Source organism: Rhizobium aethiopicum (assembly GCF_900094625.1).
In the GTDB taxonomy this organism is placed as follows: domain Bacteria; phylum Pseudomonadota; class Alphaproteobacteria; order Rhizobiales; family Rhizobiaceae; genus Rhizobium; species Rhizobium aethiopicum.
Window position 1 is genome coordinate 337,894 of sequence record NZ_FMAJ01000005.1, and the last position, 55,718, is coordinate 393,611.

General features: G+C 61.1%; 56 protein-coding genes (2 of these 56 only partly in view). 24 read left to right on the plus strand and 32 right to left on the minus strand.

The genetic code is table 11. The features are described 5' to 3' along the window. The 3 genes in view from GA0061105_RS13740 to GA0061105_RS13750 are tightly spaced (at most 10 nt apart) and all read right to left on the minus strand, a layout consistent with a single transcriptional unit that may run on beyond the window. Positions 1–262, minus strand: the 5' end (the start) of a protein-coding gene (locus GA0061105_RS13740; protein ID WP_092750710.1) for a PLP-dependent transferase. Its footprint begins 923 nt before the window's first position; the window shows 262 of its 1,185 coding nt (coding positions 1–262); its start codon is at positions 260–262; its stop codon lies off the left edge, out of view. Positions 263–272: 10 nt separating this feature from the next. Further along, positions 273–1,691 carry an MATE family efflux transporter gene (locus tag GA0061105_RS13745; protein WP_092750712.1) on the minus strand — a complete coding sequence of 473 codons (1,419 nt, stop codon included), beginning with the start codon at positions 1,689–1,691 and terminating at the stop codon, positions 273–275. Next, positions 1,688–2,677 carry a GNAT family N-acetyltransferase gene (locus tag GA0061105_RS13750; protein WP_208601650.1) on the minus strand — a complete coding sequence of 330 codons (990 nt, stop codon included), beginning with the start codon at positions 2,675–2,677 and terminating at the stop codon, positions 1,688–1,690. Before GA0061105_RS13750 ends, GA0061105_RS13745 begins: the two co-directional genes overlap by 4 nt. Positions 2,678–2,871: 194 nt before the next feature. Between GA0061105_RS13750 and GA0061105_RS13755 the strand changes: the two genes are divergently transcribed. Genes GA0061105_RS13755 through GA0061105_RS13765 form a run of 3 tightly spaced genes read left to right on the plus strand, consistent with a single transcriptional unit; the run spans position 2,872 to position 8,450 of the window. Then, complete coding sequence (locus GA0061105_RS13755; protein ID WP_092750716.1) at positions 2,872–3,090, plus strand: MbtH family protein; 219 nt, start codon at positions 2,872–2,874, stop codon at positions 3,088–3,090. Positions 3,091–3,108: 18 nt separating this feature from the next. Continuing rightward, on the plus strand, positions 3,109–7,098 hold the full coding sequence (locus GA0061105_RS13760; RefSeq protein WP_092750718.1) for a non-ribosomal peptide synthetase: 3,990 nt from the start codon (positions 3,109–3,111) through the stop codon (positions 7,096–7,098). Then, a complete protein-coding gene (locus GA0061105_RS13765) occupies positions 7,095–8,450 on the plus strand; it encodes a lysine N(6)-hydroxylase/L-ornithine N(5)-oxygenase family protein (protein WP_092750720.1) in 1,356 nt (451 codons plus the stop codon). Before GA0061105_RS13760 ends, GA0061105_RS13765 begins: the two co-directional genes overlap by 4 nt. Here GA0061105_RS13765 and GA0061105_RS13770 read toward each other — a convergent pair. From GA0061105_RS13770 to GA0061105_RS13785, 4 genes are all read right to left on the minus strand, one after another. Then, entirely contained in the window at positions 8,423–9,142 is a 720-nt protein-coding gene (locus GA0061105_RS13770) for a 4'-phosphopantetheinyl transferase family protein (protein WP_092750722.1), read from the minus strand. The genes GA0061105_RS13765 and GA0061105_RS13770 overlap by 28 nt on opposite strands. Before the next feature lie 70 nt (positions 9,143–9,212). Next, complete coding sequence (locus GA0061105_RS13775; protein WP_092750724.1) at positions 9,213–10,010, minus strand: ABC transporter ATP-binding protein; 798 nt, start codon at positions 10,008–10,010, stop codon at positions 9,213–9,215. A 10-nt stretch (positions 10,011–10,020) separates the two neighbouring features. Next, entirely contained in the window at positions 10,021–10,914 is an 894-nt protein-coding gene (ntrB, locus tag GA0061105_RS13780) for a nitrate ABC transporter permease (RefSeq protein WP_092750726.1), read from the minus strand. 59 nt (positions 10,915–10,973) lie between these two features. Then, complete coding sequence (locus tag GA0061105_RS13785; protein ID WP_064696898.1) at positions 10,974–12,287, minus strand: CmpA/NrtA family ABC transporter substrate-binding protein; 1,314 nt, start codon at positions 12,285–12,287, stop codon at positions 10,974–10,976. Positions 12,288–12,740: 453 nt separating this feature from the next. Here GA0061105_RS13785 and GA0061105_RS13790 point away from each other — a divergent pair, with 453 nt between their 5' ends. Further along, the gene (locus tag GA0061105_RS13790; RefSeq protein WP_245304323.1) at positions 12,741–14,468 is read left to right on the plus strand and encodes a putative bifunctional diguanylate cyclase/phosphodiesterase; all 1,728 of its coding nucleotides are present in this window, start codon (positions 12,741–12,743) and stop codon (positions 14,466–14,468) included. Here GA0061105_RS13790 and GA0061105_RS13795 read toward each other — a convergent pair. From GA0061105_RS13795 to GA0061105_RS13835, 9 genes are all read right to left on the minus strand, one after another. Next, positions 14,465–16,120, minus strand: a complete 1,656-nt coding sequence (locus GA0061105_RS13795) for an alpha-keto acid decarboxylase family protein (RefSeq protein ID WP_092750730.1) — start codon at positions 16,118–16,120, stop codon at positions 14,465–14,467. The genes GA0061105_RS13790 and GA0061105_RS13795 overlap by 4 nt on opposite strands. A 38-nt stretch (positions 16,121–16,158) precedes the next feature. Continuing rightward, the gene (locus tag GA0061105_RS13800) at positions 16,159–16,983 is read right to left on the minus strand and encodes an MBL fold metallo-hydrolase (RefSeq protein WP_092750732.1); all 825 of its coding nucleotides are present in this window, start codon (positions 16,981–16,983) and stop codon (positions 16,159–16,161) included. A 115-nt stretch (positions 16,984–17,098) separates the two neighbouring features. Beyond that, the gene (locus GA0061105_RS13805; protein WP_208601644.1) at positions 17,099–18,127 is read right to left on the minus strand and encodes a sugar phosphate isomerase/epimerase family protein; all 1,029 of its coding nucleotides are present in this window, start codon (positions 18,125–18,127) and stop codon (positions 17,099–17,101) included. Positions 18,128–18,254: 127 nt separating this feature from the next. Further along, positions 18,255–19,193, minus strand: a complete 939-nt coding sequence (gene iolE, locus GA0061105_RS13810) for a myo-inosose-2 dehydratase (protein ID WP_064696895.1) — start codon at positions 19,191–19,193, stop codon at positions 18,255–18,257. A 39-nt stretch (positions 19,194–19,232) separates the two neighbouring features. Beyond that, positions 19,233–19,724 carry a hypothetical protein gene (locus GA0061105_RS13815; protein ID WP_092750736.1) on the minus strand — a complete coding sequence of 164 codons (492 nt, stop codon included), beginning with the start codon at positions 19,722–19,724 and terminating at the stop codon, positions 19,233–19,235. Continuing rightward, positions 19,721–20,839: a ferritin-like domain-containing protein gene (locus tag GA0061105_RS13820; protein WP_092750738.1), complete on the minus strand. Its 1,119-nt coding sequence runs from the start codon at positions 20,837–20,839 to the stop codon at positions 19,721–19,723. Before GA0061105_RS13820 ends, GA0061105_RS13815 begins: the two co-directional genes overlap by 4 nt. 98 nt (positions 20,840–20,937) lie before the next feature. After that, the gene (locus tag GA0061105_RS13825) at positions 20,938–22,809 is read right to left on the minus strand and encodes a GMC oxidoreductase (RefSeq protein WP_092750740.1); all 1,872 of its coding nucleotides are present in this window, start codon (positions 22,807–22,809) and stop codon (positions 20,938–20,940) included. Positions 22,810–22,903: 94 nt separating this feature from the next. Beyond that, complete coding sequence (locus GA0061105_RS13830; RefSeq protein ID WP_092750742.1) at positions 22,904–24,334, minus strand: glycoside hydrolase family 15 protein; 1,431 nt, start codon at positions 24,332–24,334, stop codon at positions 22,904–22,906. Positions 24,335–24,560: 226 nt separating this feature from the next. After that, entirely contained in the window at positions 24,561–24,905 is a 345-nt protein-coding gene (locus GA0061105_RS13835; RefSeq protein WP_064696890.1) for a helix-turn-helix domain-containing protein, read from the minus strand. A 182-nt stretch (positions 24,906–25,087) separates the two neighbouring features. Here GA0061105_RS13835 and GA0061105_RS13840 point away from each other — a divergent pair, with 182 nt between their 5' ends. Together GA0061105_RS13840 and GA0061105_RS13845 are read left to right on the plus strand one after the other, a co-directional pair. Beyond that, positions 25,088–25,726 carry an acyl-homoserine-lactone synthase gene (locus GA0061105_RS13840; protein WP_092750744.1) on the plus strand — a complete coding sequence of 213 codons (639 nt, stop codon included), beginning with the start codon at positions 25,088–25,090 and terminating at the stop codon, positions 25,724–25,726. A gap of 155 nt (positions 25,727–25,881) precedes the next feature. Continuing rightward, positions 25,882–26,607 carry a helix-turn-helix transcriptional regulator gene (locus GA0061105_RS13845; RefSeq protein ID WP_092750746.1) on the plus strand — a complete coding sequence of 242 codons (726 nt, stop codon included), beginning with the start codon at positions 25,882–25,884 and terminating at the stop codon, positions 26,605–26,607. A gap of 15 nt (positions 26,608–26,622) precedes the next feature. Here the strand turns inward: GA0061105_RS13845 and GA0061105_RS13850 are convergent, their stop codons facing one another. Continuing rightward, entirely contained in the window at positions 26,623–27,087 is a 465-nt protein-coding gene (locus GA0061105_RS13850) for an Lrp/AsnC family transcriptional regulator (protein ID WP_092750748.1), read from the minus strand. A 127-nt stretch (positions 27,088–27,214) separates the two neighbouring features. Here GA0061105_RS13850 and alr point away from each other — a divergent pair, with 127 nt between their 5' ends. The 3 genes from alr (at position 27,215) to GA0061105_RS13865 (ending at position 30,718) form a co-directional block, all read left to right on the plus strand. Beyond that, positions 27,215–28,345, plus strand: a complete 1,131-nt coding sequence (gene alr / locus GA0061105_RS13855; RefSeq protein ID WP_092750749.1) for an alanine racemase — start codon at positions 27,215–27,217, stop codon at positions 28,343–28,345. A gap of 30 nt (positions 28,346–28,375) precedes the next feature. After that, entirely contained in the window at positions 28,376–29,626 is a 1,251-nt protein-coding gene (locus tag GA0061105_RS13860) for a D-amino acid dehydrogenase (protein ID WP_092750751.1), read from the plus strand. A gap of 78 nt (positions 29,627–29,704) precedes the next feature. Next, complete coding sequence (locus GA0061105_RS13865) at positions 29,705–30,718, plus strand: helix-turn-helix transcriptional regulator (protein WP_092750753.1); 1,014 nt, start codon at positions 29,705–29,707, stop codon at positions 30,716–30,718. 183 nt (positions 30,719–30,901) lie between these two features. Here the strand turns inward: GA0061105_RS13865 and aptA are convergent, their stop codons facing one another. Continuing rightward, complete coding sequence (gene aptA / locus GA0061105_RS13870; RefSeq protein ID WP_064696883.1) at positions 30,902–32,236, minus strand: omega-aminotransferase AptA; 1,335 nt, start codon at positions 32,234–32,236, stop codon at positions 30,902–30,904. A gap of 140 nt (positions 32,237–32,376) precedes the next feature. Here aptA and GA0061105_RS13875 point away from each other — a divergent pair, with 140 nt between their 5' ends. Further along, positions 32,377–32,925, plus strand: a complete 549-nt coding sequence (locus tag GA0061105_RS13875) for a cupin domain-containing protein (RefSeq protein ID WP_064696882.1) — start codon at positions 32,377–32,379, stop codon at positions 32,923–32,925. Between the two features lie 6 nt (positions 32,926–32,931). Here GA0061105_RS13875 and GA0061105_RS13880 read toward each other — a convergent pair whose 3' ends face one another. Together GA0061105_RS13880 and GA0061105_RS13885 are read right to left on the minus strand one after the other, a co-directional pair. Continuing rightward, positions 32,932–33,711, minus strand: coding sequence for a pyrroline-5-carboxylate reductase (locus GA0061105_RS13880; protein ID WP_092750755.1), 780 nt, complete (start codon positions 33,709–33,711; stop codon positions 32,932–32,934). A gap of 5 nt (positions 33,712–33,716) precedes the next feature. Next, the gene (locus tag GA0061105_RS13885; protein WP_092750757.1) at positions 33,717–34,436 is read right to left on the minus strand and encodes a GntR family transcriptional regulator; all 720 of its coding nucleotides are present in this window, start codon (positions 34,434–34,436) and stop codon (positions 33,717–33,719) included. A 200-nt stretch (positions 34,437–34,636) separates the two neighbouring features. Between GA0061105_RS13885 and GA0061105_RS13890 the strand changes: the two genes are divergently transcribed. The 11 genes from GA0061105_RS13890 to GA0061105_RS13940 all read left to right on the plus strand — a co-directional run bounded on the left by GA0061105_RS13890 (position 34,637) and on the right by GA0061105_RS13940 (position 45,001). Further along, the gene (locus GA0061105_RS13890; RefSeq protein WP_092750759.1) at positions 34,637–35,467 is read left to right on the plus strand and encodes a substrate-binding periplasmic protein; all 831 of its coding nucleotides are present in this window, start codon (positions 34,637–34,639) and stop codon (positions 35,465–35,467) included. A gap of 61 nt (positions 35,468–35,528) precedes the next feature. Beyond that, complete coding sequence (locus GA0061105_RS13895) at positions 35,529–36,311, plus strand: amino acid ABC transporter ATP-binding protein (RefSeq protein WP_092750761.1); 783 nt, start codon at positions 35,529–35,531, stop codon at positions 36,309–36,311. A gap of 12 nt (positions 36,312–36,323) precedes the next feature. Then, positions 36,324–36,986 (plus strand): amino acid ABC transporter permease, encoded by a 663-nt coding sequence (locus GA0061105_RS13900; protein WP_092750763.1) that lies wholly within the window; start codon positions 36,324–36,326, stop codon positions 36,984–36,986. A gap of 12 nt (positions 36,987–36,998) precedes the next feature. After that, positions 36,999–37,664: an amino acid ABC transporter permease gene (locus GA0061105_RS13905; protein ID WP_092750928.1), complete on the plus strand. Its 666-nt coding sequence runs from the start codon at positions 36,999–37,001 to the stop codon at positions 37,662–37,664. Between the two features lie 31 nt (positions 37,665–37,695). Continuing rightward, complete coding sequence (locus GA0061105_RS13910; RefSeq protein ID WP_092750765.1) at positions 37,696–38,574, plus strand: dihydrodipicolinate synthase family protein; 879 nt, start codon at positions 37,696–37,698, stop codon at positions 38,572–38,574. 59 nt (positions 38,575–38,633) lie between these two features. Further along, positions 38,634–39,872, plus strand: a complete 1,239-nt coding sequence (locus GA0061105_RS13915; protein WP_092750767.1) for an NAD(P)/FAD-dependent oxidoreductase — start codon at positions 38,634–38,636, stop codon at positions 39,870–39,872. A 31-nt stretch (positions 39,873–39,903) separates the two neighbouring features. Further along, positions 39,904–41,394: an aldehyde dehydrogenase family protein gene (locus tag GA0061105_RS13920; RefSeq protein ID WP_092750930.1), complete on the plus strand. Its 1,491-nt coding sequence runs from the start codon at positions 39,904–39,906 to the stop codon at positions 41,392–41,394. Continuing rightward, positions 41,391–42,425 carry a proline racemase family protein gene (locus GA0061105_RS13925; RefSeq protein ID WP_092750769.1) on the plus strand — a complete coding sequence of 345 codons (1,035 nt, stop codon included), beginning with the start codon at positions 41,391–41,393 and terminating at the stop codon, positions 42,423–42,425. Before GA0061105_RS13920 ends, GA0061105_RS13925 begins: the two co-directional genes overlap by 4 nt. 9 nt (positions 42,426–42,434) lie before the next feature. Continuing rightward, positions 42,435–43,199, plus strand: coding sequence for an SDR family NAD(P)-dependent oxidoreductase (locus tag GA0061105_RS13930; RefSeq protein ID WP_092750771.1), 765 nt, complete (start codon positions 42,435–42,437; stop codon positions 43,197–43,199). A 10-nt stretch (positions 43,200–43,209) separates the two neighbouring features. Next, positions 43,210–43,965 (plus strand): SDR family NAD(P)-dependent oxidoreductase, encoded by a 756-nt coding sequence (locus tag GA0061105_RS13935; protein WP_092750773.1) that lies wholly within the window; start codon positions 43,210–43,212, stop codon positions 43,963–43,965. 196 nt (positions 43,966–44,161) lie between these two features. Continuing rightward, positions 44,162–45,001: a hypothetical protein gene (locus GA0061105_RS13940; protein WP_092750775.1), complete on the plus strand. Its 840-nt coding sequence runs from the start codon at positions 44,162–44,164 to the stop codon at positions 44,999–45,001. Here GA0061105_RS13940 and GA0061105_RS13945 read toward each other — a convergent pair. The 4 genes from GA0061105_RS13945 to GA0061105_RS13960 are packed head-to-tail and all read right to left on the minus strand — an operon-like array spanning position 44,985 to position 47,745. Then, on the minus strand, positions 44,985–45,275 hold the full coding sequence (locus GA0061105_RS13945) for a hypothetical protein (RefSeq protein WP_208601646.1): 291 nt from the start codon (positions 45,273–45,275) through the stop codon (positions 44,985–44,987). The genes GA0061105_RS13940 and GA0061105_RS13945 overlap by 17 nt on opposite strands. A 25-nt stretch (positions 45,276–45,300) precedes the next feature. Further along, entirely contained in the window at positions 45,301–45,885 is a 585-nt protein-coding gene (locus GA0061105_RS13950; protein ID WP_092750777.1) for a TadE/TadG family type IV pilus assembly protein, read from the minus strand. 1 nt (position 45,886) lies between these two features. Continuing rightward, a complete protein-coding gene (locus GA0061105_RS13955) occupies positions 45,887–46,417 on the minus strand; it encodes a TadE/TadG family type IV pilus assembly protein (RefSeq protein WP_064696868.1) in 531 nt (176 codons plus the stop codon). Next, positions 46,414–47,745: a TadE/TadG family type IV pilus assembly protein gene (locus GA0061105_RS13960; RefSeq protein ID WP_092750779.1), complete on the minus strand. Its 1,332-nt coding sequence runs from the start codon at positions 47,743–47,745 to the stop codon at positions 46,414–46,416. The genes GA0061105_RS13955 and GA0061105_RS13960 overlap by 4 nt, the downstream gene beginning before the upstream one ends. Before the next feature lie 350 nt (positions 47,746–48,095). On the opposite strand from GA0061105_RS13960, the gene GA0061105_RS32835 reads away from it, so the two are divergent. Beyond that, the gene (locus GA0061105_RS32835; protein ID WP_156668651.1) at positions 48,096–48,236 is read left to right on the plus strand and encodes a hypothetical protein; all 141 of its coding nucleotides are present in this window, start codon (positions 48,096–48,098) and stop codon (positions 48,234–48,236) included. A gap of 39 nt (positions 48,237–48,275) precedes the next feature. On the opposite strand, the gene GA0061105_RS13970 is transcribed toward GA0061105_RS32835, so the two are convergent. From GA0061105_RS13970 to GA0061105_RS13980, 3 genes are read right to left on the minus strand one after another with little or no spacing between them, the layout of a single operon-like run. Next, positions 48,276–49,094: an ABC transporter ATP-binding protein gene (locus tag GA0061105_RS13970; RefSeq protein WP_092750780.1), complete on the minus strand. Its 819-nt coding sequence runs from the start codon at positions 49,092–49,094 to the stop codon at positions 48,276–48,278. Continuing rightward, positions 49,087–50,118, minus strand: a complete 1,032-nt coding sequence (locus tag GA0061105_RS13975; protein ID WP_092750782.1) for a FecCD family ABC transporter permease — start codon at positions 50,116–50,118, stop codon at positions 49,087–49,089. The genes GA0061105_RS13970 and GA0061105_RS13975 overlap by 8 nt, the downstream gene beginning before the upstream one ends. After that, positions 50,115–51,122 carry a FecCD family ABC transporter permease gene (locus GA0061105_RS13980; protein ID WP_245304325.1) on the minus strand — a complete coding sequence of 336 codons (1,008 nt, stop codon included), beginning with the start codon at positions 51,120–51,122 and terminating at the stop codon, positions 50,115–50,117. Before GA0061105_RS13980 ends, GA0061105_RS13975 begins: the two co-directional genes overlap by 4 nt. A gap of 93 nt (positions 51,123–51,215) precedes the next feature. Between GA0061105_RS13980 and GA0061105_RS13985 the strand changes: the two genes are divergently transcribed. Next, positions 51,216–52,136: an ABC transporter substrate-binding protein gene (locus GA0061105_RS13985; protein ID WP_245304327.1), complete on the plus strand. Its 921-nt coding sequence runs from the start codon at positions 51,216–51,218 to the stop codon at positions 52,134–52,136. 27 nt (positions 52,137–52,163) lie between these two features. Here the strand turns inward: GA0061105_RS13985 and GA0061105_RS13990 are convergent, their stop codons facing one another. From GA0061105_RS13990 to GA0061105_RS14005, 4 genes are all read right to left on the minus strand, one after another. Then, positions 52,164–52,874: an RNA polymerase sigma factor gene (locus GA0061105_RS13990; RefSeq protein ID WP_092750784.1), complete on the minus strand. Its 711-nt coding sequence runs from the start codon at positions 52,872–52,874 to the stop codon at positions 52,164–52,166. 34 nt (positions 52,875–52,908) lie between these two features. Continuing rightward, positions 52,909–53,229: a cupredoxin domain-containing protein gene (locus GA0061105_RS13995; protein ID WP_064696862.1), complete on the minus strand. Its 321-nt coding sequence runs from the start codon at positions 53,227–53,229 to the stop codon at positions 52,909–52,911. Positions 53,230–53,236: 7 nt separating this feature from the next. After that, positions 53,237–53,758: a DUF4142 domain-containing protein gene (locus GA0061105_RS14000; RefSeq protein WP_092750786.1), complete on the minus strand. Its 522-nt coding sequence runs from the start codon at positions 53,756–53,758 to the stop codon at positions 53,237–53,239. Between the two features lie 97 nt (positions 53,759–53,855). Further along, positions 53,856–54,203 (minus strand): DUF488 domain-containing protein, encoded by a 348-nt coding sequence (locus GA0061105_RS14005; protein WP_092750788.1) that lies wholly within the window; start codon positions 54,201–54,203, stop codon positions 53,856–53,858. A 197-nt stretch (positions 54,204–54,400) separates the two neighbouring features. On the opposite strand from GA0061105_RS14005, the gene GA0061105_RS14010 reads away from it, so the two are divergent. After that, entirely contained in the window at positions 54,401–55,537 is a 1,137-nt protein-coding gene (locus tag GA0061105_RS14010; RefSeq protein ID WP_092750790.1) for a polysaccharide biosynthesis/export family protein, read from the plus strand. Here the strand turns inward: GA0061105_RS14010 and GA0061105_RS14015 are convergent. Continuing rightward, on the minus strand, positions 55,534–55,718 hold the end of the coding sequence (locus GA0061105_RS14015) for a serine/threonine-protein kinase (RefSeq protein ID WP_092750792.1). Its footprint extends 736 nt past the window's final position; the window shows 185 of its 921 coding nt (coding positions 737–921); the start codon falls outside the window, past its right edge; the stop codon is at positions 55,534–55,536. The two genes, GA0061105_RS14010 and GA0061105_RS14015, sit on opposite strands and share 4 nt — an antisense overlap.

Consider the following 55,718-nt stretch of genomic DNA (forward strand, 5'->3'; position numbering starts at 1 on the left):
AGGCGCGCCCATCCTCCGCGCCTTCGAGGCGGGCGACCAGCAGTTCGAATTCGCGGACGGTCGGATTGTCGCCGCGCGAATAGATGAAGTTGCGCGCCCGACCGGCGAAGACATCCTCCATCGCTTCGTAACTGTCATAGGTGAAGAGCGACGTCTGGAAGATCGGCGGCGACACGGCGTTAAAGGCGGCCGGATCGACGGGCGTGAAGAGATCGTCGGCCGCATGGGTGCCAAGGTCGCGGGGGCTGAAGGACTGATTCATGATGATCCTCTCATGGGCAAAAACGGGGATGGGGACGGATGGAGGTCAAAGGTTCGGCCGAGCGCTGCCGAAGGGCGCCGAGCGACCGGACCAGGCAGAAGCATGACAACAGACCGGTGAGAGCCGAGGCCAGGAACATGGCCCAGAGCAGGCCCGAAAAGCCGAAGAAGGGCGGCAGGAGAGCAAGCAGCGGAAAGAGAAGATATCCGTTCTGCGCCAAGCCGACGGCAAGGGCGGCCTTCGGCCTGCCCTGTGCCTGGAAGAGGATCAGCACGGTCTGCCGGAGGCCGAACAGCAGGAAGGGGAGATGGGTTACGATGATCACTTGTCCTGCGATCGACACGACGGATGCATCGTCGGTGAAGAACGAGGCGAGATGCTCGGAGAAGATCATTGCCGTCAGCCCGTAGGCGGCGCCGACCGCGCTTGTCACTGCGGTTAGCATGCGGGCTGCCGACAGAACGCGGCCGATATCGCCACGGCCCCAGGCGAAGCTCAGGATGGACTGTGCGCCGAGCGAAATGCCGATGATCGGCAGTGCGCCGACCGCAAGCAGCCGCAAGGCGATCCCCATGCCGGCGATACCGTCCTCACCGTGATAGGTGCCGGCGACCGACAGCATCGCGGCGATTGCGCCGGCCGTCGCGAGGCTTGTCAGCGTCGTCGGCGCGCCTACGGCAAGAACCGGCTTAAGATGCCTGAGATCGTCGAACCGCCAGCCGAACGTCAGCCGGACCGTCCCGAGCCGTCTCGCATGATAGGCACCGTAGATTGAGAGCGCCACGAGCTGGGAGAAGATGGTCGCAAGCGCCACTCCCTGCAAGCCGAAACCGAAACCGAAGATCATGATCGGATCGAGGATGATGTTCAGCGCGAAGCACGCGACCAGCGTCCACATGCTAAAGCGGGCATTGCCTTCGGCGATCGCCAGGAAATCGAGAATGATCTGCGCCATGGTCAGCGGGATCGAGACCGCGATGATGAGGAGATAGTGCTGCGCAAGCGGCTCGATGGCGGGTGTCGCGCCGAACAGCAGGAAAGATGGAAACGCAACGATTGCGATGGCGCTTGCTGCGCCGAAGGCGACGCCGGCGGCAAGGCTGACCGAGGCGAGGGTGCTCGCACGTGACCGGTTGCCAGCGCCGAGCGCCCGCCCGACCTCGGTCGCCACACCGACGCCGATGCCTTCGCCGAAAGCCGCGACGAGCATCAGGATCGGCAGCACGATCATGATCGCGGCGATCTGGTCTTCGCCGATCATGCCGACGAAGACCATGTTGATCGTGTGATGCGCGGCATTGATCGACAGGCCGAACATTGCGGGCAGCCCGAGCCGCAGCAGCAGCCGAAAAAGCTGCGGGCTGGCAAGATCTTCCGGTGCGAGCCGCCGTTTCCGCAGGCTGCCTCTCATCTCGCTCATATCGTTCATGATGCGGGGACCCAGAGATGATCGCCGAAGAAGCGCTCGCGGCTCAGCATCACCAGCAGCGCCCGCTTATGCGGAAAATCGAAATGCTTGACCTTGGCAAAGCCCGAGCGGTCGAGATTGCGGATCTGCTGCTCGTGGCTGGCGCGCGGCTCGCCGACAATGCGCTCCGTGCGGGGATCGTCGAGGAAGATGAAATGCATCAGCGAGGGAAGCCACGCGCTGATCCATTTCTTGCCGCGATAATCCGGCTCGCCGATCGCAACATGCCATCCGCGATCGTAATCGTCGGCATCGTAGTAGGGACCGAGGCGGTTCTCCTTGGCCCAGTAGACTTCGAAATAGCCGAAGGGAATGTCGGCGAAACTGCCGATCAGCGGCAGGACATGCGGATCGGCCATCCTCTCTTCCAAGATCTCCCGGTGCTTGTCGATAGAGCCCGCATCCTCCCAGATCGTGTTGACCTGCTCGTCGTTCATCCAGCGGTGGAAGGCCGCAAGATCGGTCTCGGGATCGGCCACCCTGAAGCTGATATCCCGGTCCAGCCACGGGATGAAGCGCTGGTAGACGGTGCCCTTCGGCTTTGCCGGCCGGCGCGGATGATAGCGCCCCGCGGTCATCTCCTGCACGGGCGGCAGCGGATAGGAAAGCTGCGGCAGCCACAGCGATGGCCATTGCCAGAGGATTGCGGAATCAAGCCTTCCGCCGGTACCTGAAAAGTGCCGGGGAAGGGTTGCCTGATGGCCTTCGAAAATGACCGATTTGATCGACCGATCTTCTGCCGTCACCGCTTCGGCGGCCGCCATGAGAAGCTCCGCCGACTGCACGGGATTTCCCTCGTAGAAGGTCAGCGAGGCGATGCCGGCTTCGACTTCGAGGACGATTTCGTGATTCCCCTGTACGGTGTTGAGATGGACGATATTTGGGGCAAGCCTGACATGGCTGCGCGCCGGCAGAACCCGCCTTTGTTTGGCGGCGTCGAAATCCATGATGTTCTCCTTGATTGGCAGGGCTTTTGATGCTGCGAGCATGAAGTCTGCTCCTGCACTGATTTGGTAGAATGACGATCCATCCCAAGGCGGATTTAGGGGTTAGAGAAGAAAAAAATTCTCAGCAATTTTCTAAACTCCAGCAGGGGGGATCCGTCATTTGCGCATGACGTCAATCTCTGCAGGAGCTTCGAATGGACAATCTTGAGCCCCGCGACGATCTCTGGATCGTCGTCCACGACACCGAGCATCACTATTCGGTTTGGCCGCAGGATAAGCGGATTCCGCTGACCTGGCAGGCGGCGGGTTTTGCTGGTTCGCGCCAGGAATGCCTCGCCCATATCCGCGCCGTCTGGGCCGATCCGCGCCCGCTTTCCCTGCGCTCGGCCATGGCAGCCGATGCGCGTCTCTGAAAAAGTCTGGATGGCAAGATGAACAAGCAGATTACCAATTTCGCCGATGCCCGCCCGACCGATGCTGTGGACGCCGTCTTCGAGAGCTTTCCGCTGACGATCGCGCAGAAGCGCATCTGGTCGCTGGAGCAGATCGGCAATTACACCGTCTTTCCCGATCACGTCATCGGGCTGCGGTTCAGCGCCGGGGGCGATCCCGAGACGATTGCCGGCGCCTGCCGCACACTCGTGGCTGAGAACCCGTCACTTGCCACCCGCTTCCGCCGGCTGGCGGGCGGCCGCATCGAGCAGTATCGCGGCGCATCGAACGCCGTGCCGATGGAAATCCTCGGCAAGGAAGGAGCCGCTCTTTCCGAGGCCGAAGCCTTGGCCGCGCGAAAAGCCTTCCGCGATAAGCGCTTCGATCTCCTGGAAGGGCCGGCAGCGCGCATCCAGATCATCCGGCTTGCCGATGGGCAGTCGCTGCTGACGATCGTGCTGCATCCGATCATCTCAGACGACCGCGAAAAATCCGTTCTTGCGGGTTCGCTGGTGCGCATTCTCGACGGCGCACCGGCCGGCGACGTTCTCCCGGCGGAAATTTCGGCCGGAACACGGGAGGAAGTATGGCTGGAGACGGATGCGGCGCGAGAAGCACTTGCCTATTGGCGCGAGACGATCGGTCTCGATTATGCGGCCTCGACGTTCCCCACCCGCTTCAACAGCGGCGGGCTTGCAGGCGTGGCGCGCGCTGAGCATCGGTTTGCGATCGAGCCTGATCTTTGGGGCAAGCTCGAAAGGCATGCACAGGGCAAGGGACACCACGTCGAGCGCGTGCTTCACGCCGCCTTCTGCGCGCTGCTGGCGCGCTATAGCGGCAGCTATGCTTTGCTGACCGGCCTCCTGGTCGCGCGGCCACCCACGGAACATTTCGCCAGCCGCGGCCGCGCCGAACAGGTGCTTCCTCTCGTCCTGCCACTCGCCTCCCGCCAATCGCTCGACGACGTCGTCGAGGCGATCTCATCGGTGACGGAGGAGGGGCTTCGCCGGCTCGTGCCGCTGGAGCGTATCACGCAGGAGCTGGTGGTCGACGAGGCCGCCGCCCAGGAAGCCGTGGTCAAGGCATTGTTTGAATTCCGCGAACCTTATCCCGTGCCGAGACAGGCGACGAACCTGGAACCGCCAGGCGCCCGCGCCGACAGTGAACTTTCCCTAGTGATCGAGGCGCGTCCTGAGGGCGCTGCGTACGGGCTGATCGACTATGCGCAGGATCTCTATGACGGCGCCCTGATCGCCCGTGTAGCCAAGCATTTTCGCTTTGTGCTCGAACAGATCGTCGCCCAGCCGGGTCTCAGGATCAAGGACATCGAACTCGTCGGCAGCGACGAGCTCGACTGGTTGTCTGCGCCCTACGAGGATGACGTCGTCAACGACGACAGGCCGGTCCACGAGCTGATATCGGCTCATTCGCGCCGGACGCCCTCGAAGACGGCGATTGTCTATGGCGACGAGGAGTGGAGTCATGGCTGGCTGGAGGCGAGCACCAACCGCCTAGGGCATCGGTTGCGGCAGCTCGGCGTTCGCGCCGAGATGACGGTCGCTATCTTCATCAAGCGTTCGCCGGAAGCGATCGTCGGCATACTCGCGACGCTGAAGGCCGGCGGCGCCTATATCCCCGTCGAGCCAGATCATCCGCCGGTGCGCAACCACCACATCCTGCGCGATGGCGGCGTCAAGATCGTTCTGACCCACAGCTGGCTGCGCCATCGCCTGCCGGAGGAGCTCGACGCTACCATCCTCGAACTCGACAAGCTCGATCTCGAAGGCGAGCCGGATACGCCGCTCTATGTTCCCACGCACAAGAATCAGCTCGCCTACGTCATGTACACGTCGGGATCCACCGGACTGCCGAAGGGTGTCGCCGTCGAGCACGGGCCGCTGACGCATCATCTGCAGAATACTTCGCGCGTCTACGGCATGAGTTCGGAGTCGCGCGAACTGCCATTCCTGCCCTTCAGCTCGGACGGAGGCCATGAGCGGTGGATGAACCCGCTGATGGAAGGCGGCAGCATTATTCTTCCCGATCAGCCGCTCTGGACGCCGGAAGAGACGCTGACGGCGATGCGTAGGCACGGCGCCAACAATGCCAGTATACCGACAACCTATCTGCAGCAGCTGGCGGAATGGGCCGACATTACGGACGGCGCGCCGCCGATGCGGCTTTATTCCTTCGGCGGTGAGGGGCTGGCGCAATCGACCTTCGATCTTCTGTCGCGCGCGCTGAAATCGGAATGGCTGATCAACGGCTACGGCCCGACAGAAACGATCATGACGCCAATGGTCTGGAAGGTGAGAGCCGGCACGAAATTCCAGGGCGTTTACGCGCCGCTCGGCCGCGCCGTCGGGCTGCGGCGCGTCTATGTGCTCGATCCCGATCTCAATCCTTGCCCGATCGGCGTGACCGGCGAGCTTTATATCGGCGGCGAGGGCATAGCCCGCGGTTATCTCGGCAAGCCTGACACGACGGCCGACCGCTTCATCCCCGATCCGTTTTCGAAAGAGGGCGGCCGGCTTTATCGCTCCGGTGACCTGACGCGATGGCGTGAAGATGGAACCGTCGAATTCGTCGGCCGCGTCGACCATCAGGTGAAGCTGCGTGGATACCGCATCGAACTCGGCGAGATCGAAGCGGCGCTGCTTCAGCAACCCGGCGTCGGCGAAGCGCTGGTTGTGCTGCGCGACGATGATGCCGGTGAGAAAGCGCTGGTTGCCTATGTGGTTCCTAGGAAGGAGGAACGGCTGGACGTCGAGACGGTCCGTTCTGGCCTCGAACGCAGCCTGCCGTCCTACATGGTGCCGGCGGCCGTGGTCGAACTCGAAAAGATGCCGACCAATCCGAACAGCAAGCTCGACCGCTTCGCGCTGCCGGCGCCGCAGCCGGTCAAGCGCGCCATCGTCGAGCCGGCTAGCGTGCTCGAAGAAGAGGTGCTGGATGTCTGGCGCCAGGTTCTCAAGCTGGAGGCGATCAGCGTCGAGGATAATTTCTTCACGATCGGCGGCAATTCGCTGGGCGCGATCCGCATCCTGTCGCTGCTCCGGCAGCGTCGGCCGAAGATCCCCCTGACTGTCGCCGATATCTTCAACAACCCGACCATCCGCGGCTTTGCCGGCGTGATGGAACAGGGGGAGGAAAGGGATCTCTCCGAGGTGATCGTGTTGCGGGCATCAGGCGCCAAGCCGCGGCTCTATTGCTTCCCGGGACTTCTCGTCAGCACCCGCGAATATGTGAAGCTCGTCGATTATCTCGGGGCCGATCAGCCGGCGACCGGTTTCATTTGCCACTCGCTTTCCGAAAAGAAGGAAGTCGGTGCGCCGGTCGAAGAGATCATCGAGAGCTATGTCGACCATATCAGGAAGCACAGCAGCGGCGCGCCCTGCTACTTCCTCGGCTGGTCATGGGGCGGGCTTCTGGCCTATGAAGCTGCCCGCACGCTCGCCAACCAGGTCGACGTCCGGATGATGGCGATGGTCGATGTTTGCGATCTCGGATCGGAATTTGCGATCGGCGCCAAGCCGCGCTTCCGGCCGGGCGAGCGCGACGCGCTTCACCGGGACGTGCAGGCATGGCTGCAGAAAACGGCGATGCGGCCCGAATGGGACCGGCTGCTTTCGACAATGGACGCCGATACCTATGAGCAGTTCCTGCGTTTCGTCGGCGACGAGAAAGACCCGCTTCCGACCGATGGGCCCGATATCAGCAGCCGCGAACACACCTTCTGGGTGCTGATCGACAATGCCCTGATCTTCCGCAAGCATCGGCTCGTTCCCCACGACGTGCCGATCTATCCCTGGGCGGCCGATGACAGCCTCAATCGTGGCCTCAATCTGATCGATTGGCGCCGCCTGTCGCCGCGCGCGCATGCGGCCGAGATCATCACCGGCACCAACCACCTGCACATGATCGGGTCGCCCGCCTTCCACTCAAGGCTTGCCCTGCGTCTCAAGGAAACAGAGAAGGATAACGCATGACCGTCGCTTTTACCCGCAGGGATGCCCTGAACGAGCCGCTCGATCTTGCCGGCATCGGCATCGGTCCCTCCAATCTGAGCCTTGCCTGCCTGCTGGAATCCGTGCCCGAGATCCGCAGCCGCTTCTTCGAGCGGCGCGGCGCCTTCGACTGGCATCCCGGCATGATGATGCCCGGCGTCGAGCTGCAATCGTCCTTCCTGAAGGACCTCGTCACCCCGGTCCTGCCGACCAGCCGCTGGTCCTTCATCTCCTATCTGGTGGCACATAAGAGGCTCTACGCTTTCCTGAATGCCAATTACGAGGCCGTGCCCCGGCAGGAATTCGCGCGTTATCTCGCCTGGGTCGCCCAGGGCGTCGAGGGCTTGCGCTTTGCGAGCGAGATCCGCGACGTTGAGCACCGCGACGACCGCTTCGTCCTGCGCTTTGACAACGGCCAGGAGGAAGCGCGCAACCTGGTGATCGGCACGGGATCTTCGCCCTTCGTGCCCGATTGGGCGAAACCCTTCCTGGGTGCGGATTGCTTCCACAACAGCGAGGCCAAGTCGCGGCTCAACGATCTCCGCGCCGCCCGCATCGTCGTGGTCGGCGGAGGCCAGAGCGGCGGCGAGGTGGTCGAGGCGCTGCTTGGCGATCCCGGTTCGATGACGGAGCTGACCTGGATCAGCCGGCGTCACAATTTCGAGCCGATCAACGACACGCCGTTTTCGAACCAGGTCTTTTCGCCGGAATATGTGCAGGCCTATCTCAAGCTCAGCGGCGAGCAGAAGCAGGCAGCCCTGAAGAACTCGATCCTGACCAGCGATGGCCTGTCGGTATCGACGATCCACTCGATCTACCGCCGCCTCTACGCGCTGCGATATATCGAGCCCAGCGCGCTCAACGCATCTCTGTCGCCGAACCGCGACGTGATCCAGATGGAGCGGAACGGCAATGCCTATCGGCTCATCGTTCGGAACCACTTCGACGGCGGGATCGAGGTGCTTCATGCCGACGCGGTGGTTCTTGCGACCGGCTACAGGTTCCGACTGCCGGATGCGCTCGGCTCGCTCAGCGAAAGGATAAACCTCGACAGGAACGGCTATCCCACGCTTAATGACGATTACACCATGCAGTGGACGGGCCCCAGAACCAACCGGCTGTTCGCGCAGAATGCCGGCCGATATTCGCATGGTATTGCCGACTCGCAGTTGAGCCTGATGGCTTGGCGCAGTGCAACCATCATCAACGCGCTTCTCGGCCGGCAGCATTTCGATGCGGAACCGGACAACGCCCAACTGGTCTGGGCGACGCAGGCCGCCTCCACCATGCCGCATCAGATGGCCGGCTATTCAGACGGTATGATGTCGTCCTGAAACATAGTCATGCGAATGCCGGGGAAACCGGATTGAGAACGGACGGCCAGCGCGATGACGTGCTGGCTGCCGCCCTCGATCAGACGATGATGCCATCGCCGGTCGACAGTGCCGCCCTTTGCCGCGACAGGAGTGCCGTCCTCCCAGGAGAAGGTGACGTTGCGAGGATCTTCAGCCAGCCCGACTCCGAGCGCCTTGAGGTGGCTCTCCTTGAGAGCCCAGAGCGCGACAGCCGCGCGCGGACGTTCACGCATGGGCAGATGGTCGAGCCAGCGTCGCTCGTCGGCGCTGCAATAGGCTTCCAATGCTGCTTCCTCGATCTCGGCATCGGCGCGCTCACAATCTATTCCGACGCACTCGCATCCTGAAGCGACGGCGACAGCCACCAGCCCGTCAGCATTGGCGAGACTGAATTGCGGCGCATCACGACGGTCGAGCGTCAGCCGGCCGCGCTCGTCTGCAAGCAACATTACATCGCCCGGCTCTATGCCGGCACGCGCGCTCAATATTCGCCGCAAGAGATACCGGCCGGCGATGAACGAGGTTCGATCCCGGTCGAATCGGTAGGCTGTGGCGCGCTCCAGCTCATTTGCTGAAAGCGAGCGCATCCAGCGGTTCCGGTCGCGCTCGTTCTTCGGATACTGCCAGAGCGCGATGTCGATGGCGGGAAGTTGATTTTCCGACTGCTGCATGGATCCACTATGCGTGCCGCGAGGCGATTGGCAATCACATAACCGTTGGCATGTGGAATGCCGCGGGATCTTACTCCGCGGCTTCGATGAAGCGGTGGCGTTCGTAGAGGAACTTCAGCACCGCTTCGCGGCATTTGAGATATGTTCGGTCCGAGGTGAGTTCGATGCGATTGCGAGGACGCGGCATGGTCACGTCGAGCACTTCGCCGATGCGGGCCGCCGGGCCGTTGGTCATCATCACGATGCGATCGGACAGCAGCACTGCTTCATCGACATCATGGGTGATCATCACCATCGTATTGCCGAGCCTGGCGTGGATTTCCATCACCGCGTCCTGCAGATGGGCGCGAGTGAGCGCGTCGAGTGCGCCGAAGGGCTCGTCTAGCAGCATGATCTTCGGCTCCATGGCAAGCGCGCGGGCGATTCCGACGCGCTGCTTCATACCTCCGGAAATTTCAGAAGGCCGCTTGTCTTTGGCATGCGCCATCTGCACGAGGTCGAGATTTTTCGTCACCCAGTCATGACGCTCCGTTTTGGTCTTCGTTCTGTTGAAGACCTTGGAGACAGCGAGGTTGACGTTCTCGTAGACCGTCAGCCAGGGCAGGAGCGAGTGGTTCTGAAAGACGACGGCGCGTTCCGGGCCCGGTTCGTTGACCTCGCGGTTTTCAAAGAGCACCGCGCCCGCGGAAACGGGAGTGAGCCCGGCAATAAGGTTCAGCAGCGTGGACTTGCCGCAGCCGGAGTGCCCGATAATCGAGACGAATTCGCCTTCTGATATCGTCAGGTTGATATCCTTCAGGATCTCGGCGCGCACGCCGCCGCGATCGAAATGCTTGTCGATACGATCGAGCTTCAGATAGGCGTTCATACTGCGCTCCTCAATTGGCCATTGAGCCACGGGTGATGAGTTTGCCGAGCGCTGCCACCAGCTTGTCGAGGGCAAATCCGACAATGCCGATATAGGCCAGCGCGACGATGATGTCCGGGAGACGCGATGAATTCCAGGCGTCCCAGATAAAGAAGCCAATGCCGACGCCGCCGGTCAGCATTTCCGCTGCAACGATCGCGAGCCAGGAGAGGCCGACGCCGATCCTGAGGCCGGTGAATATGTAAGGCGCTGCCGAAGGCAGCATGATCTTCCAGAAAAACTCGAGCTGGTTGAGGCGCAGCACTTCGGCGACGTTGCGGTAGTCCTGCGGAATATTGCGGACGCCGACCGCGGTGTTGATAATGACAGGCCAGATCGAGGTGATAAAGATGACGAAGATCGCCGAAGGGTTGGAATCTTGGAAGGCCGCGAGTGACAGTGGCAGCCAGGCAAGTGGTGGAACCGTGCGCAGCACCTGGAAGATCGGATCAAGGCCGCGCATCGCCCAGACCGACTGTCCGATGATCGCACCAATAATGACGCCGGCGATCCCGGCCAGCCCGAATCCATAAGCGACGCGTTGCAGCGAGACGAGCACGCGCCAGCCGAGCCCGATATCCTGGGAGCCGTAATTGAAGAAGGGATAGGCGATCAGATCATAGCTGTCCTGCCAGACCTGATGCGGCGACGGCAAAGACGCGTCGGTCGAAGAACACAGCACCTGCCAGACGAGCAGGAGAAGCGCCAGCACGACGACCGGCGGAACGACATTGCGAAGTGCAGTCAAGCCCGCGCGACGAAAGTCAATCCGTGGTCCATGCCCGCCCGAAAACGGCAGGACCTTTGCCGCGCGCTTGACGGCGACGGTCGCGGAGGGATTTTGTTTATTTGCCAGGGCGGACATCGACGCGCTCCTCACGTAAAAAAAAGGGCCGGCGCGCTGGTGGCGCGCCGTAAGACGGGTCAGGAGACGGCCTTGATCGAAAGGCTCTCCAGATAGGCCGAGGGATTTTCAGGGTCGAAGACCTTGCCGTCGAAGAACGTTTCCTTGCCACGGGAAGACGATGCGGGAATGTCGGCGGCGGCGACGCCGAGGTCTTTGGCGGCCTCGCGCCAGATGTCTTCGCGGTTCACCTGGTCGACCAGCGCCTTGACATCGGTTGTAACAGGCAGGTTTCCCCAGCGGATATTTTCCGTCATGAACCAGGTGTCATGGCTCTTGAACGGATAGGAGGCGCCGTCCTTCCAAAATTTCATGTAGAGGTCGGTGGCCTTGACCTCGCGGCCGTTGCCATAGTTGATGTCGCCCTTGAGGCGGCCAAGCACGTCCTTGGTCGGCACGTTGAACCATTGGCGCTTCCCGAGAATGTCGGCCATCTCCGCCTTGTTATCCATGCTTTCGCACCACTGCTGCGCTTCCATGACAGCCATCAGCAGGGCTTTGGCAGCGTTGGGATTCTTTTCGATCCATTCGGCGCGGAGCCCCAGCGCCTTTTCCGGATGACCCTTCCAGAGCTCGCCGGTGCTGGCTGCGGTGAAGCCGATGCCCTGGTTGACGAGTTGCTCGTTCCACGGCTCGCCCACACAGAACACGTCCATATTGCTGACCTTCATATTGGCCACCATCTGCGGCGGTGGCACGACGATGGTCGAAACATCCTTGTTCGGGTCGATGCCGCCGGCGGCAAGCCAGTAGCGGATCCAGAGGTCGTGGGTGCCGCCCGGGAAAGTCATCGCGGCCTTGATCTCCTTGCCTTCGGCCTTCTTCTTCTCGAAGGCGGCCTTCAGCTTGGAAGCATCGAGCTGCACGCCGGTTTCGGCATATTCCTTGGCCACTGAGATGCCTTGGCTGTCGAGATTGAGCCGTGCAAGGATCGCCATCGGCACCGGCTTGTTGTTCTGCGTCACCTTGCCGGTCTGCATGAGATAGGGGAGCGGCGAGAGGATATGAGCGCCGTCGATGCCGTTGGCCGCTCCGCCCAGCACCAGATTGTCACGGGTCGCACCCCAGGAGGCCTGTTTGGCCACATCCGTTTCCGGAAGCCCGTGTTTTTCGAACAGGCCTTTTTCCTTGGCGATAATCAGCGGCGCGGAATCCGTGAGCGCGATGAAGCCGAGCTTCACCCCTTTTACTTCAGGGCCGGTCCCGGCTGCAAAGGCGCCGGAGGGAAAGGCAGTCTTGACGGCGCCTATGAGGGCAGCCGCTGCAGTCGTCTTGAGCATGCTCCGGCGGCTGATGCCGGTTGTCGAAATCCCAGTCGTCGAAATCTTCTTCATCTGCAGGTTCCCCTCTGCTTGGTGAGTTCGAACGCAAAAAAACGCCGCCGGAATTTGTGTGCGCGGGATGGGAAATCCCCGACAGCAAAGACCTTGCGACGCCGTTGTCTAATGCGGGCGCTTATGCCGTGCCCGTCCGCCTCGGTCGCCGTTGACCGGGCAAGGAGGAACCTGCAACCAGCGTGCCAGTTCGGGCAAAAATCGGTAACGTTCTGAATAAAAAGAAGAAACCGGACGATTTCTTGGGTGCTTATTTTTTGTGCTGTGTTGAATTATGATTATGATTTGTGCGATGCGAATATATCAGCACTGGCGGGAGCGCTATATTTGTGCAGTGCACATAAATACGGCACGGAGGGACGCTGGGCTGATTAACAGCGACGGCTTGCCCTCGATTAGCACTCTTTAAAATATTCAATGCGACATTCGGGCGAACGAAACAGCGAGATCGCCTTGAGCAACAAACGATCCAGAACGAATGTCGAGCTTGAGAATCTGCTCCGCCAGCTTGGCCTGGCGCTTGAGGCATCCGGCATCGGAATCTGGCAGCACAACATCGCAAAAAATCAGACGCGCTGGGACGAGCAGCTCAAGCTGATCTATGGCGTCCCGAAAGCGCCGCTCGATGTCATCTGGCTCGACAGCGTCCACCCCGACGATCTGGCGGCGACCAATGAAATATTTCTGCGCGCCATCGAAACCAAATCGGATTATGCATCCGAATTCCGCATCGTCCGGCCGGACGGAGCGATCCGCTATCTGCGCTCGCGCGCTCGCTATTTCGTCGATGCTTCCGGCGACGGTTGTTTTGTCGGCGCCGAATGGGATGTGACGGACGACGTCCTTCTCAACAAGGAGTTGGAGAGCAGCCGGGCGGAAGCTCGGTTCGCCGCCGATCACGACCACCTCACCGGCCTATTGAACCGGCGCAGCTTCGATTCTGCCCTGTCGGAGCTTGCCCGGCAGGAGAGCGTGAAGGTTGCGCTTCTTCATATAGACGTTGATCGTTTCAAGGAGATCAATGACCGTTTCGGGCATGCGGTCGGCGACCTCATCCTCTGTCATGTCAGTGAGATTCTGTTGGAAGCCATCTCCGCCGGTGACGTCGCGGCACGCCTCGGCGGCGATGAGTTTGCGGTCGTCATCGCTGAGGACAAGCCCGACAAGACGAAGACGGTCCTTGGCCATATTCAGCGACGTCTGGAGAGCCCGCTTCCTGTTGGCGACCAGACGCTGAGCGTGCAATGTTCCATTGGCGTGGCCAGCGCCATGAGCGCAGACTTCGCCAAGCTGCTTTCCCAGTCGGACTTGGCTTTGTACCATGCCAAACGGAATGGCCGGAATCGCGCCGAGATATTTTCCGACGAGATGGCTTCGACCCTGGCGAACGAAAGGCAGCTCGCGCAGGATCTGCGATCCGGACTGGCGCTCGGCCAGATCCGTCCGTTTTACCAGGTGCAGGTCGATGCCAGGTCATTCCGGGTAAATGGTGTCGAAGCTCTGGCGAGATGGAACCACCCGACGAAAGGAATCCTCGCCCCGGCGCATTTCCTGTCTCTCGCCTCGTTGCATGGATTGGTGGCAGAGCTAGACGATGTCGTTTTGAAGGCTGTTCTGTCGGATATGCAATCCTCGGCTTCCCTGATGGAGGGCATCCGCGTATCCATCAACCTTTCCGCCGATCGTCTCAATGATCCCGAATTGGCAACGAAACTCGGCGGCTATGACATCCCGGCCGGCCGGGTGAGCTTCGAGTTGATAGAGACGATATTCCTGGACAGCCTGAGTGATCGGGTGCGCCAGAACATCCAGGCGATCAAGTCCTTCGGTATCGACATCGAGATCGACGATCTCGGATCGGGGCATGCCTCCTTGCTGGGCCTGCTCGAGCTCAGACCGGACCGCGTCAAGATCGATCGCCAGCTGGTGATGCCGATCCTGCAATCCGTGCCCAGCCGCAGGCTGGTGAGTTCACTGGTCGACATAGCGCGGGCGCTTGACATGGAAGTGATTGCGGAAGGGGTGGAAACGCTCGACCATGCCAAAGTGCTCGCCGATCTCGGTGTTCACACTCTCCAGGGTTATGCTTTTGGACGGCCGCAGTCGTTTGCCGATCTGGCGGCCCGATTGGAGCAGGAGGCACTAGAGTTCGGGCAACCGGATGTCGCGCGCGCGCTCTAGCTTGCTTTCCAGTTCGCATTGTCGGGGATCGACCGCTGAGGCACGACGACCTGGATGATCGACGGGCTGTTCAGGTTTTCTTTGGCGCCGTTTATGGCGCTCTGCAGTTCGCCATAGGTATCCACTTTCCAGCCTTGGCAGCCAAAGACCTCTGCCAACTTGCTGTAATTCCATCGGTGCAGAATGCATGAATTGTAGAACGGCTTGTTGCCATGGAAGACCGATGCATCGGCAAGCCACTGCTCCACGCCATAGATGCCGTTGTCCATCACGAAGACGATCGGGTTGAGGTTGAAACGGGTTTGCGTCGAGAGGCATTGAGCGGTCATCTGAAACCCGCCATCCCCCGCAAAGACCAGCAGCCTCTGTTTATCTTGCTTCGCCAGCGAAACCCCGGTCGCGGCCGGGCCGATATAACCGATCGCCGAATAGGATGATTGGACGATGAAACCGCGACGAGCACCCACTTCAAGAAGCAGGCTCCCGAAATAATTCAAACTAGCGTCCGCACCAACGATCGTATTTCCGTCGATCTGCTGCTGAATGAAATCATAGAAGCCCTGATAGGTGATTTCGGCTGCCGGATTCACGACCGGCGCTCGCCGAACCGTTTTCGCCGGAAGAGTTTGGGTTTTGCACGTCAGCCTTTTGTCGATCAAGCCGTTGACGAGATCCGCCAGCGCAACCTGTGCGTTGAAGATCGTGCCATATTTTACCGTATCCCAAGAGGCGAATGCGGTTTTATCGAGATCGATAGGCCAGCCCAAATCGTTGATATCAGTCAACCAGACACCCAGCGCCAATACGAAGTCGGCGTCTTTGACCAAAGACTGGACATAGGGTGACGACGATTTGCCATCAAAGACCCCGGCAAATTGGACATCGTCTTCCGACAGGATGGCCTTGCTCAGAAGCTCGGTCACGTAGGGAATTTTGAGGTCCCGAATGAGCCGCTCCGCCTGGTCGTGAAGGCCAAACCGGTCGATCTCGACGCCGATCCAGATCAAGGGTTTGGTGGCATTCTCCAATCTTTCGCTGATTTGCGCGATCGACTGATTGAGACTGTCCTCGTCGGATATGACGGGCGCCGCCTTCAATGCATTCGACGGGCGTGCGCATTCGAGGTCGACCATATCCTCCAGCAACTCGATATAGACCGGACGTCTTTCCGTGATGCACTGTGTCAGCGCATAGTCTATGAGCATTGGCGCAAGATGAGGGCTGTCGATGCGGACGGTAGCGGCGGTTATGTATTCGAACACCTGAAGATCCGTTTCCCGTCCGCTGATGAAGTGATGTGAACTGTAGCCGGTTTGTTCGAATGTCAGCGTTTTCTGAATGCTTGGCGCACCGTTGATCAGAACGACCGGCACTTTCTCGACGTAAGATCCGGCGATCGCATTTGTTGCGCAAAGCGAGCCTGCGGAATAGGTGACGCACAGCGCGCCAATTCCCCTCAGTCTCGCATAGCCGTCGGCCGCATAACCGGCATTCAGTTCGTTCACCTCTTCGATGACCTGAATACCGCTCTTCTCGACATAGCTGTTTACCCATTCGATCGAATAATCGCCCGCTACGGAAAACAGGTGTCCCAAGCCCAGTTCGCCAAGTCTGTCGACCAGATATTGCCCAACCGTGTATGTATCGCCCATGGTCCAACGGCTCCCCTGTTGACGACAATTGACCTTTATTAGAACTCGCTCGCGTTATCGAATAAGCGCGGTATGTATATGTCGAATATTCCGGGGCATTTTCGCTCGGGAAATCTTTCCAGCAGGAAGCGCTTGAAAGCATCATTGGTGAGTCCGTTGCCGGCGGCCTCCATGGCGGCGGACAAATACTCTATATTTTTGGCAACTTCGTTCTTGTCGGCCGGAAAGCCGTGGCCGGGAAGGAACAGCTCATAGTCGGACAGCAGCATGCCCTGCAAAATCCCGATCCAATGCTCCATGTATTTCGTCAGATAGAGGTGCGTTCCGCTGTAGATCAGGTCTTGCGCAATAAAAACGCCCACGTCCGGAAGACCTATGGTGAGGAGAAAATCGATCTCCGTATCAACGACCTCATCAAATACGTATTTGACTCCGTCGATGATCTCGTGGCCGGCGCGAACCGTATTTTCGGGAATCACCAAGCTCTTCGGAGCGAGGTTGCCCAATTTCCAATGGTCATCCAGGGAATCCTGCCCATGCTGCTTCAGGAACTCCTTCGTTTCCGACAACGTATGAATCGGAATGTCGTTGAATGCGGCTCCCAGGCCGAACCAATGGTCGGGGTGCCTGTGCGACAGGTAAATCCGGTCGATTTCCTTGCCGATACTGTCGGCATACGCCCTGAATTGCAGCGCATAGGGAACGAGGAATTGCCCATCGACAAGAACAAGCTTGTTCCTACTTTCGATGATGTGCGTTGCATTGGCGATATTGTCATCCGTGAAAGCTGAAATGAAGGTATGAATACGGACATCGCCTGCTCGCCTGACGATTTTGATGGGATCCGGCAATTGCGCCACCATAGGTATCTCCCTGATTTCAAGGTCGTTTGCTGAGGTTTGACGTTCCCCCGGGCATGGCGGAGACGTGGTTCCCCAGCATTCCCGGTTTTGTTTCCACATGTGCGCCAGGGCGCCATCATGGGTTAGATCGACGGGCGTGGGACGCGATTTTCTCCTCCAATGTCCTCAGGGCGGTGCGCGCAACGTCGTAGGCGCTATCGACGCCCGCCTCCGGCGCGTCCTCGCCGGGCCGCCAGAAGCGTCTGCGCGTCATTCGCATCGAGCTCGCGAAGGGGGGAATCGCGTTAAAGACTTCGACGAGATAAGGGCCGGAATAGACCGGCTCGATTTCGTCCAGCATGATCTCCCAGGGAATCCAGCTATCTCTGACCGCGCCCCGGTCCGGCGCTGAGATATGAACGTAATTCAGCCGGCTTTGCTGTGCTGCCCGGGCGACATTTTCCCTGAATATTGCCGGCCCCTGGCTTTCCATCACGACCTGAGCCGTATCGATCGTGACTCCACAGACAGGGATGTCGGCGCTTTCGAGAAAATCCAGCGCTTCCGAGACCATGGTCGGCCCGGGTGTCTCCCAATTCTTGACGGGTTCGATGGCGAGCTTCACCCTCTTCTCGGCAGAATATTGCGCCAATTCCCGGAAGACGGAGGCGGCCGCCGCATATCGTGGCTTCATCCAATCCTGAAGCGCGTCGCTCCAGATCCCTTCACCGTCATCCGTCAGCGGAAAGATCCCATAGGGGTACAGGAACGGCCCCGACATGATCGTATTTTCCCCGCCCAGCACCGAGGTAATGTCGACGCGCGATTTGAGATAGGACAAAGCCTGCTTGCGCTGCTCCTCGTAGGGCGAGGTCGGATCGAAGGTTCGCGTGGTCCCCACATTGGTTGTGAACTTCACATCCCGGAAGCCTGCCTGATCGAACGCCCTCTTGAGGCTGATATAGCTTTCAACCTCAGCATGATGACCGACATGGGCCGGTCCTGGGGCGATATGCACATCGAAGCCGGTGTAGCCGATCTCGGTAAGAGCTTTCAGATGTCTGACGAGAACCTGAGTATAGCCCGCGTCATTCGGCCTCAAATCGGCTGTAAACATAAAGAAGCTGAAATAGATATCTCGCCTGCGTGCCTCTTCCATCTTCATCGCTCCAGCTGTGGCTATCCAGTAATGCGTGGTTCAGGATGATGTCTCGCCCGGCATTGTGATGAGGCGAGGTCGGTCCCGCCTCCTTCACATTGCCATCGGGCTGAAACAAACGGTCCGCGCCGGGCTACCATCCAAGCAGCTTGCGCAGATATTCGCGGCCCATTTTCGCGTATTGCAGCGGATTGGCCTTGGCCGGGTCCTGCTCTGCCTCGACGCAGATCCACCCGGCGAAATCCGCCTCGGCCAACGCATCGAGAATTTCCGGAAAGGTCTCGATGGAACCGTCACCTGGCACGGTGAATATCCCCGCCTCGATCCCTTGCTGGAAGGACAATTCGCTGTTGTGAATCCTCGCAACCACCTCGGCGCGAATGTCTTTCAGGTGAACATGCTTGATGCGGTGGCCGTATTTTCTGGCCAGCGCCAGCGGATCGACACCGGCAGCCGCCTGGTGCGCGGTGTCGAGAAGCATGTTGACCAGGCGAGGATCCGTCTCGTCCATCAGCCGGTGGATCGCTTCCGTCTTCATCACCCCCGTTCCGAGATGCGGGTGATAGCAGAGCCGGCGGTTACGGGCCCTGGCTTTCTCTCCCGCCGCGTGCAGGCCTTCGATCAGCTGTTTCCACTGGTCCTCGGAGAATTCGGGGCAGTTCGGGAACAGGGCGACCGGAAGCGGATTGACCGCTCCGCCAAACTCCGCAACGACGAGATCGGCCCTGCGCGGATCGTCGCTGCCGCCTTCCATCGCTTCGAGGAAATCGAGCTGAGCATCGACGCTTTCAAGCGTATGACGATTCATCGCCTTGATGGTGAAGTAAGTGCTCACCCAAGGCTCGGAAATCCTTAATCCCCTGAGTTCGAGGGCAGGCCGCAGGATTTTCGGATCCGTCGGATATTTATGGCCGACGCCGCATCCGACATAGCCGGCGAGCGCCATCTCACTCAGTGCCTGCTCGTAGGGGATGCCGATGTCGATGTTGATAAAATCGTCATTCCACCAGAGCGTGGGGATGACACCGAGCCAGACCTTGGCGGGCGTCAGTCGATGCAGATATGTCGTCATGGCAATGATCCAGTTCTTTGAAGACGAGCGGACGTGACGTCAGGTCAGGTTTTGGAAATCGAGAGCCGGAGAAAAAGCCGGAATCTTCGGCGGAAAGGCCCAGGAGCCGAAACCTTGCCCCTTGGCGCCTGCAGGGTGGGCTCCGATCGCCTTCCAGAGCAGCCCCTCGATATAGGCATCGGGAGAAACAACGAAGGTGATATTCGCAGGCCTGGGGCCAAAGCGCTCCGTCCAGGCGGAGGACAGCTCGAACCAGGTGCCGGAATACCAGAGCTTGATCAGCGCGCGGGCCACGTCTCCCAGCAATTCATTGCCGAGAATGGTCGTGCGAACTGCCTGGATACGCGCCTTACTTTCCGGAGGTGGCAGGGCGGTGAACGCGGCCAGCAGCGCGTCGGTGATCTCGCCGCCGACCACCTTGTCGAGCGTGGCGAGATAGGTTTCCGCCAGGCCAGTTCCCAGAAGATCGAAGTGGGAGAAAGCCGTTAATTCGGCGGAAAGACCCAGGAATGGCTCGAAACGGCTGGTCATGCGTTCACCTCCGCCTGCCGGGTGACGGCTGGTTGTTTGATGCCGCCGGGGATCTGATAGGTGGGGCTGCCGTTCTTACCGGGGTGCTTCGGCAGCGGATTGCGGATGAGTTCGAGGATCATGTTGCGGAATTCGAACATCATCGGAACGGCCTCCAGCAGCAGGCTGGGCTGGCCGTTAAAGGCTCGCGTCAAAAGCTGGAGAAATTCGCCATAGCGGGTGTTGAAGGCGATCGCCGCCTCACGCAGTTCCGAACCCTCGAATATGTCCTCCACTTTCAGGTTCTCTTTTATGGGATAGGCGCCCTCCCAATCGACCTGCAAGTGCGGACCCGTGGGGTGGCCGGGCTGGTCGCCCTTCTGGTAATAGCGGCCTTTGACCAGTTCCTCGAAACGATAGTAGTGGGCCAGTTCGTGGTCGTCATCGTCGTAGATACCGCCGCCGTCGCCCTCGCCCTGTTCGATGATGAGCTCGATGGCTTCCAAGGCGCTTTTCAAATCGGTCACGGGAAACAGCTCACCGCCGCCGGAGTAATAATATTCCGAGGTGATCTGGCGCGACCCGTCGCCGGTAAAGATGGTTGTGCCCGCCCCATGCGCTTCCGCTTCCAGGTATTTGATGCCTTCCGCGATCGCCGAGTAGAACTCGCCGATACTGTAGAAATGGAAGTCCTCATGCCTCGGATGGCTGGCAAGCGCGGTGATATCAGGCGGAGTTTTGCGGTATATCAGGCCCTTGCCGACGAGATGTTCAGGACGCTGGGCCGGCCGCTCGATTTTCAGGAAGGTCGCTAGCGCCTCACGGCCGAAAGCCTGGATGCCGACCTTGAAATCGGTCTCGCCGTCCGGCAGGGCGGCGGGATATCTCGCTACGAAGTCCGGCCTGACAAGATCCGGTTTGCCGCCGATGGCATTGAGAATATTGGCCGCGATCGTCAGATGCAGCATTTCTTCCACGACGATCACGCGCAAAACCTGGGTTGCATCCTGGTTGACGCCGGGCTTGATCGAGTAAAGCGCCGTCAGATACGGCGGAATCGTCGCATGTTCGAGCTGCATCGCCCGGTAGAGGAACTCTTTCAGCTCATCGAGCGTCTTGATACTGTAGGAATCCATGCTCATGCTCCGTGAAAGATAAGTTGGGTGCACCGGCCGGCTTCTTGTCGCTTGCATCGAACCATCGGTTCGTTCGCGCGCTGGATGCCGGCCTTCGTTCAATGCAGAGACTTGAGAATGTTGCGACCGCTTCGGAAGCACATGGCGGCCAGCGTCAAGGTGACATTGGCCGTGCCGATCGTCGGCATGCTGCCGCCGCCCACGAGATAGAGATTTTCGTGGTCCCAACTGCGCTGGTTCTTGTCCACGACGGAATTGGTCTTCGTCGTTCCCATGATATGGGTGCCGGCCAGATGATTGCCGCCGCGGATCGCATAGCCTTGTCCCTCATAGGCCACATAGCCGAAATCGCTGGGGTCGTAGCGGGTGTAATCCTGCGCGCCGAGACGGGTAAAGACGGTGCGCGCAAACTGGCGGCCATAGGCCGCACCCTTCATGGTGTATTCCGGAACCGTGAAGGACAGGATGGGCCGCATGTTGCCCAGAGCATCGGTATATTGCGGATCCACCGTAATGCGGTTGCTTTCGACGGGCATGACCTCGATCATGAATGCCAGCAGCAACTGCCGCGAAACCTGCTCGATCATGCCGCGCCGAAGATCCGCCCCGTAGAGGTTGCGATCATCCACCAGTTCGAGAAGGTCGGAGGTCGGCGAACCCGTGGCCCAACCCCAGCCGTCATTATGGATATCGATGGCGAAGGCGGCTTGCTTTTCCCGGAAAGGGCCGTCCCGCAGGTCGACGATACCGCCCGTCGAACTGGTTCCGCGCATGGTGCCACAGATTTCCGGCATCAGCGCCCAGTTCAGCAGATAGGCGTGGTCCATCAGATTGCGTCCGACAAGACCGCTGGTGCTGCGCAGGCCGGAGGCCAGCATGAGACGCGCCGTTTCGATGGCGCCTGCCGCAAGCACGAAAATCTTGCCCTTCACGGTGATGGTCTCGTGGGCCGGTGAGGCCGGGTCCTTGTAAATCTTGACCTCGAGAGAGCGGACTTTCCCGCTATCCGGATCGATGTTGACTTTCGATGCGACGGCCTGCGGCAACAATTCGACAAGCCGCTCGCCCCTTTCCCCGCTTAGAGCGAACGCCTTGGCAAGTGATTTGCCGGAGTGGTATCGCGCTTGCACGGGACAGAGCGGTACGCAGTTGGTGTTGCCCTGGCAGCGACCGCCCTCTTCGACCTGATGCGTATCGACTGCGCCGATTGGACGGTAGCCCTTCCCACCGTCATAGGCCGGGTTTGGTATGCCATTGCGCCCCTGCGGATAGGGCCTGACCTTCAGGGGATAGGTCTTGTCGTAAAGTTCGACGCTGGTGCCCTCGATGCCCTTGTTGACCTGCTGATCCAGATAGGAAAGCGGGATGCCGCGCATGGGAAAGACATAGTCGTCCGGGAAGGTCTGCCCGAGATATTGCTGATCTTCGACATTCGCCGATACGCCGATTTCCCGCTCGGCCAGGCGGTAATCCTCCTCGACTTCCTCAAAGCTCAGCGGCCAGTCCAGCCCCTGGCCGAAAAGCGTGCGCGTTTTGAAATCCGAGCGAAGCAGACGGGGCGTTTTCGCCTCCCAGTGCATGGTCGTTCCGCCGAAAATGCGGGTATATACCGTATCACTGACATAAGGGCCGGATTGAACTATATAGTTCGAGCTATCGGTTTCCCCCGCCTGCAGCTTGCGAAGCTGCGGGCTGCGGGGTATGGCTGCGTTCGCGTTCAGCGGAAAGGGCGACTGGTTGTCCTTGGAGGCTGCCGAATAAAAAGTCGTCAGCAGATTGTCATAGCCTGCGAGAGTACTATTGGCACCGGTTCCGGCTTCAAGGATAAGGACGCGCTTGCCGGCTTCCGCAGCCTGCTTGGCAATGATTGCTCCGGAAACGCCGCTGCCGACGATCACGATATCATAGTCATCAGACTCTGCGACGGTTTTGGCATCGGCTCTTATCGCCGATTCGAGGGGGAAAAGCACTTTGGTCCTCCATTATTCCCGGAAGCCGCGTCAGGCTTTGCGGATCATGTGTTCTGGACTCAATCGAGATTTCAGACCGGGCGACCTGAAATCGTCATGATTTCGGGCCGCGGGAGTTTCGGGGTTTGGACTTGGCGGCCGGGGCGGCGGCAGAGCGGGCTCTGACTGCGGAGAGAAAGGAGGCATAGCTCCAGGTCAGATTCCGGACGCTTTTCTCGTAGCCGACGGTACCATCGAACTGTTCGCTCAGCTCATAGTGATCGCTGTGATAGACGATGGCCCGCAACATGACGTCAGACGAAGCCCGCAGGGCAGCCGACGCTTCGGCGGCGCTGCTGGATGCGCCAAGTCCCAGTTCCGCGAAGAAGGGTTCGGAGAACTGATCGAGGGGAATGGCGCCGCTGGCATCGATGGCATTGGCAAGCCGATATTGAAACTCGGCAAAGTTGGCTGTGCACAGAGCCCAGGGATGCCCGCCGACCACTGGAGCTGCCACATCGCCATCGTAATGGTCACCTGGATAGCGCCCGAAGAGTGGTCCGAGCCCTTTGGCCGCGTCGGCGCCATTGACCGGGTAATAGTTCGAAGACGAAGGATCGGCCCACTGGCGCCGCAGAATGGCCGCCGTTGCCAGAAGCTTGGTGTCGGTCGGCTCGATCCCGCCATAGCAGACCGAAGAGACGATATCGATGTTCGCGTCATAACCGGCTTGCTCCGCGGCATCCAGAATGCTCACATAGAGCTGCCCGTTCCAGTGGATCGCCAGCTGGCTTTCCAGCCAGGAGATGGCATCGGCCACCCCGGCAGGCACCGCAATACCGATCGTGTTTGTGGAAATTTCTCGGAAAAAGCGCAGCTGTACGGCTCTGGCGAAAAACGAATAGCCTTCATATTCCTCCCAGAGATTTGTGGTCTTGTTCTGGTAAACTTCGAGAAGATAAGCGAGGTTGGCCTCGACCAACTGTTTGGCGATCGTCTGCGTGGCTCCATCCAACTGATCGAACAGGGTCATGATCGCGATCGACTGAATGGCCGGCCCGTCATTCTGCTCCGACCACGGGCGAACCTCGCCGGTGATGGTGAAGCAGGCGTGGCCAAGTGTGACGGTCGCGGAATTCTTGGCATTCGCCTGGCAGAGCGCTGCGAAATTTACATAGTCGACCAGGCTCGGCGAAACTCCGCCCGGGACCGGCAGCAATCCGGCTAGCGCGATCTCGATGGCCGTAATGGCGCCGTCGCGGACCCAGTTGAAAACGTAATCCTGGTCGACACCCGGCGTGTTCGCAGGGTAGGAGGGTGCGGCGATGACGCAGCCGGGGGCCGAAAAGACGCCGGGCGATGTGGGATCCTCGATGACGTAGCCATCGCTTGTGATGTTGCGCATCATCAGAAGAGAAAAATAGCGCGACAATGCGACCAAATCGGTCTGCGCGAAGGCTGGCCGCGGTTTGACCGTAGGCGCATTGGCGCCGATATGGGCCGGGTTCGCACCCGTCATTGACTGACTCCAAAGCGCAACTGTCATTGACTGACTCCAAAATCGGTTGAGACTTGCCGTAATCAGATCGAGGAAATATTCCGATCGAATGGGCGTTGAGAGTGAACACAAGGTCTCTGCGGAGGGCAGGTGGCTGGCCGTCTGCCCTCGCTGCAATTGCATCTTTAACTGGAAAGATCGTCGACGTTTTGTTTCTTGGCAACCTGAACGTGTTGATCTCAGGTTGAAAAATCTCAAAGAATTGCGCTTGGCTTTATGCGTGCTCCGGCGGGATGGATTCGACCAGCCCAACGAGATTGGATCGTGTTGCCGCAGACCGGTTGCGCAATGCCAGAATCATTTGCAACTCTGCGGGCGAGATCGCGCTGTTCCTATGCCAGTCCATCGTGCCGCGCCCGAGCAGCAGCCAGTCGAGGGAGACATCCAGCAGGTCGGCGAGCGCGCAGGCGCTTTCCAGCGAGGTATGACCGCCATTCTGCCAGCGTGAGACGGCGGCGACGGACACGTCTAGTTCGGCCGCCAGGGCGTGAACTTTCCGGAACTTGCCCCGGGATATCGCCTCTCGAATACGTCTGCCGCGTGCCATGTCGTAGGTCATCAAGAATCCTCCCTTTGGTTGCGTTAAAATTGGCAATAACCACGAGCTTCCGATCGACGAATATCAGAAACTTCTTATGGAAGGGGAAGGCAAAGCCGGGCACCGGTCAACCTGGTGAAATTTCCAGATTGCTCCCGTTCGGCCTCCTGTTGTGAAACGTCAGCACATCAGGAGGGACGGATATGTTGCGGATACTCACCAAAGACATGCTCGATACCGATCGACGGGCTTTCGATGAAATGTTTCGGGCTCGCGCCGCCGTTTTTCGCGATCGGCTGGGATGGCAGGTCGATGTCCGGGATCAATGGGAGAGGGACCGATACGACGAGGCCGAAGATCCCGTCTATCTTGTTACGCACCAACCTTCCGGCACGCTTACTGGTTCGCTGCGCCTGTTGCCGACCACCGGAGCGACGATGCTCAAAAGCGAGTTCCGGCATTTCTTCGATCAGCCCATCGACGTCGATAGCCCGACGACCTGGGAATGTACCCGCTTTTGCCTTCATCCGCATGCCGGACAAATGGAGCAATCGGGCGCCGTCGCCACGGAGTTGCTCTCAGGGCTTTGCGATCTTGCGCTCGACACCGGTATCGAAAGCATTGTCGGCGTCTATGACGCCGCGATGGTTGCTGTGTACCGCAGGATCGGCTGGAGGCCGACGGCGCTTGCCCGATCCCGGCCGGAGATCGGCAAGCTGTATGTCGGCCTATGGGATGTGACGGCGGAGAATTGTCGGACACTTCGGGCCAACCTGTCCCGACTGCTGGAGCAAGCCTCTCCCAATCCTGGCGGAGCCCATGTCGATGGCGGCATGCGGTAAGCGCACTCGCTGTCCCGCCGCCCTGTAGTGGGACCGTCAGTTTTTAACCTGTTCTTCATGTCGCGCCATGGTTGCCAAAAATAATTCTGTTCTCGGTAATCGCGAAATGTTACCATCGCGAGCAGTTGAGGAGTCACACAACCGCGAGTCCACTCATGCTGAGCAGTTCTCGTTTTTTCTACTGTCTTGAGCGGATCTCCGCGTCGCCGACATTGCAAGATCTGGAAACAGCGCTGGACGAAGTCCGCCACATCTATGCGATATCGCACATGGTTCTGCATGTGACCCGCACCTCGGGGGCGGCGGACAGCAATCCATTGCTGATGCTGACCTACCCGCCCGAGTGGGTGAAACAATATCTTGATCGCGATTATTTCAACATCGATCCCGTCGTGCGGCTCGGCCGGCGCGGCTTCCTGCCTGTGGAATGGTCCGCATCAAAATGGGATTCCGGCCGGGCCTATGGCTTCTTCAAGGAGGCCATGGCCTTCGGTATCGGCCGTCAAGGCGTGACGCTGCCGGTGCGGGGACCTCAGGGGGAGCGATCGCTGTTTACGGTCACGTCTAATCACCCCGACTCCTACTGGCGGCAGTTTCGCATGGACAGTATGCGCGACCTCCAGTTTCTCGCCCACCATCTCCACGACAGGGCCATGGTTCTGTCGGGCTTGAGAAAAACTGCGGATTTTCCGCAATTGTCGCGCCGCGAACTGCAATGTCTTGAAATGACGGCCGGCGGCCTGATGGCAAAGCAGATCTGCGCCCGCCTGTCAATTTCGGCGAGTGCGGTGCAGCTCTATCTCGCCTCCGCACGCCGGAAGCTGACCGTCGCCACGACGAGTGAAGCGGTCGCCAAGGCCACGGCGCTTGAATTGATATGAGCGGGGGCTCGCGGTTCAGCGCCTGCTCCGCGTGCGCGTCGCCAGGACGTTGCGGATCGAAAAGCTGGAATGAATCCTGAGGACGCCGGGCAAGGTTGACAGGATCTCCTTGTGGATGCGTTCGAACTCGCCCGCACTGGCGACCTCGACGCGCAGCAGATAGTCGGAGCCGCCCGTCATCAGAAAACATTCGCGGATCTCCGGGTGCCGGCGGACCGCCGCCTCGAAACGGTCGAGATGATCCTCCGTTTGCCGCTCGAGGGTAATGTTGATGATCACGGCAATCATCTCATCCGCATTGCCGGTGTCCACCAGCGCGGTATAGCCGCGGATCACGCCTGATTTTTCCATGATCTTGATGCGCCTGAGGCAGGCCGACGGCGACAGGCCGATCTGGCCGGCGAGCCTGGCATTGCTCATGCGGGCGTCGAGACGCAGCAGTCTGAGGATATTGCGATCGGTTGCATCGAGAGCGGTCATGATTGATCATTCCAATGAATGACATATCATGCAGAAAAGACGCATAAAGCGCAATAATCGACTACAGAACGATAGGCAATTTCGTCCATTATTTCATAGACTCCGGGGCAATGGAGAAGGGGTCGAGATGGATAGCGATATTTTGGTTTCCCGCACACAGGCCACGACCGCGCAGGGAGCCGCGGGCTATCTGACGATCGATCTTGCGGCGCTCGGCCGCAACTATCAGAAGCTCACATCGATGCTGGCGCCGGTCCGCGCAGGCGCTGTCGTCAAGGCCGACGCCTATGGCCTCGGCGCCGAACGGGTCGCGGCAACGCTCTACGGCGAAGGTTGCCGGCATTTCTTTGTCGCCCAGTTCGTAGAGGCCGTGCGGCTGAGGCCGGCTCTTGCCCGCGACGCCCAGATTTTCGTACTGAACGGCTTGCAGCCCGGCAACGAGATCGGCTGTGCCGAGATGGGCATCGTCCCGGTTCTCAATTCGCTGGCGCAGTGGCGGCAATGGTCGGCGACGGCGCGCATTCTGAAACGTTGCCTGCCTGCCGTCCTGCAATTCGACACCGGCATGTCGCGGCTTGGTTTTCCCCAGGAGGAACGAGCCGAACTTGCCGCGGCCCTTCGCGATGGCACCAATGTCGAGATCCTGTTTATCATGAGCCATTTGGCCTCGGCCGACGACATCGAGAGCGAGCAGAACGGCGAGCAATTTGCCGAGATGTCCAGCATTGCCGATGAATTTCCGGGCTTCGACATATCCTTCGCCAATTCCGGCGGCGTCTTCCTCGGCGATGCCTATCACGGTGTGCTTGCCCGATCCGGCATCGCGCTTTATGGCGGCGCTCCCAACACCGGCGGGAGGAACCCGATGGAGCCGGTCGTCAGCCTCGATGTCGCCGTCGTGCAGACCCGCACCGTGCCGGCAGGCACCAAGATCGGCTATGGCGGCGCGCATGTCACCCAGCGGCAAATGCGTCTCGCCACCATCGCCGCCGGCTATGCCGACGGCTTGCCCAGGTCGCTGGGCGACCTCGGCGCCGCTTATTTCAACGGCATTCGCCTGCCGATCGTCGGCCGCGTCTCGATGGACAGTGCGACCGTTGACATCTCGGCGCTGCCCGAAGGCGCGCTGACGCTGGGCAGCCTCGTTGAAGTGCTTGGCCCGAACCAGACGCTCGAAGCCGTGGCGCGGGACGCCGGGACGATATCTTACGAAATCCTAACCCGTCTCGGCGATCGTTATCACAAGCAATATTGCTGAAAGCCCGTCGGCTTCATCCTTGGGGACATCATGAAAGTCATCGTTCTGGGTGCCGGCATCGTCGGTGTCACATCCGCGTATCAACTGGCCAAATCAGGCCATGAGGTTACCGTCGTCGACCGGCAAACGGGGCCGGCGCTGGAGACGAGCTTTGCCAATGCCGGCGAAGTCTCCTTCGGCTATTGCTCGCCATGGGCGGCGCCCGGCATTCCAATGAAGGCCATGAAATGGCTTTTCATGAAACATGCGCCGCTCATCCTGCGCCCAAAATTTGACATCGCCATGCTCTCCTGGATGGCGAGGATGCTGTCGAACTGCACCTCCGAGCGTTACGCGATCAATAAGAGCCGCATGCTGCGCCTTGCCGATTACAGCCGCATCGCGCTCGCGGAGCTTCGCGCCGAAACCGGCATCGCTTACGACGAACGCATGCAGGGAACCCTACAGCTGTTCCGCACGCAGCAGCAGCTCGATGGCGCGGCAAAGGACGTCAAGGCGCTGGCTGCCGACGGCATCCCCTATGAGGTGCTGGACCGCGACGGCTGCATCCGGGTCGAGCCGGCGCTCAGGCATGTGCGCGACAAGATCGTCGGCGGCCTTTTGACCCCGAAGGACGAAACCGGTGACTGCTTCAAGTTTACCAATGCGCTGGCCGCCAAAGCCGAGGCGCTCGGCGTCCGTTTCGCCTATGGCACGACGGTCAAGGCGCTTGATGTCGAGACGGGCCGGGTGCGCGGGATCGTCACCGACCGCGGGCGGATGGATGCGGAGGCTGTGGTGGTCGCGCTCGGCAGCTTTTCGCCGCTGCTGCTCAAGCCGCTCGGTATCGGCCTGCCTGTCTACCCGGTCAAGGGCTATTCGCTCACCGTCCCGATCACCGATGCGTCACGCGCGCCGGAATCGACCGTCATGGACGAAAGCTACAAAATTGCGATTACGCGGCTCGGTGACCGCATCCGCGTCGGCGGCATGGCCGAAATATCAGGTTATACCAACGATCTCGGCCTCGCCCGCCGCAGCACGCTCGAGCATTCGGTCACCGACCTTTTCCCCGGTGGCGACGTTTCCAAGGCTTCATTCTGGTCGGGTCTGCGCCCGATGACGCCGGACGGCACGCCGGTCATCGGCCCGACCAAGATCATCGGGCTCTTTCTCAACACCGGCCACGGCACGCTCGGCTGGACCATGAGCACCGGTTCGGCCCGGCTGATCAGCGACCTCGTCGGCGCCCGCAGGCCCGACATCGACGCTGGGGATCTCGCAGTCAGCCGATACGGGTGAAGCGCATGGACGCAAAAAGAATGAACGTGATCGTGCAAATCGGTTATTACTTGTGCACATCGTTTTGCGAGGTCACGGATGTCCGGTAACCATCGGCATGCCCCCAGTGTGGTCCAATCGCCGGCCGTAGCGAATATGTCGTTTCGCGAAACGGTGCAGAACGGAACGGACGCGGATCAGCTCGCGGAAGCATTGTCGACGTCGAAATCCACGATAAAGGTTACGGCAGAAGGCAAGACGCCCATTGCGTATCGCTGCAATTTCGTCGCGATGGAAGATGTCAGCGTCGCCGATTGCTCTTATGAGGGCACGCTTTTCTGCAAGCGCGAGGGGATCGTCGACAAAGTGGCTATATTCCTGCCGATCGAGGGGACTATGTCCTTCGGCGGGAAGCGAGAGCAGATATATTCAGTGCCGGGTCGCGGCGTGATCCTCGAGCAGGGCAGTGTCAGGGGCACCAGGATCGTCGGCCCACGCCGTCATCTCTGCCTCTTCATCGATCGGGCCAGGATCGCCACGCAGTTCGCGCATATGTGCGAGCGGACGATCAGCGGCGACGTCGGCTTTCAACCCCACATCGATGTGACGGCAGGTCCCGGGCTGCTTCTGCAGCAACTCGTCTCAAACCTTCACCGCGGCGTCAGCGGCAGCGGCTTGTTGCAACGTTCGCCGCTGGCCGTCAAATCGCTCTGCGATGCGGCGGTCTACCTACTTCTGGAGAGCTGTCCCCATCACTATTCGGAGGAGCTGGCGCGTTCCGCTCCGCTGCCGGCCCCGCGGCATGTGAAATGGGCCATCGATTTCATGCAAGAACACATTGCGGAACCGATCTCGCTCAGCGAGATCGCGACGGCGGCCAATGTAAGTGTTCGGACCTTGCAGCAGGGCTTCCGACAGTTCAGGAACACCACTCCGATCGCCTACCTGCAGGAAATCCGGATGCTGGCCGCCCATCGCGATCTGCTCGAGTCCGGCGCAAAACAGACCGTCGCCGATATCGCGCTCAGATGGGGGTTTGTGCATCTCGGGCGCTTTGCCGCCGAATACAAGAAGCGTTTCGGTCAGCTGCCGTCGCAGACCTTGAAGGCCTGATCGAGGCAGGACTAAAGCGCGTTGGGAGGCGTGGCAATGGGCGCCCTATCCCGGTCAATATCCTGGACTTCGTCGACGTCGCGTCAGCGTCTCGCCGCCTCGGCGGGGCTATTTACCCCCCGCCGCTGTGGCTCCAATTCCCGCAGATCCGTCATCAGCGGGAATGGCAGTGGGATCGTGGGATTATGCCGCGCGCTTCAGCGCATCGCCGATCGTCGAGACGATCGTGTCGATCTGGTGCTTTTCGATGATGAGCGGCGGAGAGAGCGCGATGATGTCGCCGGTCACGCGGATCAGCAGGCCTTTCTTGAAGCAATCCACGAAGATGTCGTAGGCGCGGGTTCCCGGTGCTCCGTCCCGCGGCGCCAGTTCGATCGCGCCGACCAGGCCGAGATTGCGGATGTCGGCGACATGAGGCAGACCCTTCAACGAGTGGAGGCCCTCCTGCCAATGGTCGGCGAGCTCGGCTGCGCGCGTCAACAGGCCTTCCTCCTCATAGATCTCGAGGGTGGCGAGGCCGGCGGCGCAGGCGACCGGATGGCCGGAATAGGTATAGCCGTGGAAGAGCTCGATCGCATTCTCGGGCCCGACCATCAAGCCGTCATGGATCTTGCGGCTGGCGAAGACCGCGCCCATCGGGATCGCGCCGTTGGTGAGACCCTTTGCCGTGGTGACGAGATCAGGCACGACGCCGAAATAATCCACTGCGAAAGGCGTTCCGAGACGGCCGAAACCGGTGATGACCTCGTCGAAGATCAGCAGGATGCCGTGCTTGTCGGCGGTGGCGCGCAGCTTCTCCAAATAACCCTTCGGCGGCAGGACCACGCCGGCCGATCCCGACATCGGCTCGACGATGACGGCGGCGATGGTTTCGGCGCCGTGCAGCTGCACCAGGCGTTCGAGATCATCGGCCAGTTCGACCCCATGGGCGGGAAGGCCCTTGGAAAAGGCATTGCGCTCGACGTCGAGCGTATGGCGCATATGGTCGGCCGGAATTTGCGGGAAGACTCGGCGATTATTGACGAGGCCGCCGACGGAAATGCCGCCGAAGCCGACGCCGTGATATCCCTTCTCGCGGCCGATGATCCGCGTACGGGTGCCCTGGCCGATAGCGCGCTGATAGGCGATGGCGATCTTCAGCGCCGTATCGACCGATTCCGAACCCGAGCCGGTGAAAAAGACCCGGTCGAGCTTGGCCGTGTCGCCGCCTGGCGCGTTCGCAGCCAGCTTCGCGGCGAAATCGAAGGCGATTGGATGGCCCATCTGGAAGGTCGGCGCATAGTCGAGAGTTGCAAGCTGCCGCTCGACGGCCTGGGAAATCTTCTTGCGGCCGTGGCCGGCATTGCAGCACCAGAGCCCGGCCGTGCCGTCAAGCACCCGGTTTCCGTCGACATCGGTGTAATACATGCCGTCGGCGGCAGCCAGCAGCCGCGGCGTCGCCTTGAACTGCCGGTTGGCGGTGAACGGCATCCAGAAATTTTCGAGTACGGGCGCGTTCGTCTTGTTGATCTGGTCCATCCTGGCCTCCTTGCGAATGGACGAGAATGGCGCGATTTCCGCTTTTCAAACAAGCCCTTTTCTTTGCTCGCGTAACCCGTTGAAAGACTGAGAACAGGAAGATATGTTTTCGATATTCTGGACAACAGAAACGAGCGCATATGTCCATCGATATCGGCGGCCGCCTTCGCCATCTCCGCATCGCCCACAAGCTTTCCCAGCGCGAACTCGCCAAGCGTACCGGCGTTCCGAACTCGACGATCTCGCTCATCGAATCGAACGCCTCCAATCCTTCGGTCGGAGCCTTGAAGCGCATTCTCGACGGCATTCCGATCGGGCTTGCGGAATTCTTCGCCTTCGAACCCGACCGCCCGAGAAAGGCCTTCTATGCGGCCGAGGAACTGGTGGAGATCGGCAAGGGCGCCATCTCCTTCAGGCAAGTGGGCGAGAACCTGTTCGGCCGCAGCCTGCAGATCCTCAAGGAGTGCTACCAGCCGGGAGCGGACACCGGCAAGGTGCCTCTCGTCCATGAAGGGGAGGAGGGCGGGATCGTGCTCTCGGGGAGGCTCGAAGTGACCGTCGATGACGAGCGGCGAATCCTCGGACCGGGCGATGCCTATTATTTCGAAAGCCGGCGCCCGCACCGGTTCCGCTGTGTCGGGCCGGTGCCCTGCGAAGTCATCAGCGCCTGCACGCCGCCGACCTTCTGATGCGTGTCAGCGGCCCTCGATGCGGGCAAGCACGCCGTCGAGTGCTTCGGTCAGCGCGGCGATGCCGCCCTTCTTGTCGAAGTCGGACAAAACCTGCTCGTTCAGCCCGCCCCTGGTTGCGAATTCGCGGCTCAGCGTGCTGAACGGCTCGGCACCAGGGCCGCTCGCCTTGTGCGCCAGGCTTGCGAAAAGCGGGGCGATGTAGGCATTTGCCTTCGCCCGTTCGAGGCCGCTTTTTTCCAGCCAGCCGGCAACCGTCTCCATGATCCCGAAATAGGTCGACATCATAGCGCTCGCGGCTGCGAGAAGGTCGTATTCCTTTCGCGACTGGCATTGGACTGCCATTCCGAGCGCATCGAACAGCGCTGCGACCGTATCATCGGGCGGATAGATGGCGGTCACGCCCTGGTGTGTTGCGACGAAGGGCAGGGGGATCGCCTGCACGAGACGCACCTCCGCGCCGACCCAGTCGATGAGGGCCTGGCGCTCCGTTGCCGCGACGACGCTCACGACCGTCTGGCCATTCCTGAATGAAAGCGCGCGAACGACTTCCTCGGCGACCTGCGGCCGTATCGCCAGAAACACCATTTCGCTGCGATCGACGACGTCCTGGTTGTCGTTGGCAATCCTGACGGTGGCGAATTCGCCTGCCAGCGTCTCCGCAATGTGCGCGCTTCGGGGAGAGACGTGAATTTGCGAGGCATAGGCCGGCTCTGCGAGCAGCCCGCGAACCATCGCCTCGGTGATGACGCCGGTTCCGACGAATCCGATGCTGTTGACGTTCACCTGATCTACTCCGCGGCTCTGCGCGGCCCTAGCGCGACATCCGTCGTGTAGTTCTCGCGCATGAAGTTGATGAAATTGTCCTGGAACTGGCGCGTATGGGCGTGGGCAAGCTCATCGGCGAGATCCACGTTCTTGTCCCTGATGGCATTGAGCATGAGCGCATGCTCGTCGGTCAGGAGATAGCCCTCATGGGTTCGCTCCAGATACTCGAAATGCAGGTGGAGCATGCGCTGTCCCTGCGACAGCAGCTTCTCATAGAACGAGGCGAGATACTGGTTTTTTCCGGCATGGGCGATCGCCATGTGGAATTCCTTGTTGGCCTCCGACATGGCGAGGTGATTGCCTGTCTTGACCGCCGCTTCAAAGGTTTTCAGCCGCTTGGCGATGATCTTCAGGTCGGCCTCGGTTCTGAGCGCGGCGGCAAGCCGCGTATTCATCCGCTGCGCGATGTCGAGCGCCTCGACATATTTGGGAAAGGTCGCAACCTCGATGGGGGCAACAATGGTGCTCCGGTTCGAGAGCGTCACGACCAGTTCGTCGGCGCCGAGCCGGATCAAGGCCTCCCGCACAGGCGAGCGCGACATGTCGAAGCGCTCGGCGAGAGTCATCTCGTCGAGGAGCTGACCGGGCGGCAGAGCGAGCGAAAGGATCTCATTGCGAAGCGTTTCGTAAACGCTTTTCCAGCCCGTGCCGCGGATCCGTTTCACTTCCGATTCTTCAGACACTTAAGTCCCTTTCTCCAGACGTAGATCCATTGGGCCAGAAAAACAGCGTGTCGGCAATGAAATTTTTCCGCTTGACTTTGTCGACACGCTGTTGACATATTTTAGTCGGTCGACACGCAGCCGACACACGACAACAGAAACGGCCAGAGCCGACGAGTGGAACCGCGCGCTTTCCGCGCACAACAAAAGAGGAATGCCCGATGCTTTCTTTGACAACGTCCGCATTGCGGGCGCTGCCCGCGCTCGCCCTGATGGGAGCTCTTTCCGCAACCGCCGCTGAGGCTGAGACCGCCGAGGGATATTGGCAGGGCGTGCAGAAGGCGGGTGTCCTGCGTTGCGGTGCCGCCGTCGCGCCGCCCTATGTCATGCGCGACCCGGCGACAGGTGAATATTCCGGCTTCTTTGCCGATCTTTGCAAGGAATTCGCCGACGTGTTGAAGGTGAAGCCTGAATTCGTCGATACGACCTGGGACAACATCGTCGCCGGCCTGCAAGCGGGCAAATGGGACATGTCGCTGGCGCTGAACCGCACACCGGCCCGCGCCATGGCCGTGCAGTTTTCGGTTCCGGCGATGGAGTACCAGATCTCGCTCGCCTACAACAAAAACAATCCGAAGATTGCGCCCGGCGCCGCTTCGGTCGCCGATATCGACAAGGCGGGCGTGACGCTTGCTGTCATGTCCGGCACGGCGCAGGACAAGGCCATTTCCGCAGCGGTGAAGAACGCCACGATCATGCGTCTTCCCGGCAATGACGAGACCCGCCTGGCGGTCACCTCGAAGCGTGCCGACATCCTGGTCGACGCCTCCGACACCAATCAGCTCTTCACCCAGTCGAACCCGGATTGGGCGGTGGCGCTCAACCCGACTCCGGCACTTGCCAAGCAGGGCGTCGCCTTCGGCCTGCCGCATCAGCTTTCGGCGGCCGATGTCGAAGTCGTCGATATCTTCCTCGAAGAGAAGGTCGCGACCGGTCATGTCGATGAGCTGATCCGCAAGGCGGTCGACGAAGTGCTCAAGGGCGCGAAGTAGTCTCGCCGGGCCGGTGCGGGGATCGCGCCGGCCCTTTCAGCTTCGATCAGCGGAGATTGGCATGACCACGTCCTTCAGCCTTCCCCTCGTGAAAATGCAGGCGCTCCACAAAAGCTACGGCAACGGAGCAATCCAGGTGCTGAAAGGCATCGACATTGAAATGAAGCCCGGCGAACGCGTTGTCGTCATCGGCCCCAGCGGCGGCGGCAAGAGCACGCTGCTGAGGGTGATGATGGGCCTGGAGCAGATCGACAGCGGCTCGATCAATTTCGACGGAAAGCCCTATATTTCTTCCGCCGGTGCGGCCAAGAAGACTGAGATCGACACCCATGTTCGCCGCTCGATCGGCATGGTCTTTCAGCATTACACGTTGTTTCCGCATCTGAACGTCACCCAGAACCTGATCCTCGCCCCCTGCAAAGTGCGCGGGGAAGCCAAGGCAAAGGCGACGGATCGCGCCCAGGCGCTGCTCGAACGCTTCGGGCTCGGCGCCAAGTCCAAGGCTTATCCGGCGCAGCTTTCCGGCGGCCAGAAGCAGCGCGTCGCCATTGCCCGCGCGCTGATGCTCGACCCGAAACTCATGCTGTTCGATGAAGTCACCTCGGCTCTCGATCCGGAACTCGTCAGCGAGGTGGAGCAGGTCATCCTGCAACTCGCCGCCCAGGACATGCCGATGATGATCGTGACCCACGATATGTGGTTCGCCAAGAACATCGCCTCCCGGGTGATCTTCTGCGCCGGCGGCGTGGTGGTCGAGGACGGGCCTCCCGAACAGGTGCTCGCTGCGCCGCGCGAGGAGCGCACCAAGGAATTCATCGACCGGGTCTTCCACATCAAGCAGTAGGGAGGGCATGCCGTGAACTACACGTTCGACTTCAACGCAGTCACCCTTGCTCCGCTTCTTCAGGGGCTGTGGGTTTCACTGCAGCTCACGGCGGCGGCGAATGTCATCGGCATCGTCTTCGGCTTCGCGCTCGCGCTGCTGATCATGAGTCCCTATCGGGTCTTACGATTGCCCTTCATGCTGTTCGTCGAATTCTTCCGCTGCACGCCTGCCATCGTCCAGATCGTCTGGATATTCTACTGCGTGCCGATGCTGTTCGACGTCTTTCTCGACCCGATGACGATGGGCATCATGGCGCTCGGGCCCAATCTCATGGCGTTCAATGCCGAGGCCTACCGCGCTTCGATCCAGGCGGTCCCGCGCGAACAGCTCGATGCCGGCATCGCGCTCGGCCTCAACCCGCTCCAGCGCGTGCTCTACATCGTCTTCCCGACGGCTTTCCGCGCCTCGATCCCGGTGCTTCTGACCAACGGCATCGTCATCTTCCAGCAGAGCGCGCTCGTTGCGATCGTGGCGATCCAGGACCTGATGTACCAGGGCAAGACGCTCGCCACCGAGACCTACCGGCCGATCGAGACCTTCACGGTCGTAGCTCTCATCTATTTCGCCGTGTCCTTCCCGATAACCCAGATCGTCGGCCTGCTCGAACGCCGCCGCCAGATCCTCGTCAGCTAGGAGGCCCGGATGATGACGCTCGATTTCTCGATCCTGCTGCGCTTTGAAAACGCGCTTCTGCTGGGTCTCTGGATGACGATCAAGCTGACGCTGATCTGCATCGTCCTCGGCTGCTCTCTCGGTTTCCTCGTCGGACTGGCCCGAACGTCGCGAAACCTCGCACTTCGCGCAGTCGCCGGCGGCTATGTCGAATTCTTCCGCGGCACGCCCGTCCTCATCCAGCTCTTCTGGATTTTCTTCTGCCTGCCGCTGCTGCTCGGTGTCGAGCTTTCGAACCTGGCGTCCGGCGTGATCGCGCTGACGCTCTATATGGGCGCCATCACCAGCGAGACCTTCCGGGCGAGCCTCAAGTCCATCGGCCGGGAACAGCTGGACGCCTGCGTCGCGCTTGGCCTGCCGAACAGGGTGCGGGTCGTCAACGTCGTGCTGCCGCAGGCGGTGCTGCGGGCGATCCCGACGCTGCTGTCGAACTGCGTCAGCCTCTTCAAGGAGAGCGCCCTGGTCTCGGCCGTCGGCATGGCGGACCTGATGTTCGTCGGCCAGAACATCTCAAACAACACGGCCCGTCCCGTCGAAGTGCTGACGATCGTCGCCCTGATCTACTTCATCATCGCTTTCCCCCTCACGCGAGCGGTTTCCCTCATCGAGGGACGCATCCTCAAGAAGCTTGCAATCTAGAAACAACTGTTCCCAGGACAGGAGACATTCCATGAAACTTTCCGGCGTCATGCCCGCGCTCATTACTCCCTTCGATGCCAACAACAGGATCGATTTCAAGGCTTTCGAGAGACTTCTGATCCATCTCCGCGAGGCAGGCGTCACCGGCTGGGTTCCGAACGGGTCGACCGGAGAATATTTCAGCCAATCCAGCGAAGAGCGCCGCGACGTGCTGCAGTTCGTCAAGGATTTCGCGAGGCCCGGCGAAATTCTGATCGCCGGCACCAATGCGCCTGCCACCCGCGAGGTGATCGAGCAGACGGCGCTGGCGAGAGACATCGGCTATGACACGGTCCTGCTGGCGCCGCCATTCTATACCCGCCCGACCCAAGCGGAGCTCATCAAGCACTATGAAGCCGTGCTCTGCGCCGTCGATGTGAACCTCGTCCTCTATTCCTATCCAGCCAAGGATGGTTCCGACATCAGTTTCGAACTGATGGATCATTTTGCCGACAATCGACGTGTCATCGGCATCAAGGAAAGCTCGGGCGTGCTGCAGCGGGCGATCGACATCGCCAGCCGCTATGAGGGCAAGATCCAGCTCGTCAGCGGTTCCGACGATATCGCGCTCGACTTCATGTTCTGGGGTGCGGAAAGCTGGATCTGCGGGCCGTCGAACTGCATGGCCAAGGCCTGCTGTGATCTCGACCGCACGTTCAAGTCAGGCGATCTGAACAAGGCGCGCGAGCAGATGAAAACGCTCTATCGGGCGATGAACATCCTCGAAAGCGGCAAGTTCGTGCAGAAGATCAAATATGGCTGCGAACTTCAGGGCCTGCCGGTCGGGCAGTGCCGTGCGCCGCTCGGCGAACTGACGGCGGAGGAAAAGGCGGAATTCCGGGCGGCTATGGAGCCGATTCTGAACTGGTAACAAGGAATAGACTGGGGCGGCCGAGCCCGCCCCGGAGATCCCGAATTTGCGAGGTTCGCGTGTCTTCCATCGTGGTCGTCGGCGCCGGCATCATCGGCGTCACTATTGCCTATGAACTCCAGCGCCGTGGAAACGTCGTCACCTTGCTCGACAAGGCGGCGCCGGGCCGCGGCGCCTCGTACGGCAATATGGCGAGCATCGCCGTCACCGAATTCATGCCGGCCTCGCGGCCGGGCATCTGGGCGCAGATGCCGAAATGGCTGCTCGACCCGGAGGGGCCGGTGCGTATCCGGCCCGCCTACATGCCGAAACTGGTGCCCTGGTTCCTAAGGTTCCTGGCCGCAAGTCGCCCGTCGAAGCTGCGGGAGCTCGAGGCCGCCGGCGCCGTGCTCTGCCGGCGCGTCCACGAAGATCTTGACGTGCTTTTGAAGCAGGCTGGCCTCACTCAGATGCTGACGGCCGAGGGGTGCCTCAGCCTCTATGCCGACAAGGCGGAGTTCAAGGCCGACCGCGAGCATATCGACATCCTCGCGCGCTTCGGCTTCCGGCACGAAATCCTTGGCGGCAATGCCATCCGCGACCTGGAACCCGAGTTGACGACGAAGATCGGCAAGGCGGTGCTCTTCCCCGACAACCGGTCGATATCAGATCCGTATAAGCTCGTCACCGCCCTCTCCGAGAGGTTCGAGGCGCTCGGCGGGAGGATCGTTCAGGGTGACGTCGCCGGCTTCGAGCAAAGCGAGGCCGGTGTCTCCGCGCTTCGCCTGGCGGATGGGCGAAGCGTTGCGGTGGAGAGAATCGTACTCGCAGCCGGCGCCTTCACCGCCCGGCTTTCGGCTCTGCTGTGCGAGCATATCCCGCTCGAAACCGAGCGCGGCTATCACACGCAGATCATGGACCCCGGAATTTCCATGCGCCATTCGATCATCTGGCCGGCGCGCGCCTTCATGGTCACGCCGACGGCCGGCGGCATCCGCGTCGGCGGCACGGTAGAGATGGCCGGCCTAGATGCGCCTGCGGATTACCGGCGGGCAAAGATCTTGGTGAAGCGGGCTCGGGAGGCATTGCCGGAGCTGAAAACCGGACGAACGTCGGAGTGGATGGGCCATCGCCCGGCGCTGCCCGACACCGTGCCGGTCATGGGACCTTCCGCCAAGTGCCGCAACGTCTGGTACGCCACAGGCCACGGACATCTCGGCCTCACCTATGCGGCCACAACAGGCCGGCTGATGGCCGATCTCATCACGGGCATCGCGCCGCCCGTAGACATGAAACCCTATCGCGTCGACCGCTTCTGAGCGGATCGGCGCAAGGAGAAAGGGAGTGAACATGCGAAGCGAACTTTATATCGACGGACAATGGGTGAAGCCGGTCAAGGGCGGCGCCTGTACCGTGACAAACCCGGCGACCGAAGAGGTGATCCAGACGATCGGAGCCGCGACGGCGGAAGATGTCGATCTCGCCGTCAAGGCGGCGCGCCGCGCCTTCGACAAGGACGGCTGGCCGAAATTGTCCGGCGCCCAGCGCGCCCGATATCTCCGCGCCATCGCCGAGGGCATCCGCGCCCGCCAGGCCGACATCGCGCGCCTCGAAGTTCTCGACAACGGCAAGCCCTTGCCGGAGGCCGATTGGGATGTCGCCGACGCGGCGGCGTGCTTCGATTTCTATGCGGAGCTCGCCGAACAACTCGACAACAATCCCGAGGAGACGATTGCGCTGCCCGACGCACGCTTCACCTCCAAGGCGGTGCGCGAGCCGCTTGGCGTCGCCGGCGCGATCATTCCCTGGAATTATCCGCTGCTGATGGCGGCCTGGAAGGTTGCCCCGGCCCTTGCCGCCGGCTGCACCGTCGTTTTGAAGCCTGCCGAGCTGACGTCGCTGACGGCGCTCGAACTGGCGGCGGTCGCCGACGAGGCCGGGCTGCCGCCCGGCGTGCTCAATATCGTCACGGGGGCGGGGTCCGTTGCCGGGCAGGCGATCATCGATCACAAGGGGGTGGACAAGCTCGCCTTTACCGGCTCCGGATCGGTCGGCTCGAAGATCATGGCTGCCGCCGCTCGCGACATCAAGCGTGTCAGCCTGGAGCTCGGGGGCAAGTCGCCCTTCGTCGTCTTCGAAGACGCCGATGTCGACGCGGCGGTCGAATGGATCATGTTCGGCATCTTCTGGAACCAGGGCCAAGTCTGCTCTGCGACGTCAAGGGTCCTCGTGCAGGACAGCATCTTCGGACGGCTGCTTGCGCGCCTTGTCCAAGAAACGAAGAAGATCAAGATCGGCAACGGTCTGGACGAGGGCGTGCTCCTCGGGCCGCTGGTTTCCAAGCGCCAGCATGAGCAGGTGGTCGCGGCGATTGAAGCGGCACGGCAGGCAGGTGCGACAATTGCCTGCGGCGGAGCGCGCCCGGAAGGATTCGACAAGGGCTATTACCTCCAGCCGACCGTTCTGACCGACGTCCCGCTCGACAGCGCCGCCTGGGTGGAGGAGATTTTTGGCCCCGTCGTCTGCATCCGGCCGTTCAAGACGGAGGAGGAGGCGATTGAACTCGCCAATAATTCCCGCTTCGGCCTTGCCGCGGCCGTCATGTCGACGGACGACGTCAGAGCCGAGCGCGTGGCGGCCGCCTTCCGCGCCGGGATCGTCTGGATCAATTGCTCGCAGCCAACATTCACCGAAGCGCCCTGGGGCGGCTACAAGGAATCCGGCATCGGCCGCGAACTTGGCCGCTGGGGCCTCGACAACTATCTCGAAACCAAGCAGATCACCCGCTTCGTCAGCGAAGATCCCTGGGGCTGGTACCTCAAGCCGGAGGCGGCCGAATGAACTGGGACTGGAGCCTCGACCTGCTGCAGGTGCACTGCCAGGGCGAGATCGGCAAGGTCATCATGTCGGGTGCGCCAGAGATACCGGGCGCGACGATGCTGGACAAGATGAACCACATCAATACGGTCGACGACAGCCTGCGCCGCTTCGTAACCTTCGAGCCGCGCGCCAACGTTGCGATGTCGGTGAACCTGCTGGTCGCACCGACGCGCCCCGATACGGATGGCGGCTTCATCGTTCTTCAGGCCGACCGCGCCCATCCCATGTCCGGCAGCAACTGCATCTGTGTGGTCACCGCTCTTCTCGAGAGCGGCCGGGTTGCGATGTCGGAGCCGGAGACGGTGGTGCGGCTCGACACGCCGGCCGGTCTCATCGTTGCGCGCGCCGCCTGCCGCGACGGCCGCTGCCTCTCCGTCAGCCTCGACAATGTGCCGAGTTTTGCTGAGGCGCTGGACCGGGAGGTGGAGACGCCGAAATGGGGCCGCGTCAAAATCGACGTCGCTTTCGGCGGCGTCTATTATGCGCTTGTCGATGTCGATCAGCTTGGTCTCGATATAACGCCTGCCAACGCCCGGCTGCTGGCGGAGGCGGGGATTGAGCTCAAGTCGCTGCTAGCAGATCAGGTTTCTGTCGCCCATCCCCTGCTGAGCGGCGTCGATGAGATCGCTTACGTGATGTTCCGTGGACGCGAAGCCGATGGCGCGGTGAGAACCTGCACAACGCTGCAGCCCGGCCGCGTCGACCGCTCACCCTGCGGAACCGGCAGTTCGGCGAACCTTGCGGCACTCTACGCCCGCGGTGAAGTTGCTGTCGGCGACAACAGAACGTCGCGGTCGATCATCGGCGGCGAGTTTCTCGCCGAGGCGATTGGCGAGACCGAAGTTGGCGGCCGCCGTGCCGTGTTGCCGAGAATATCAGGCCGGGCCTTCGTCTATGGCCGCGAACAGCTTCGCATCTCCGGCGACGACCCGTTCGCCAGGGGGTTCGCGCTGTCCGATACCTGGGGTCCTCAGGTCGATTTGCTCGGTTAGGAGCCCAGCATGTCTCACGTTCAATCACTCGCCGGCCAGACCGTTCTTGTGACGGGAGCTTCGGGCGGGATCGGCGCCGCCATCGTCCAGCGCTTGTCTGCGGAAGGCGCGCGGCCCGTCATCCACTACGCGCGCGACAGAGAGAGGGCGCGAGCCCTGCTTCACAAGATCGGCGGCGACGGCCTGATCGTCCAGGCCGATCTCTCCAGCCCGGACGGCGCCTTCACGCTCTGGCGCGACGCGCTCGCAGTCGCGGGACGCATCCATGCCGTCGTCAACAATGCCGGCATACGCACCGAGGTTTCGGTCGATGCCGATCCCACAGACTGGCGGGCCGCCTGGCAGAAGGAGTTTCAGGTGAACTTCTTCGCGGCGGCGGACCTCTGCAAGCAAGCCCTCGTGCATTTTAAGCAAAATGGCGGCGGGCGGATCGTCAATATGGCCAGCCGCGCCGGCCAGCGCGGCTATGCCGCCGACGCCATGCCATACGGCGCGACGAAGGCGGCACTGATCAATCTCACCAAGTCGATAGCGAGGAGCTTCGGGCGCGACGGCATCGTTGCCGTCGCCATTGCTCCGGGCTGGGTGCGCACCGAGATGGCCGAGGATTTCGTGGCGAAGCATGGAAAAGATGCTGCGGTCGACGACATTCCGATCGGAGAGATGGCCGAGACGGAGGAGGTCGCCGAGCTGGTGTCCTTCGTGCTCCGCCCTTCGCAGGCCTCGGTCAACGGGGCGACATTCGACGTCAATGGCGGCAGCTACATCAGATAGGAGATCTTGGATGAAAAGGTTCCATGGCAAGGTCGCGGTCGTCACGGGCGGCGGCGGCGGCATAGGCTCGGCCATTTCGAAGAGGCTTGCCGGCGAGGGCGCCTTGGTCGTGGTGACGGATGCCAACGCGCAGGCCGCGGCTGAAGTCGCCTCGCTCATTGAGGCTGCGGGCGGATCGGCGACCGCCCTTTCGGCCGACATCTCCCGGAAGTTCGACAGCTTCGACCTTATCGAGAAGGCCTTTGCGATCAAGGGGCGGCTGGATGTATTAGTCAACAATGCCGGCATCAACCGGCGCGGAAACCTGCTGTCGCTGTCGGACGAAGACTGGCAGGTGAGCTTCGCGGTCAATCTGGATTCGATGTTCCATCTCTGCCGCGCGGCCTTGCCGCATATGATCGCCGCCGGCGGCGGAGCGATCGTCAACACCGCCTCGCAATGGGGGCTCTACCCGGCGCCGAACCATATCGCCTACAACACGACCAAGGCGGCCGTCGCCGCCTTCACCCAGAACCTTGCCCGCGACTATGCACCCGACAAGGTGAGGGTCAATGCCGTCTGCCCCGGCGAAATCCACACGCCGATGCTGGAGGCCGGCGTCATACGTTCCGGCCGGACGATCGCCGATCTCGACAAGCTCGTCCCATTCGGCCGCATCGGCAAGCCGGAGGAGGTGGCGGCGCTCGTCGCTTTCCTAGCATCGGATGAAGCGGCTTTCATGTGCGGTTCGCTGGTGGAGATCACCGGCGCGCAGGCGGTGGCCTGAAAAGCCGAGCCCCTTGAGGAAAGGAATCGTCCACGAGATCAGCAGACGCCTATGCGCGTTCATAGCAAAGGCACGCGACCGCCGACAGGCGAAATGTACAACGGCGTCCGCGGCCTCAACGATCCCGCTTTCGTTTCCGGCGCAATATGTTTACAAGCGGAAGCTGTAAACATTCGACCGGACGGAGGCATCAAACGTGCATATCCTGCGGCGCTCGCTTTTGGGGTCCCTTTGGGCCCTGATGGGTTGGAAACCGTCTTTCGCTGGGGAAGCCAGCCCGGAAACGGTGACCCAGGAGGAGGCATCGTCGGTGACGCCACGGCATGTCCTGTGTTTTCTCGGGAGAGATCGCGATCTCAGCCGCTTGTCCGAGGCGGCAGGCCAAGCAATTCGTGACTTCGCCACCGGATTCAGCATCGACGAGGATTATTCGCAGGCAGAGCCGGATGACCGCATGAGCCGGTCATTCGATGTCTGCTGGGATCGGGTCGAACCCCATGCGTGGGACGAGGCGGACGAGAAAGCCGTCGCCGATCACCAATCCGTCCTCTATGTCCTCGGGCCGAGCATGGCGCAGGCAGAAACCGTCAAGGTGTCGATGACGGCCCTGCGTCTCGTCGAGCGGCTGATCGAAGCGGGAGCGGTTGCCGTCAAGGGCGAAAGCGCCGGCATCGCGCATGGCTTGGACCGATGGAGAGCGCTGATCGGCCAGGCCGCCGGCGCGCAGAAGGCCGGCGATCCGCTCGCCCAGCAGCGCATCGGCCGCCTGGCCTTCGCGAAGCGGCCGCTCTCGGCGCGGGGATATCTGGAGAGCGTCGGCTTCCATCTCGTGGGGCTGCCGGAAGTCTATGTGCCGGAGACATCAGGCAGCGAAAGGCAGGTCGTTGCCATCATGGATGCGGTTGCCGACGAGATCGCCAAGCAGGGTTTCGATCCGACGCTCAAGGCGCGCGGCGCAAGCCTCTCCTTCGATTCCATCTATGAAGTGGACGAGTTCAAGTTCAATCCCTACGGCATCGTCAAGCTCTCTGGGTGAGCCGGTCCGATCTCCGCGGGCCGCTCAAGTAGAGGCTGTAATGATAGTCGTAGCTGCGCAGCCAGAGCCGAGCCTTCTTAGGTCCCTCGAAATTGAGCTGCAGCAGATTGCGCGGGTGAGCGGTGTCGACGACCAGCTCGTCTTCGGTCTCAGGGTTATCGGCCTGCGACAGGGCGAAGCGCTGGAACTCATTGCATGTGCCTTGAGAAGCCAACCGGCCAACCCGCCCGCAATGCACGATTATCGACGTGACGACAAGCGGCGTGGATCTCATAATCCACCTATCCGATAGCAGGAGACTAGTTGTAGCTGATCGTGTCGCTCACGCGCGGGCGATTGAAGAAATGATGGTCGAAGCTGTAGCCGTTCTGCCCGGTGAAGTTCGAGAAAAACGCCGATACCGGTGTCGTCAATGTGTATTGCACCCGCGTCAGCACGACCTGGACGCCCGCCTCCTGGATCTTTGCCGGTATGTCGATCGCGCTTGCCGTGCCGGAGCCGAGCGACGATGTGTTGAGCGCGGCGGACCAGTTGACGGTCGCCTTGCCGCTGTTGTCGACATCATTGACTGTGATCGTGATCGTCAGCCCAGTGGTGTCATAGGGCTGCAGTATGAAGCTCGCGCCGGAAAGAAGCTTGGCGACGTCGGTCTGAGTCCAGGTGCTCTGCTGCGCAATCATATCGCCTGCGCTGGCAGCGATCTCGTCTATCTTGCGGCTGACGGTTAGGGCATGGCCGAGATCGGCCGTGCCGAACAAGAGCATGATCAGGATCGGCAGCACCAAAGCGAATTCCACGCCCGAGGCGGCCGAACGGTCACGTGCGAACCGGCGGATGCGAGATCGGGCGAAGGCGAGAAGAGCGAGGCTCCGTTTCATGATCATGTCAGAAGGGCTCATTGCGGAACAGAGCGGAGGATCCGAGGAGATAGCGTCCGTCCGAAAGCTTGGCGCCCGACAGGCTGAAGAAATTGACGGTCGCTGCCCAGGGTAGGAATGCCTGCACCAGAATGTAGTCGCTGCCCTTGCCAATATCATAGGTCTCGGTGACGGCCAGATTGCCGCTATTGTCGATAGGATCCGTGGCGGTGGCGGACGACAAGTCGGAAAGCACGCTCACCTTGACGACGAGACCGTCGGAGCAGCTGAAGGACAGAAGCATGTCGTCGCAAATCTTGGTCTTGAACCCGGCCAGGGTGATCTTCGTGGACGCGACCTCGCCGGTGCGGATCATTCGGGAGATCTTGTGAACCGAAGCGTCCAGCGCGGAGTTGACGAAGAACATCAGCGACACTTCGATAATGCCGAAGATCATGATGAAGAGCGGCAGGGCCAGGATCGCAAATTCGATCGCGGCCACCCCCTTGCGATCGCCGAGCAGGCGGCGAAGCGATGCAAAGCGTTTTCTTGCGGTCATTGAGTCAGCCGGACGGAAGAGAGATATTGGGTGAAGAGCGTCGACAGGCCTGCCGTGATCTCCGTCGATGACGATGCCGATATGAACAGGCTCTTCGACGACGCGCAGTCGCCAAGCGCGTAGGGGATATAATCCCGTCTGGTAATGCTGGTCGACACGCCGCTGTTCATGGTGCCGCCCCAGGTGCTCTTCCAGTTGGCGCTTGCCATGGTCGAGCCGACGGTTGCGTTATAGCCCCAGTCCGTGGTGATCGGCAGATATTCGGTGTAGAGAACGGCCATCGTATTGGATTGATTTTTCAGGTAGTCGCACCAAGCGGGGTTGAGGGGCGCCACTTTAGGCCAGTATTTTGAGCCATTCGTCACCCATTCGCGCTGCGACTGGACGCCGTCCGTCAGCAGGAGAACCAGCTTGAGCGGCGAGCCCGAGGAGGTTCCGTCCCCTCCGGCGCCGACTTTCTGCTTGAGCGTCGCAAGTGAGACGTCGAAATAGGTGGCGGCCTTCGAGGTTGCGCTGGTAAGGCCGTAGCTGCTGTCCGCGAGGCGGGTGCGAGCCGTATCCGTGCTCAGCGTCGGCGCCAGAACCTCCGAAAGCGTATCCCCCAGGCTGTAAAGCCCCACCTTGATGCGTTCATGATTCTCGTCGGATTCGTCGATCATGTCGAGCACTTCGCGCACGGCGTCACCAGCGACGTCGGCGCGCAGCTTTATCTTCTTTTCCTTGCTGTAGTCGTAATTGGTGGCATATGTCGTCTTGCCGATGGTGTGTGAATCGCCAGTATGGCAGGCGAATTGGCATTTGATGCCGGCATACATGGCCGACTGACCTGACGTCGTTGCCGCCAGCAGCATCGATGGCGATGTGTCGATGACGATATAGACATTGAGATAGGACGTGGCCGGCCCCTTGACGGCGCTCGCCACGCTGACGGGAACGGTCTCGATGTTGGCGATCTTCATGAACGTCGTCGGAACGGTGCCGTTGGCCGTCGCCGTGATGTTGTGGTTCATGGTATCGATGTCGATATCACCAAGCGTGTAGCTGTTGTCCACCTGCGCATGGAACCAGTCGGCAACCTTCTCCTTGAGAGCGTCGGTGTCCTCGGTGTTGTTGATCTGCTTGACCGCGGCGATCAGGGCGGCGTCGAGGTCGCTCTGCATCCGCTGCCGGACATTGTAGCTGCGAATATAGTCGAAGCTCGCGCCGACGGCGACGAGCATCGGCAGGAGGCTGAGGGCGACGACGATCGCGACGTTGCCGCCCCTGTCCCTTCCGAGACTGCGAAGGGCGCGAATAATTCGATCACGTAATGAAAGGGCCGACTTCAAAAAACACCGTGACGCAAGAAAAAATAGCAAAGGCAAGATGTATCGAGAAGACTTGAGGGTTTGTTAATTTCTCGGTTCCCGGTAGAAGATGCGCTGCCGACGCGGCGTTTGCTGCGCTTATCGGACATGTTTGCGAATAGTGGATATTCGCTGCACTGTCGCATGTGTGGAGTGGGCCGCTCTCAGCGCTGCATCAGCAGGTCATGCAAGCGTCTTTGAACCTCTTGCGAGGACGTGTTCCTGTTGTTGAAAAAAGTCTCCCACGACGGCAATCCAGCCTTCCGACATCTGGGTCGGCATGGCCGGGGACTGGGCGCTGACTTCACCACTCTTGGCGTTGATCATCTCCAATGCGAGCTGCCGCAATTGTCGAGCCCGGATGGATCGAGGCCGGCGAGTGCATCCTGAGCGAGGAGGAACGGGTCGTTAAGGTGTTGGACGAACTCGATAGATCGAACGGCGAGCTAAGCCAGCTGATCGTCGAGGGTTGATAGCGGGCAGCGGGATTTCACTGGTTCCGCCGCTTTGTCTCACGCGAGCGATTTTTCGGCAAGGCGAAGCGGAATGCAAAGCGGCCGGCCATGGACCGGATCGGTAATGATCCTCGCCTGCACGCCGAAGACCTCGGCCACCCTCTCCTCGGTGACGAGGTCGGCCGGCGCACCGGTGGCGACGATCTTGCCACCTTTGAGGAAGACCAGCCAATCCCCGAAGCGCGCTGCGAGATTGAGGTCGTGCAGGACGAGCACCACGGTTCTGCCGAACCGTTCCTTGAGACGATGGACCAGCTCCAGGCATTCGAGCTGGTGGGCGAGGTCGAGATGGTTGACCGGCTCGTCCAGGCAGATGATGTCGGTCTCCTGCGCCAGTACCATCGCAATCCACGCGCGCTGCAATTGCCCTCCCGAGAGGGAGCCGAGCCGGCGATCACGCAGATGCCCGACGCCGGTGCCGGCCATCGCCTGCTCGATCGCCTCTCCATCGCCGGCGCTCCAGGGCTGCAGCAGCGTCTGGTGCGGGTAACGGCCGAGGCGCACGAGCTCCTGCACCGTCATGTCTTCGGGCGCCGAAGGGCTCTGGGTCAGCAGTCCGATTTTCCGGGCAAGCGCCTTTTCGCCGAGGCTGTGAAGGTTCAACTCTTCGAGGAGGATATGGCCTTTGCTCGGCTTGTGCAGCCTGCGGATTGCCCGGAGCAGTGTGGACTTGCCGCAGCCGTTTGCGCCGGCGAGCACCGTGATCTTGCCTCTGGGGATGGCGAGCGACAGGGAATGGAGGACGTTGAGCTTGCCGTAATCGAGGCTGAGCTCTTCGATCGATATCACGTTGTCGATGGCGACGGCGTCAGTCATGGCGCTGGTTTCTCATCAGGAGATAGAGGAAGTAGGGAGCGCCGATGACGGCGGGAACAGTTCCGGCGGGCACTTCGGTCGGCGAAAACAGCAGCCGGACGAGGAGATCCGCGCCGACCAGCATCGAGGCGCCGATAAAGAAGCTGCCGAGGAGGCCGAAGTGGACGGTCCGCCCCATCAGCCGGCGCGCGAGGTGCGGCGCCATCAGGCCGATGAAGCCGACGCCGCCGACGAAGGCGGCCGAGAGCGCGGTAATGGCCGCGGCAAGGACGAAAATATGGATGCGGAAGCTCGGCAGGTTGAGGCCGACGCTCCTTGCCGATATCTCGTCGAGATCGGCCGGCGGCAGCCTGCGCGCCACGATCAGTACGATGAACACGAGCGGAAGCATGCCGATCGCGGTGATGCGGATTTCATTCCAGTTGATCTCATTGACCGCGCCGGCGATCCAGCGCGCCGCCTGTCCGGCCTGGTAGACAGGCCCGACCAGCATGGCGATAACGGTCAACGATTTCAAAACCGCGGCGACGGCGGTGCCGAAGAGCAGCAGGCGGATCGCCGACGCCGCCTGCCTGCCGGCGAATGCGAAGACGACCGAGATCGCGAGGATCGATCCGGTGACGGCGGCGACCGGCTGATAGGCGACCGAGGTGACCAGCGCGTTGGATTCGTTGGAGAGCGCGGCGAGGAAGCAGACGACTGCAAGCGCTGCGCCATCGACGACGCCGAGTATGCCGGGCGAGGCGAGTTCATTGCGGGTGACGCGCTGCAGCAGATATCCGGCGACCGCAAAGCCGCCGCCCGCCAGAGCGGCGATCACCACGCGGGGCAGGCGGAACTGCAGGATGATCACTGTCTTGCCGCGGATGTTCGCGCCGAGAAGCACCTCCCACACCTGGGCAAACGGGATCCAGGTCGACCCGAACGCGATCCCCGTCAAAGCGAGGGTCACGAACAGAAGGATGATTGCCGCCAGCGTCAGCGGCGCTCTGGAGACGGCGAGCGAATCGGCGGGAGGCATCATGCGGCCCTCCGCTTGAGGAGGACCAGCAGAACCACGCCGCCGACGGTCGAGGTGATTGCGCCGACGGGCGCTTCGGCCGGATAGATGATGAACCGCGCGAGAACATCGGCCGCCGTCGCGTAGATCGCGCCGATCAGCGCCGAGGTGACGATGAGTCTGCGATGACTGAGGCCGACGAAGCGTCTGGCCACATGCGGCACGACGAAACCGACGAAGCCGACCGGGCCTGCCATGCAGACGCCGGCGCCGGTCAGCAGCGAGATGGTGAGGAAGCCGGTCCAGCGCACTACAACGAGCGGCACACCGAGATTTGCTGCCGTCGTATCGTCGGCCTGCAGCGCATCGAGCGGCTGCGCGAGCATCCATGCGACCGCTAAGCCTGCCAAAACCACGGGCGCGCCGCCGAGGGCAAAGGCGATCGGGCGATCGGCGAACGAGCCCGTCAGCCAGAAGAGCAGCTCCTTGAGCTGGGCTTCGTTGGTGGTCAGGATGATCTGGACGATCGAATAGCCGAGGCCGCCGACGGTGACGCCGACCAGAACGATGCGGATCGGCGAAAACCCGCCGGAGCTGGCGGCGACGCCGAAGACGAGCAGGCTGGTGGCGAACGCGCCGGAGATGGCAGCGGCCGACATCCCGGGGACCGAACCGACCCCGAACCAGACGCTCGAAGCGACCACTGCGAGCGCGGCACCACCATTGATGCCGAGCGTATCCGGCGAAGCGATGCGGTTGCGCGCCAGCGTCTGGGTCAAGACGCCTGCGACCCCGAGAGCAGCGCCCACAAGCGGTGCGAGAAGGGCGCGGGGGATGCGCAGCGTGGTTATAACGACAGCGCTTTCCGAGCCGTCGAAGGCAAAGATCGCGCTCCAGATCGCGGCCGGCGAATATTGCCGGTATCCAAGCGCCACGCTTGCGACGACGGCAGCCGTCAGGGCGGCCCACAACGCGATGGTCAGCGATATCACGGGACGGGAAGAAGTGGAGACGGCTATCGGGCGCACGGTTTCAGCTTGACTTTAAGTGGATAATACATCTCATCTTATGGCCCGACCGATTGGTCGGAAAATCATTCGATTGTCAAGTTCGAGGCGTCTGTGCGTACGAAATCCATCCTGCTCGCGGTGTTCGCAGCCTTCCTGTCCCTCATCGCCGTTAGTGCGGCAAGTGCGCGCGAAGTCACCCATGCCATGGGCATGACCGAAGTGCCGGATGCGCCGCAGAGGATCGTCGTTCTGACCAATGAGGGGACGGAAGCGCTGCTTGCGATCGGCATCACACCGGTCGGGGCCGTGCGCTCCTGGCTGGGCAAACCGTGGTACGACCATATCGCCAAGCAGATGGACGGCGTGACAGTCGTCGGCGATGAGTCGGCCGTCAATCTCGAACTGATCGCCTCGCTGGAGCCTGATCTGATCCTCGGCACCAAGTTCCGCCAGGAGAAGATCTATTCTCAGCTGTCGGCGATTGCGCCGACGGTCCTTTCCGAGCGGATCAGGAGCGATTGGAAGGGCAACATGAAGCTTTACGCTACGGCCGTCGGCAAGCTGCCGGAGGCGGATGCGGCCTTCAAGGCCTATGACGATCGCGTCGCGGCGATCAGCAAGGCGCTGGGGGACAAGAAGGCGGAAAAGATTTCGCTGGTGCGCTTCATGCCCGGACGAACCCGGATTTTGCTGAAGGATACGTTCGCCGGCAACATATTGAGTCAGGTCGGATTTGGCAGACCGGCAAACCAGGACCGGATGGAATTCGCCGACGAGGTGACGAAGGAGCGCACGCCTGAGTTCGAAGGCGACCGGCTGTTCTACCTCGTCTACGACACCGGCGACGGCAAGACGGCGGCCGCCGCCGCAGACTGGACCTCCGATCCGCTCTGGAAGAACCTCGCCGTCGTCAAGGCGGGCAAGGTCGACGCTGTCAGCGACGCCATCTGGAATACGGCCGGCGGCATTATCGCGGCAAACCTGATGCTTGACGATCTTGAGAAGAAATACGGCCTGCCCGCCTCGCGTTGAGGCATCGAGGCCGGACGGTGCTGGATATCACGATGTCTGGCGAAGGGCCGCAGTGACGCGGTCGGCCATGAAAGCGCAGCGGGCGCCGTCGAAGGGGAAGAGGGCCGAGAAGGCGCCGGTGAGCTGTTTTTCGATTGACTGGCGCATCATCTTCCGTGCCCGGTGCAGCCGTGTCTTCGCCGTTTCGGGTTTGATGCCGAGATAGGATGCGGCCTCCTCCGTGCTCATGCCCTCGACCTCGCGCAGCACGAAGATGGCGCGAAATTCGTCCGGAAGGTCATCGACTGCCTGTTCGAGAAGATGCCGCGCCTGGCTCCGCGACAGCTCGATTTCCGGATCGGTTGCAGAGAGTGAGGAGGGAAACGGAAGGATTTCGCCGCCCCGCAATGTCGTCTGCATGTCGATTTCCTCAAGCCCGGTGGTGTTCTTTCGTGCGCGCACGCGGCCCAGCGCCTCATTGAGCGTTATCCGGGTCAACCATGTCGAAAGCTCGGCCTCGCCGCGGAATGTCGCGAGATTGGTGAAGGCCTTGACATAGGCGGCCTGCACGACGTCTTCGGCTTCCCAATCGCTGCGGATGACGGCGCGCGCCGTGCGGAACAGGCGCTGATTGTGACGCTGGACGATGGCACGGATGGCGGGCTCGTCACCCTGTCTTGCAAGGGGTACGAGCTCGGCATCGGGGAGTGTCGATATGTGCTGCCGGTGTGGCGCGACCGGAACCGGAATGGCTGCCATGGAAAATCTCCACCTTGCTTGATCGGAGCCCGGCCTACGGCCGGACCTTCAGTTTTCCCGTCATGGCGGGATGAAAGCGGCAATAGAAATCGACCGCTCCCGCCCGGCCGACCGTCATCCGCGCCTGCGATTTCGGCGGCAGGTCGACATCGAAGCTTTTGTTACGAGCCGTCGCCGTATGCCGGAATATATCATCGTTGCGCCAGATGATCACATCGCCGACATGCAGCTCGGCAGGCGCTGGGCCGAACTTCATGCCGGTGATGGTAAGCTGATATTCCGCTGCTAAGGTCACTCCGCTGCTTGCCCAGAGCAGCGTCAACAACAGCGGCAACAATTTTGTCAGCGACCCCATCGCAAGCCTACTTGATCATCAAAGCGAGATGCTCGGCATGCGTCTGGTGTTGCTTGAACAAAGTCAGGCCTGTTTCCAGCAGCGATTTCAGCTCTTCATTCTGCGCCGAAGGGATCAGCACCTTGGTAAGGGCATCGTTGACCGACTTGTGATAGACGACTTCGTTTTCGACATAGGCCTTGTCGAAGGCCGCGCCGTCGAGGCCGTCAAGCGTCTTCAGTTCCTTGCTCGCCTGGGTCGAGAGTGACTGGCTGATCGCATTGTCCTCAGGCGTCACCTTCAGCTTCTTGACGAGGGCGAGCGCCTCGTCGTTAACGGCCTTGTGGTCTCGCTCCATGGTCTTGGCGAATTCGAGGACCTCGGCGTTTTTGCTCTTCTTCAACGCCTGCTCCGCAGCGGTGACATCGATCTGCCCCGCCGTGTAGGCGATGTGGGCGATCTGAGGGTCGGTCGGCTTGGCATCGGCGGCGATCGCGGCGGTGCCGAGTGATGCCGCGATGAAGGTTGCGCCGAGAATTCGTTTGAACATGATCTGTCTCCTTATGTCGGATGGAAGCGAGCATTGGATGCAGATCGATCGAAAAGGTTCCCGGAATTTTCAAAGCGGGAAATGGTTGCCGGCCGTTTCAGTCTTCGGCGATTAAATGCTGAAGCACGATCGCATGATTGTGGGCCTGGTCTTTCGCGCCATAAAGAAGCGTGGCGTCCGACCGCCCGATCCAGCGTTCGAGTTCCTCGACAACGGATGAATTCTCCTTGAGTTCTTCGCGGTACCGGCGCTGGAATTCGCTCCATTTGGCGGGGTCGTGGCCGAACCATCGGCGCAGCGCCGGACTCGGCGCGATTTCCTTCAGCCAGACATCGACTGCCGCCTCCTGCTTCTTCAAGGCGCGCGGCCATAGCCTGTCGACCAGAATGCGCGTGCCGTCCCTGTCTTCTTTCGGCTCGTAGATTCGTTTGATGTGCAGGGCCATTGCTCATCCGCTATGAAGGTAGTTCTGAACGAATACGCAGATGCAGGACTTGGTTCCACCCACAGCTATGGTTGCTAAATAGTCACACTGGACTGCCTCTGAGCTGTCACAATTGATTTTTCGCGTGCAACTGGTATTGCTCGGTCATCTCTCGCTGATATTTTCCGATTCTCTCAACATTGCCAAAAGGATACCTGATGCGAAAGCTGGCGCCGTTGGTCCTTGTCGCAGTTCTTAGCGCATGCGCTCGGCCATCCGATGGGCCAACTGCCGGTGGTTTTTACAATGCCACTTCGCCGAATGGTAACGAACGAATCCCTGTCGTCAGGCTCTCGGAAGCGCCGATTGGTCCGGTAACGTCAGCCCCGCTTGCCTATGCCGCCACCGATACCGGCCTCAGCACCATGCGCTCGAGCGGATTCGCCGATACGAGGCTGAGGCGCGGCGACGTCATCGAGGTGACAATTCTCGATCCAGGGGAGGATGGATTGTTCTCCTCGACCCAGAGCAAGACCCTCGATCTCGGCCGGTTCACGGTGGATTCGACGGGCAATGTGACGCTTCCCTTCATCGGCAAGCAGCGGGTGGTGGATTCCTCCCCCGAGGCGCTGCAGACGCGCATCGTCACCGGGTTGAAGGGTTCGGCCGTCAATCCGCAGGCTGTCGTCACCGTGGTCGACCGGCCCTCCAGCGGTTTCACCGTCAATGGCGACGTGCGCGCCGCCGGGCGTTTCCCGCTGACCGCCCGCAAGGAGCGCGTGCTCGATGCGGTCGCACTTGCCGGCGGCGCATCTTCCGATCCGGGCTCGGCGACCGTCACGCTGATGCGCGGCAGGCAGCGCGCCACCGTGCCGCTTCAGCGTGTCATCGACGACAACAAGCAGAACGTCTATCTGCTGCCCGACGACCAGATCTATGTCGACAAGGACGCGCCGACCTTCACCGCGTTCGGCGCCTTCAAGAGTGTGGGCGAATTCGAATTTCAGCCGGGCAAGCTGACGCTCGTCCAGGCACTCGGCCGCGCCGGCGGCCTGCTCGACGACCGCGCCGATGCGAGCAATTTCTATGTGCTGCGCAATCAGCCGGTCTATACGCAGGTCGCGGCGAACGGCAAGACCGCAGCGCCGGTTGTGCTGAGCAGCAAGCCGGTGATCTACCGCGTCAACATGAAGGACGTGTCCAATCTCGCGCTGATGCAGCGCTTCCAGATGATGGACGGCGATATCATCTACGCCAGCAATGCGGGCCTGGTGGACTTTGCGAAGTTCTTCAACGTCTACCAGAAGAGCGTGCCGACGGCCGCAGCGCCGATCCCCGGTTCGAGCGGCAATTAAGCGTCTGCCGTATGTTCTGGGGGGCCGCCGAGCAGATGCAAGGCGGCCTTCGCATTTTCGGGCCTGTCTTCGGCATTGCGCTGCGACAGGCGTCTTGCCAAAGCCGGAAGCTCTTCGCCTTCCCCGTCGCAATGGCGCAGGAGCAGGGACAGCAGAAGCCCCGCGGCATACAAATCGGATC

Bases quoted from the DNA above. Each gene is read 5' to 3' on its own strand.
- GA0061105_RS13850 (WP_092750748.1), bottom strand. From the start codon at position 27,087: ATGACCGCTCTCGATGCAACCGATCGCAATATCCTCAGACTGCTGCGT.
- GA0061105_RS13935 (WP_092750773.1), top strand. From the start codon at position 43,210: ATGAAAAGGTTCCATGGCAAGGTCGCGGTCGTCACGGGCGGCGGCGGC.
- GA0061105_RS13945 (WP_208601646.1), bottom strand. From the start codon at position 45,275: ATGAGATCCACGCCGCTTGTCGTCACGTCGATAATCGTGCATTGCGGG.
- GA0061105_RS13795 (WP_092750730.1), bottom strand. From the start codon at position 16,120: ATGGGCGATACATACACGGTTGGGCAATATCTGGTCGACAGACTTGGC.
- GA0061105_RS13905 (WP_092750928.1), top strand. From the start codon at position 36,999: ATGACGCTCGATTTCTCGATCCTGCTGCGCTTTGAAAACGCGCTTCTG.
- GA0061105_RS13750 (WP_208601650.1), bottom strand. From the start codon at position 2,677: ATGGATTTCGACGCCGCCAAACAAAGGCGGGTTCTGCCGGCGCGCAGC.
- GA0061105_RS13860 (WP_092750751.1), top strand. From the start codon at position 28,376: ATGAAAGTCATCGTTCTGGGTGCCGGCATCGTCGGTGTCACATCCGCG.
- GA0061105_RS13875 (WP_064696882.1), top strand. From the start codon at position 32,377: ATGTCCATCGATATCGGCGGCCGCCTTCGCCATCTCCGCATCGCCCAC.
- iolE (WP_064696895.1), bottom strand. From the start codon at position 19,193: ATGACGACATATCTGCATCGACTGACGCCCGCCAAGGTCTGGCTCGGT.
- GA0061105_RS13925 (WP_092750769.1), top strand. From the start codon at position 41,391: ATGAACTGGGACTGGAGCCTCGACCTGCTGCAGGTGCACTGCCAGGGC.
- GA0061105_RS13755 (WP_092750716.1), top strand. From the start codon at position 2,872: ATGGACAATCTTGAGCCCCGCGACGATCTCTGGATCGTCGTCCACGAC.
- GA0061105_RS13950 (WP_092750777.1), bottom strand. From the start codon at position 45,885: ATGATCATGAAACGGAGCCTCGCTCTTCTCGCCTTCGCCCGATCTCGC.
- GA0061105_RS13970 (WP_092750780.1), bottom strand. From the start codon at position 49,094: ATGACTGACGCCGTCGCCATCGACAACGTGATATCGATCGAAGAGCTC.
- GA0061105_RS14010 (WP_092750790.1), top strand. From the start codon at position 54,401: ATGCGAAAGCTGGCGCCGTTGGTCCTTGTCGCAGTTCTTAGCGCATGC.
- GA0061105_RS14005 (WP_092750788.1), bottom strand. From the start codon at position 54,203: ATGGCCCTGCACATCAAACGAATCTACGAGCCGAAAGAAGACAGGGAC.
- GA0061105_RS13760 (WP_092750718.1), top strand. From the start codon at position 3,109: ATGAACAAGCAGATTACCAATTTCGCCGATGCCCGCCCGACCGATGCT.
- GA0061105_RS13785 (WP_064696898.1), bottom strand. From the start codon at position 12,287: ATGAAGAAGATTTCGACGACTGGGATTTCGACAACCGGCATCAGCCGC.
- GA0061105_RS13865 (WP_092750753.1), top strand. From the start codon at position 29,705: ATGTCCGGTAACCATCGGCATGCCCCCAGTGTGGTCCAATCGCCGGCC.
- GA0061105_RS13840 (WP_092750744.1), top strand. From the start codon at position 25,088: ATGTTGCGGATACTCACCAAAGACATGCTCGATACCGATCGACGGGCT.
- ntrB (WP_092750726.1), bottom strand. From the start codon at position 10,914: ATGTCCGCCCTGGCAAATAAACAAAATCCCTCCGCGACCGTCGCCGTC.
- GA0061105_RS13830 (WP_092750742.1), bottom strand. From the start codon at position 24,334: ATGACAGTTGCGCTTTGGAGTCAGTCAATGACGGGTGCGAACCCGGCC.
- GA0061105_RS13815 (WP_092750736.1), bottom strand. From the start codon at position 19,724: ATGACCAGCCGTTTCGAGCCATTCCTGGGTCTTTCCGCCGAATTAACG.
- GA0061105_RS13955 (WP_064696868.1), bottom strand. From the start codon at position 46,417: ATGACCGCAAGAAAACGCTTTGCATCGCTTCGCCGCCTGCTCGGCGAT.
- GA0061105_RS13770 (WP_092750722.1), bottom strand. From the start codon at position 9,142: ATGCAGCAGTCGGAAAATCAACTTCCCGCCATCGACATCGCGCTCTGG.
- GA0061105_RS13745 (WP_092750712.1), bottom strand. From the start codon at position 1,691: ATGAACGATATGAGCGAGATGAGAGGCAGCCTGCGGAAACGGCGGCTC.
- GA0061105_RS13805 (WP_208601644.1), bottom strand. From the start codon at position 18,127: ATGAAGATGGAAGAGGCACGCAGGCGAGATATCTATTTCAGCTTCTTT.
- GA0061105_RS13835 (WP_064696890.1), bottom strand. From the start codon at position 24,905: ATGACCTACGACATGGCACGCGGCAGACGTATTCGAGAGGCGATATCC.
- GA0061105_RS14000 (WP_092750786.1), bottom strand. From the start codon at position 53,758: ATGTTCAAACGAATTCTCGGCGCAACCTTCATCGCGGCATCACTCGGC.
- GA0061105_RS13910 (WP_092750765.1), top strand. From the start codon at position 37,696: ATGAAACTTTCCGGCGTCATGCCCGCGCTCATTACTCCCTTCGATGCC.
- GA0061105_RS13920 (WP_092750930.1), top strand. From the start codon at position 39,904: ATGCGAAGCGAACTTTATATCGACGGACAATGGGTGAAGCCGGTCAAG.
- GA0061105_RS13800 (WP_092750732.1), bottom strand. From the start codon at position 16,983: ATGGTGGCGCAATTGCCGGATCCCATCAAAATCGTCAGGCGAGCAGGC.
- alr (WP_092750749.1), top strand. From the start codon at position 27,215: ATGGATAGCGATATTTTGGTTTCCCGCACACAGGCCACGACCGCGCAG.
- GA0061105_RS13775 (WP_092750724.1), bottom strand. From the start codon at position 10,010: ATGAACGCCTATCTGAAGCTCGATCGTATCGACAAGCATTTCGATCGC.
- GA0061105_RS13765 (WP_092750720.1), top strand. From the start codon at position 7,095: ATGACCGTCGCTTTTACCCGCAGGGATGCCCTGAACGAGCCGCTCGAT.
- aptA (WP_064696883.1), bottom strand. From the start codon at position 32,236: ATGGACCAGATCAACAAGACGAACGCGCCCGTACTCGAAAATTTCTGG.
- GA0061105_RS13895 (WP_092750761.1), top strand. From the start codon at position 35,529: ATGACCACGTCCTTCAGCCTTCCCCTCGTGAAAATGCAGGCGCTCCAC.
- GA0061105_RS13995 (WP_064696862.1), bottom strand. From the start codon at position 53,229: ATGGGGTCGCTGACAAAATTGTTGCCGCTGTTGTTGACGCTGCTCTGG.
- GA0061105_RS13930 (WP_092750771.1), top strand. From the start codon at position 42,435: ATGTCTCACGTTCAATCACTCGCCGGCCAGACCGTTCTTGTGACGGGA.
- GA0061105_RS13845 (WP_092750746.1), top strand. From the start codon at position 25,882: ATGCTGAGCAGTTCTCGTTTTTTCTACTGTCTTGAGCGGATCTCCGCG.
- GA0061105_RS32835 (WP_156668651.1), top strand. From the start codon at position 48,096: ATGCGAGCTGCCGCAATTGTCGAGCCCGGATGGATCGAGGCCGGCGAG.
- GA0061105_RS13890 (WP_092750759.1), top strand. From the start codon at position 34,637: ATGCTTTCTTTGACAACGTCCGCATTGCGGGCGCTGCCCGCGCTCGCC.
- GA0061105_RS13990 (WP_092750784.1), bottom strand. From the start codon at position 52,874: ATGGCAGCCATTCCGGTTCCGGTCGCGCCACACCGGCAGCACATATCG.
- GA0061105_RS13820 (WP_092750738.1), bottom strand. From the start codon at position 20,839: ATGGATTCCTACAGTATCAAGACGCTCGATGAGCTGAAAGAGTTCCTC.
- GA0061105_RS13975 (WP_092750782.1), bottom strand. From the start codon at position 50,118: ATGATGCCTCCCGCCGATTCGCTCGCCGTCTCCAGAGCGCCGCTGACG.